The sequence below is a fragment of the Sporosarcina sp. P29 genome, assembly GCF_002743265.1.
Classification (GTDB): Bacteria; Bacillota; Bacilli; order Bacillales_A; family Planococcaceae; genus Sporosarcina.
In genome coordinates this window covers 1-45,766 of sequence record NZ_PDYX01000021.1, presented here as the reverse complement: position 1 = coordinate 45,766, position 45,766 = coordinate 1, and the positions used below count along the sequence as shown (strand labels likewise).

Here is a 45,766-nt window from a genome sequence, read left to right as displayed (position 1 = left end):
AAAATTCATATGCACGTATCACCTTTCTCTTTGACTTGTTTCTCGACAATTCAAGTATAAAAGAAATTGGTGATCACGTGCATTTTTTTGTTCAATTGTTTGAGAACCCCAACATTTATTATAGAACCAAAAAAAGGTCTGCCGACGGAAGTTGTAACTTCCAGGGCAGACCTTTTTCATATATTACTTGCCTTCTTCAACTTCTACTTCAGCATCATCAGCCGGAGCGTCTTCTGCAGGTGCTTCTTCTTCAACCGGAGCATCTCCTTCAGCTGGCTGCTCTTCCATCTTGAACAAATCAAGTGAAGCTTTCAAATCTTCATCTTTGATTTTTACATCTGCTGCTTTAACTAACTTCGAAACTTTAGCCAGTAACTCATTTTCGTCAGCTTTTTCCATCAATAGCTCTTGACGGATTTCAGCTTTCTTTTCATCAGAGATTTTCTTATCATCAGCTTTACGCTTTTCTTTTACTTCGATGATGTGGAAGCCGTTATCTGATTGAACCGGCTCACTGATTTTGCCTGGCTCTAAGTCGTATGCAGCGTTCCAGAATTCAGGAACCATTACACCGTATGCGAACCAGTCAAGATCTCCGCCTTCATCTTTAGAACCTGGATCAGTAGAGTATTCTTTTGCTACTTTCGCAAAGTCTTCTCCTTTATCCAACTTCTCTTTTACTTCTGTTGCTGTCTTTTCATCTTCAACTAAGATGTGACGCGCGTTGATTTCTGATTGAGATTCTTCAAGACGTTTGTCTAACTCTTCGTCAGAAACTTCAATACCATCAGTCAATGCAGCTTCCTGCAATTTATTCAAACGAATCATTTTCTTGAAGCTTTCAGGTGTTTGACCTTGTTGAGCCAAGAATGCTTCGAAGTTTTCACCGAGTTGTTCTTTGTTTTTATCAAATTCTTCATCTACCTGCTTATCGTCTACGTCATACTTATCATCCAGAACCTTTTCCAAGATGATCATTTGTAGGGCTTGTTCACCGACAGATGTTTTCATTTCTTGATAAAACTCATCTTTCGTTACATCTCCTGCTTTAGACGTCATAACCTTTTCATCGCCGCCACCAGAACAAGCGGATAAAGCTGCAACCGAAGCTGCAAGTGTAAATGCTAACATCTTCTTTTTCATGTAATTAACTCCCCTAATCTAAGTATCGATTCTGTCTATTCTTCAAGTAAACACTATATCATATAACGTATGAAAAACAAAAAGGTTCCATACATCAAAAACTGCCCAACCGCTTTTTTCTACTTTCGCATAGGATACAATGTGAAAGGGGGTGCCTTCATGAGCGGTTATTCACACGGCGGATCAGGTTCATCAGGCTTTGCTTTAATTGTTGTGTTGTTCATTTTGTTAATTATCGTCGGTGCAGCATACTTGTGCTAAAAAAAAGCCCGCCCCCAGCAATGGGGGTGGGCAATACATAGTGTTAAGCACTAAAGAACACTTCTACATATAAGGATAAAATGAGGATTGTGATCAGAATGTTTACAGTTCGATAAATCTTTGGCTGCTTTTCTTCTGGAATCTCTCTAGATTGGCAAAGAGCAAATGTCATTTTATTTATTTGATATAAGTAGAACAATGAAAATAGAATGGTAATCGCTATAACCATTTTAGACCTCCTCTTTCTGCTTCTGTACTATCATAGCAGAATATGTGATCAAAAGGAAAAAACTAAACCATGTAAAGAGCAGGTGGTTATGACTCTACTTCAGATTTTGTTAGGTAATCATTTGAATCAACATACGTCTTCTCGATGTTCTGAAAACCGCGTTCGAATATGTCCATAAAATCATCTCCATAGATGTTACGCAATACGGACATGACCTCTAAGAATTCAGGAAATTTACCGTAAATATCACGAATGGGAAGAGAACCCTGAAGAACGCTGTAATCTTCATTATGGTAATTTTCATTCATCCGGATGAGTAACGCTTTGCCTTCTTCTGAAACCGTCACGTATGTATTGCGTCGGTCATCATCTTTTTTCGAGAAGTACAAAAGCTGACGTTGTTCCAACTTTTTTGAGAAGTTAAAGGCGGTTGAGACATGCATTACACCAAATTTCGCGATGTCTGAAATTGTGGCACCTTCCAAATGGTAGGCGATCCACAAAATATGATGTTCATTAATATTGAGTTCATACGGTTTAATCCATTGTTGCCAATCTTTCTCTACAGCTTTCCATAACGCCTTGGACATTTGGGCTACGCGCTGATTGAAGATCATGGCATCTTTACGTGAAATATTTTGATCGGCCATCGAGACACCTGCTTTCTTTCAGTCATTTTATTTATTATACCAAAAAAACAACAAATAAAAAAGACGGAATAGTAAAATAAATCAGTTTGAGTGTATATGCCCATAGAAACAGCTATATTACGGCTGTTTTTACTATGGGTACGTACTCAAAGATTAGCAAGTGAAGAACGGATGCCTAAATGGAAATACCTTAGCGAGTACCAATTGATTTCTCGAGATCATCCAATGCCGTTTGAATTGCAGAGATTTCTTTCTCTAAACGTTTCTTATTGTGTTCAGTCGAGCGCTTCCAGTCTGCTACAGAAACTTTCATTTCTTCGACAGTCTCTGGGACTAGCTCTTTTGCTTCTTTCGATAAATCGGTAACAGAATCTTTTAGATCTGCGACTTGCCCTTTGACATCTTTCAACTTATCCTTCAATTCGAGTGATGCATTTTTGACGCTGTCACGCAGTTCACTGCCAGCTTTTGGTGTAGAATATAGAACGGTTACCGCAGAAGTGACAGCACCTGCTGCCAGGCCAATAAAGAATGTGGACGCTTTCATGTAGAGAACACTCCTTTTGTATAGTTATTATTTTATTAAAGCATGTTCGTACGTAGTTGAGCAAGAAAATGAATGAAATATTATACCAACAAAAGCTTTTTTTCTCCATCGTATGGAGAAATGGACAGAAGAGTGGAATTCAATTTGAGGAATGATGAAAAATGCCGCACTCTTCTGCTCTGTATCCGCCACGTGTTATCGTTGCAGACGCCTTGAAATATTCGTAGCTAATTCAGATACTACATCCATCGGGAACTGCTCTACTTTTGTATCAAATTCGACTTTCAGACCATCTGTTTTATCATAGCGTGGAATTAAATGCATATGGAAATGATAGACGGACTGGCCAGCGAAAGATCCGTTGTTTTGTAATAGGTTCATTCCGGCCGGTTGAAATTCTTCTTTTAATGCATTAGCGATTTTGGGTGCTACTTTAAATAAATTCGCAGCTTCTTCTTCAGTTAATTCATACACATTTTCACGATGTGTTTTTGGGATTAGGAGTACGTGCCCTTTCGTAACAGGCATAATGTCCATAAAAGCAATTACGTGATCATCTTCGTATACTTTTTCTCCTGGAATCGTTCCTTCTACAATCTTGCAGAAAATACATGAGGTCATTTCTACACATCCTTTCATGTTTGGATGTATTGTAGCATATTTTCAGATAGTTAACGAAGGCGGATAAAGCAATTTTACAATTTCTTTGCTAAAATAATAAAAGAAGATAGGGGGAAATATAATGGCAATCCTAGAACTAGAACACGTTACAGGTGGTTATACGCGCAAGCCCGTTTTACATGACCTTTCATTTCAGATAGAAGAGGGGGAGTTGGTCGGGTTAATCGGTCTAAATGGCGCTGGGAAGAGTACGACAATCAAACATATTATCGGTGTCATGAATCCGCTTGAAGGAATTATCAAAATTGACGGTGCGACGTTTAGTGATAAGGAACATTACCGCCAATCATTCAGTTATATTCCAGAGACGCCCGTGTTATACGAAGAACTTACATTACAAGAACATTTGGAACTGACTGCGATGGCATACGGTTTGGACAAGCAACAATTTGAAATACGTACCGAACAATTGCTGAAAGAATTCCGTATGGAAAAACGCTTAAAGTGGTTTCCAGCTCACTTTTCTAAAGGTATGCGACAGAAAGTCATGATCATGTGTGCTTTCCTAGTCGAACCTAAATTATATATTATCGATGAGCCATTCGTCGGATTGGATCCTCTAGCGATTCGCGCATTGCTAGACCAAATTATTGAACGAAAAAATGCGGGGGCTTCTATTTTGATGTCCACCCACGTATTGGCGACGGCTGAGAAGTATTGTGATCGCATTATCTTGTTGCACGAAGGCCGGGTGCGTGCGAATGGTACAATGGACGACTTGCGTAAGACGTTCGGGCGACCGGATGCCACACTCGATGACTTATATATCGCAATGACTGAGGAAACTGACCATGAACAACATGCATGAGATATGGGGACAACGGTTCTTCCATTACGTTAATGAACTACAGAAATATATGCGCTATGTATTCACTGGACATTTGGCTATCGTCTTCATGTTTGCCATTGGAGCGGGGGGCTATGCGTATAGTGAATGGCTAAAAGAAGTGCCCGTTACATTCCCTTCAGTTTTCATCGTATCTATCGTCATTGCACTCTTATTAATGAAAGCGGCACCGACTACGTTACTAAAGCCGGCAGATATCGTTTTTTTCCTGCCATTAGAAAATCAATTGCCGAGCTATATGAAACGTTCGATCACTTGGTCGACATTTTCACAACTTCCCTTACCACTAATTGCTATGGTCGTTGCTTTGCCGTTATTAAAAGCAACAGAAGTGGGAACAGGAACGGATTATCTTCTCATTATGTTACTAATCATCGTGTTTAAAGGGCTATTTGTAGGGACTGAATACAGTGTTCGTATTGCGAAGCATAACTTCGTTTGGCTGGATCGTGTGTTACGACTCGTTTTAACATTTCTAACGATTCACTTCGCTCTTACGTGGAGTACGGTTGCAATCTTTATCGGAATTCTGATTGCTATGCTCTATGCGAAGTTTTGGGATAAGAAAGCGGAGCATTTTCCATTTCCGTATGAGCAGTTTATTGAACTGGAACAAAATCGTATGATGCGTTTCTATCGATTTGCGAATTACTTCACGGAAGTACCGCATTTGGTTGGTTCAGTGAGTAAGCGGAGCTGGTTGAAGATTGCTATGAAACGGTCTACATTCAAGCGCAAGGATGTACAAAACTACTTAATCGTACGTACATTTATTCGTACAGATGATACATTTTGGTTGTGGGTTAGATTAACGGCACTGTCTGCGTTGGGTGCGTTCTTAATACCGTTACCAATTGTATCGTTCATTTTTGTAGGAGCTCTAGCGTTTGCGACAGCTGTTCAGTTGATATTGGCGCTTGAAGGTGGCGTCGAGTTCACGATGGATCTGCTATTCCCTGAAGAACAGGAAAAATCGCAAATCAAAGCGGTTCGTTTGTTAGTAAGAAAACTGATTTGGCTACAAGCAATTATTCTATTACTGGCGGCATTACCTTTGTATGGACTAAGTATTACACCTCTCTTGATTGCGGCGATCGCACTCATTGTCGGTGAGGCAACGATCCGATTAACTAAAGAGCAAGTAAAAGAAATATGATGTTCGTCCAGAGTGAAGTAGAACTACTGCTAGTATTGTAATTCCTATCACAGAATTGTCTGAATATATGTACCTAGTAAAAATTCCTCTAATTATATTAAAGTAATTCAAAAGTTCGAATAGTTAGACTAGTGGTTGCAATTTGTATTCTATTGCATATATAATTACTAAAAGGTATCAGGGGTGAGAGAGATGAACAATAACAACTCATATGCTGAATTTTTGAAAGCGGTAGGTAACAATGGCACTTCTCTCCAAGCGGAAAAGTTGCTGAACGAAATCTATTGGGATCTGTTTCTACAACACATTCACTGGGAACAAACACAATCGCGAATCATGCTGTTGATTGACGATGCGCTGGATCAAAATGACAAAGAAGCATTCGACCTGTATACACAACAATTAATCGACATTTCACAAGAACATGGTTATGAACTAAAAACAAAATAATGTATTCATAGGCACTGCTAGGGCAAAATCCTGGCAGTGTTTTTTTATTGCATAGAATAACCTCGCTGTGAGTTTCTTTCACAAAGTACAAGGGTACAATAAAGTACATAGAGAGTTAGCTTAAAACGTACGTTCGTTATTTCTTTAGAAAAAACACTGGTTGTGGTAAAATAGAAGGACAGGTGTTTAAGAAGAGGAGTGGAACCATTTGAACGAAACATTTCAATTGCAGGCACCATATACGCCACAAGGAGATCAGCCAAAAGCGATCGACAGCCTTGTTAACGGTATTAAAGAAGGCAAGAAGCATCAAACGTTACTGGGTGCAACGGGGACAGGTAAAACATTCACGGTTTCCAATGTGCTGACAGAAATTAATAAACCTACACTGGTCATTGCCCACAATAAAACGTTGGCTGGCCAATTATATAGCGAGTTCAAAGAGTTTTTTCCAGATAATGCGGTAGAATACTTCGTCAGCTTCTACGATTTTTATCAACCAGAAGCATATGTTCCACAGACGGATACATTCATTGAAAAGGATTCATCGATCAATGATGAAATCGATAAACTTCGCCACTCCGCAACGAGTGCATTATTCGAACGGAACGACGTCTTGATTGTAGCATCCGTGTCATGTATTTACGGTCTAGGTTCGCCAGAAGAATATAATGACATGGTTTTTTCATTACGCAAAGGAATGGAAATACCGCGTAATCAACTATTACGCACGCTAGTGGACATTCAGTATGAGCGCAATGATATCAATTTCACGCGTGGTACATTCCGTGTCAGAGGCGATGTAGTCGAAGTCTTTCCGGTAGCTCGTGACGAGCGTTGTATACGTCTTGAGTTTTTTGGAGATGAAATCGAACGGATTCGGGAAGTGGATGCCTTAACAGGAGAAGTCATCGGCGATCGTGATCACGTGGCTATTTTCCCAGGATCCCACTTCGTTACCCGCGAAGAGAAGTTACTTAAAGCGATTGAAAATATTGAAATCGAGTTAGAAGAACAGCTTAAATACTTACGTGATAATGATAAATTATTAGAAGCGCAGCGGCTAGAACAACGGACGCGTTATGATCTAGAAATGATGCGGGAGATGGGCTTTTGTTCTGGAATCGAGAACTATTCTAGACATTTGACGTTGCGTGAAGCCGGGGCAACTCCATATACGTTGCTGGATTATTTCCCTGACGACTTTTTGATTGTAGTAGATGAAAGTCACGTCTCCTTGCCACAGATTCGTGGAATGTACAACGGGGACCAGGCACGTAAAAAAGTATTGGTGGAACATGGTTTCCGCTTACCATCGGCATTGGACAACCGTCCATTGATGTTTGAAGAATTTGAAAAGCATGTTCGGCAGGCAATGTATATTTCAGCCACGCCAGGTCCTTATGAAATTGAGCATACAGACGAAATGGTAGAACAGATTATACGTCCTACAGGATTACTTGATCCAATCATTGAAGTGCGTCCTATTGAAGGACAAATTGACGATTTATTGGATGAAATACATCTTCGAATCGAGCGAAATGAACGTGTATTAATAACAACTCTAACGAAAAAAATGTCAGAAGACTTGACGGATTATTTAAAAGATATCGGAATTAAAGTTCAGTACCTCCATTCTGACGTGAAGACTCTAGAACGGACAGAAATTATCCGTGAGTTGCGTGTCGGAACGTACGATGTATTAATCGGAATCAACTTACTGCGTGAAGGAATTGATATTCCCGAAGTTTCATTGGTCACGATTTTGGATGCGGATAAAGAAGGATTCTTGCGTTCGGAACGTGCGTTAATCCAGACAATTGGACGTGCGGCACGTAACTCAGAAGGACGCGTTATTATGTACGCGGATAAAATGACAGATTCCATGAAGAAAGCTATTGATGAAACGGAACGTCGTCGTGAAATTCAAAAAGCATATAATGAAAAACATGGTGTAACACCAACGACCATCGTTAAGCCGATACGCGAATTGATCCGTGCCACTCAAGTGGCTGAAGAAACGGAATCGTATTTGCAAAAGGTGACGAATGGCAAGAAGCTTTCCAAAGACGAGAAAAGCATATTGCTAACCAAATTGGAAAAAGAAATGAAAGACGCAGCAAAAGCTTTAGACTTCGAAAGAGCTGCAGAGTTACGAGATACCGTATTAGAACTGAAAGCAGAAAGGTAGAGTCCGCATGAAAAATAAAGAACTTGTAATACAGGGAGCGAGAGCGAATAACCTAAAAGACATTACGGTGAAGATTCCACGCGACAAGCTAGTGGTGCTTACGGGTTTATCGGGCTCAGGAAAATCTTCACTAGCTTTTGATACGATCTACGCGGAAGGGCAGCGCCGCTATGTGGAATCATTATCTGCATATGCGCGTCAGTTCCTTGGACAAATGGATAAACCAGATGTGGATTCTATAGAAGGATTGTCGCCGGCTATTTCTATTGACCAGAAGACAACGAGTAAAAATCCACGGTCTACTGTAGGAACGGTGACGGAAATCTACGACTACTTGCGTTTACTTTATGCAAGAGTCGGGAAACCGCATTGTCCGTTTCATGGCATTGAAATCTCTACGCAGACGATTCAGCAGATGGTGGATCGTGTAATCCAGTTACCAGAGCGTACTCGAATTCAAATTTTGGCACCTATTATTTCAGAACGTAAAGGGACACATGCCAAATTATTTGAAGATATTAAAAGACAAGGCTATGTACGGGTACGAGTAAATGGTGAGACAATTGATTTAGACGATAACATCGATTTGGATAAAAATAAAAAGCATACAATTGAAATCGTCATTGACCGAATCGTCATGAAAGAAGGCGTAGAAACACGTCTAAGTGACTCATTGGAATCTGCGTTACGATTAGCAGACGGTAATGTTCTTGTCGATGTGATTGGTAAAGAAGAACTGTTTTTCAGTGAACATCACGCATGTCCTATTTGTGGGTTTTCTATTGGCGAACTAGAACCGCGTATGTTTTCATTTAACAGTCCGTTCGGTGCATGTCCTGAATGTGATGGACTTGGCATGAAACTCGAAGTGGATCCAGATTTAGTCATTCCAAATAGTGACCTAACCTTAAAAGAACACGCTATTGCCCCTTGGGAGCCAACGAGTTCGCAATATTATCCAGAACTTCTGAAGACGATTGCCAAGCATTATAAAATTCCAATGGATGTACCGGTTAGAGAACTAGCTGACTCAGATATTGAAAAACTGATGCTAGGATCGAAAAAAGAGAAGATTCGTTTCCGCTATACAAACGAATTCGGAAACACACGCGATAGCGATATTTATTTCGAAGGTGTCTTGCGCAACGTCGAACGTCGTTATCATGAGACATCATCAGACTATATACGTGAGCAGATGGGTAAATATATGACGGAGAAGTCATGTCCCACTTGTACAGGCTACCGCCTAAAACCCGAATCGCTTTCGGTTTTAGTGAACGGAGAGCATATCGGGAAGATCACGGAACGTTCGATTGTTGAAACGACGAAATTCTTTGACCAATTAATTCTATCTGAGAAGGACACACAAATTGCAGACATGGTCTTGAAGGAAATCCAAGAACGTTTAGGTTTCTTAGTGAACGTCGGTCTCGATTACTTAAATTTATCTCGTTCAGCAGGAACATTATCAGGTGGAGAGGCACAGCGTATACGACTGGCTACACAAATCGGATCTCGTTTGACAGGTGTTCTGTATATTCTCGATGAACCTTCAATTGGACTTCATCAGCGAGATAATGATCGATTAATTGGCACGCTTCAAAGCATGCGAGATATCGGAAATACGTTAATTGTTGTAGAACATGACGAGGACACGATGATGGCCGCAGACTATTTAATTGATATCGGTCCTGGTGCTGGCGTGGCAGGTGGAGAAGTGGTAGCTGCAGGTACTCCTGCGAAAGTGATGAAAAACAAGAAGTCGCTGACCGGTCAATATTTGAGCGGGAAGAAATTCATTCCACTACCGATTGAACGCAGGTCACGTGATGAGCGCAGCATTATCGTTAAAGGCGCTTCAGAGAATAACTTGAAGCATATTGATGCAGAATTCCCACTCGGTCAATTTATCGCAGTTACAGGAGTTTCCGGTTCAGGTAAAAGTACGTTGGTCAATGATATTTTGCATAAAACATTGGCCCAGAAATTGAATCGATCCAAACAAAGACCTGGAAAATTCGATAGTATTAGTGGTGTGGAACATTTGGAGAAGATTATCGATATCGATCAATCACCAATCGGCCGTACACCGCGTTCCAACCCAGCTACGTATACAGGCGTCTTTGATGATATACGCGATGTTTTTGCGATGACGAATGAAGCGAAAGTTCGCGGCTATAAAAAAGGTCGCTTTAGTTTTAACGTCAAGGGAGGACGGTGTGAAGCATGCCGTGGAGATGGAATCATCAAAATCGAAATGCATTTCCTTCCGGATGTATATGTACCGTGCGAAGTATGTCACGGTAAACGTTATAACCGTGAAACACTTGAAGTGAAGTATAAAGGAAAGAATATTGCAGACGTACTGGAAATGACAGTAGAATATGCGGTCGTATTTTTCGAAAACATCCCGAAAATCCATCGTAAATTGCAGACGATCGTCGATGTAGGCTTAGGCTATGTACAATTAGGTCAACCAGCAACGACACTGTCAGGTGGAGAAGCCCAACGTGTGAAATTGGCTTCTGAATTGCATAAACGGTCCATGGGTAAATCGTTTTATATTTTGGACGAGCCGACAACAGGTTTGCACGTACATGATATAGCTAAGTTACTTGAAGTTCTTCAACGTCTAGTTGATGGAGGGAACACAGTTCTCGTTATTGAGCATAATTTGGATGTCATTAAGACTGTCGATTATATTATCGATATCGGTCCGGAAGGCGGAGACAAAGGCGGAGAAATTGTTGCGACGGGTACACCCGAAGCGATAGCAGAAGTCAAAGAATCCTATACGGGTAAATATTTGAAGACCATCCTAGAAAGAGATCGAAATCGGATGAAAGAACAAATAAAAAAAGTAGTAAAGAAATAGAAAATGAAACTTTTGTTCCGCAGAACCGTATAAATAGATAGCTACTGAAAAGATTGTTCAAAACAAGGAGGAATCTGGAAATGCAAAATGAACGCATACGAATACTAACGATGCTTGAAGAAGGTAAAATCACAGCTGATGAAGCATTGAAATTACTGGAAGCCATGGGTAAAGAATCTGAGCAAGGAACAGCGGAAGAGAGCTCTTCAGCTGATGCTTTCTTCGAAGATATCCGCAAAGAATTCGTCTCAGCAGGTGACCGCTTCATGCAATTTATGGATACGGCAGTACACCGTGTGAAAGAATTCGATTTCGAAGCACCATTCAGCAAATCTGTTTCCTTTACACATACAGAAAGTAAGTCCGTAGAAGATATTGAAGAAATCATCATCCATATCGATCACGGTACTGTGGAAATTCATCCTTCAGATACTGAGGAAATCACGGCGAAGTTCTCTGTAAAGCATTTCAATCATGATTCTGAAGCAGGTGCACTCAGCCAGTTCCTAGAAAAGTTATTGTTCGTAAAAGACGGCAATAAGTTGCGCATCGGAAGCGACTTGAAGATGCTGCAAGTCAACCTACATCTGTACGTACCGACTACAGCGCCGTATAGTAAACTTTCTGTCCGTCTATTGAACGGCGGATGTTCTGTTGAAGGCGTGGACTTTAAAGATCTGCGTATTAGAACGGCAAATGGTAAAATTGAATGTGCCGATATTAAATTTGATGAAGCGGAGCTAGAGACTGCAAACGGTATGGTCCGTTTGTTGAAAGTTACTGGCGAAAAGCTAGAAGCCGAAACATTAAATGGTCGTGTCTATGTAGATGGCGCGGTGAATGATGTAGACGCAAAATCCTTAAATGGAAACGTGACGTTGACAACTTCTTCTGCTGATGCAAAAAAATTAGAAGCGAAGTCAATCAGCGGTACGGTTGAAATTTACTTCCCATCTACTATAGGTGTTAAGGGAGAGATTACTTCCAACATGGGTAAGCTTGACTTGCAATTGAAAGACGTATCACGTGTGGAAGAACAAGAACAGTTCTTGCACCGTACGATCCGCTTTAGCAAGAACGTTGAAGACTCAATGAAAGAGCCGTTGCACATCACGGGAGAGTCCAAGACAGGCACTGTCATGGTTCGCTATAACTCTGTCGATATGGGTTAATCACATAATCAAACACCTGCACTGCCATTTGTGGCGGTGCAGGTGTTTTTTGGTTTTTTTGATTGTTTGAATGAAGCGGGAGGATTTGCTTGTGCCGCTCAATAAATCATGTAAGTGCTCATTGTTGCTGCGTTTTCGCTCTATTGAGAGAGTTGTCCGCTCTATCGTGGTCCGTATCCGCTCAAACTTACGGGGGAAGCGATCAATCCTGCCGCTTACCCGCTCATTACACTCTGCTCCTAGAGGTCAATCGCCTGTGCCGCTCAATAAATCGTGTAGGTGCTCATTGTTGCTGCGTGACCGCTCTATGAGGATGGATGTCCGCTCTATCGTGGTCCGTATCCGCTCAAACTTACGGGTTAAGCGATCAATCTCGCCGCTTACCCGCTCATTACACACTGCTCCTAGAGGTCAATCGCCTGTGCCGCTCAATAATTCGTGTAAGTGCTCATTGTTGCTGCGTTTTCGCTCTATGAGGGTGGATGTCCGCTCTATCGTGGTCCGTGAGCGCTCATACTTACGGGTAATGCGATCAATCCTGCCGCTTACCCGCTCATTACACACTGCTCCTAGAGGTCAATCGCCTGTGCCGCTCAATAATTCGTGTAAGTGCTCATTGTTGCTGCGTGATCGCTCTATGAGGGTGGATGTCCGCTCTATCGTGGTCCGTATCCGCTCATACTTACGGGATAAGCGATCAATCCTGCCACGCAACCGCTCAATGCCCCCACATCTCAGTCAAAACAAAACAACCCCTCCCAATTCATCTCCCATACTCCCAACACAAAATCCCAAAAGCGATAGCTCGTGCGCATTGGCGTTGATAGGCTTTGCTTTGCAATAACGCGGCCTCTGTCTGATTCGACATGAAGCCGCACTCTACTAGAATTGCAGGCATATTCGTGTCACGTAAGACAGCGAAATCGGCCTTTTTCACGCCGCGATCGGGACGCAGGCAAGCAGAGATCAAGGATTTCTGCACGGCAGAAGCGAGCACTGCGGAACTTTGGCTTGCTTGTGGATAAATATAGGTCTCAATTCCTTGTGCGGTGTGCCAGCCGTTGCCGAATGCATTTGCGTGGATTGAGACAAATGCATCTGCTTTCATTCGATTAGCTGAAGTCGTTCGTTCGCTTAATGGCACGTCACGAGAAGACGCGTGTGTATACTTTACTGTCAGGCCTTCTTTCGTTAAAAACTCTCCGACGAGTGCGGCTACTGCCGCATTAAAATAATACTCGCGAAGCTTTCCATCAGGTGTTCGTTTACCGGGTGTATCTGGGCCGTGACCCGCATCAAGAATGATTAGTGTCAATTCTGTCCACTCTCCTTTATCCTCTATATAGAGAAGACTTTTGAAAAGGATACAAAAAGGGAATATAGATCAAGAAGTAATCCATTTCTTTTCGTTACCTTCATGTTAAAATAGGTTGGAATGATTTGTACATAAGCACAGGAAATGATGATACGGCAAGAAACTGTCAGAATACGTACATCGTAGCAGAGAGTGAGGGATTTCATGGGTGAATTAACAGTAGAAGATATTATGAATCGTTTCGGATTGGAATTGATTGCTGGACACGAGGGCATTCATAAGCAAGTCCTAATGAGTGATATTTCACGGCCTGGCCTTGAGATGGCTGGTTATTTTGATTATTATCCTGCGGAGCGTGTGCAGTTGATTGGGCGTAAGGAGATGTCCTTCCTTGAAACATTGCCTGCCATTACGCGAAGAAAGCGTTTGGAGCGACTTTGCTCGGTCGATACGCCGGCATTCATTATTGCTCATGGCGAAGAAGGTCCGAAAGAGTTGAGCCAGTTAGCAGAGGAGAAAAACATTCCGGTGCTGCGGACAGATTATAAGACTACGCAGTTCTCAGGCATGCTGACGAATTACTTGGTTGGACAACTCGCTCCGATGACGACTGTTCATGGTGTGCTAGTGGATGTGTATGGTGTCGGAGTATTAATCACGGGTGGTAGCGGAGTAGGGAAAAGTGAAACGGCGTTAGAACTCATTAAAAAAGGGCATAGACTTGTAGCGGATGATTCGGTCGAGATTCGACAAGTATCCGATAACATCTTAATCGGAACGTCACCGAAACTATTGAAACATATGTTGGAAATTCGCGGTGTCGGTATTATCGATTTGATGACGTTGTTTGGTGCAAGTTCCGTGAAAGATGATAAGCGTGTATTGTTAGCGGTCGATTTAGAAATTTGGGATGATAAGAAGCACTATGATCGTCTCGGAATCGATGAAGAGAAAGTAGAAATTCTCGATTCGCAAATTACGAAATTGTCCGTTCCTGTACGACCTGGGCGGAATATCGCAGTCATCATTGAAGTAGCGGCGATGGATTATCGAATGAAGCGTCTTGGAATTAATGCTGCAGAGGAATTTACCAAGCGTTTGGATCAAGCGATCGCAGACAATGCGGAACTATTAGAAGAAGAGGGGCGCGACTAAGTGAATGTTTCCATGCTAGCGATTAACCCCGTCGCGATCAGTATTGGCAGCTTAGAAGTTCGCTGGTACGGTATTTTGATTGCGCTCGGAATTATTTTAGGATTTATGATTGTGCAAAGAGAAATGCTGAAGCGGGGAATGCACCCCGACTTACTCACGGATATGCTCATTTGGGCAATTCCTATTTCTATCATCAGTGCACGAATTTACTATGTTATTTTCACGTGGGACTATTATCGTGATCATCCAGACCAAATCATTCAAATTTGGAATGGTGGAATAGCGATCCATGGTGCCTTGATCGGTGCGGTCATTACAGCTGTGATTTTCTGTAAGAAGCGCGGCGTGTCATTTTGGAAAGTGGCAGATATTACAGCACCGGGCTTATTAATTGGACAAATTATCGGACGCTGGGGAAATTTCATGAACCAGGAAGCGCATGGCGGACCGGTTTCAGAAGCGTTTAAAGAAAGTACGATCATTCCTGACTGGATTATGAATCAAATGACGATTGATGGGATCACGTATCATCCGACATTCTTGTATGAGTCGTTATGGAATGTGGTCGGACTCATTTTGATTTTAGTAATCCGAAGAATGCTGAAGATGAAACGTGGAGAAGTTTTCTTGTTTTATGTCATCTGGTATTCAATCGGCCGATTCTTCATTGAAGGGATGCGGACGGATAGTCTGTACGTCATCGGCAGTTTACGTGCTGCGCAGTTAGTATCTGTAGCAGGAGTTGTCATAGGGATCGCCATCTTGTTGTATCGCAGATATATAATGAAAGTGAAAGAGAACTATGATGACAAACAAAAATAATATCGCATTATCTAGTACGTTGAAAAATGGTTTACAAGTGGGATTAAAAACAACGTGGTCGCTCGGTAAAATTATTTTCCCTATTACGTTGCTTGTAACCATTTTGCAGTTTACACCTATCTTACCTTGGCTTGTGCAATTGGTTGAACCTATTATGCATCTTTTTGGCTTGCGCGGTGAAGCAGCTGTGCCCATCGTGCTTGGCAATGCATTAAATTTATATGCTGGAATTGCCGGCATCATTTCATTAGAATTAACGGTTAAAGAAGTATTTATCATTGCTATGATGATCAGTTTTGCGCATAATTTGTTCATTGAGACAGCTGTCGCCATAAAAGTAGGCGTCAAACTTTGGACAGTGCTTGTCGTTCGACTCGGATTGGCTGTGCTTGCTGGAGTTTTGATCAATGTATTTTGGACAGGCGGCAATGAAATCGCGCAATACGGTTTAACGCCACAAGCGGAAGTTGTGCCAGAAGGCTTTGTGCAGATTTTCTTGCTCGGACTTGAAAAGGCGGCATTTGGCGTCTTGCAGCTGGCATTGATTGTCATTCCATTAATGTTGTTTGTGCAGTACGTGAAAGATCGCAATTATTTAGAGCGTTTTTCTAGTGGTTTGGCACCGTTTACAAAACTGATTGGTGTGAAACCCAATGCCTCGATGACACTCGTTGCGGGATTATTGATTGGCCTGGCATACGGTGCAGGCGTCATGATTCAAGCAGTGCAGGAAGATGGCGTCTCGAAACGGGATATTACATTGGCTTTCATATTCTTGATGGCATGCCATGCAGTGATTGAGGATACACTATTATTCTTGCCACTCGGTATACCGATTTGGCCATTATTGATCATTCGGCTTGTAACTGCCATTGTACTGACGATTACAGTGAGTATTCTATGGAAGCAGCCGAGAGAGAAGGGGGAAGCTGTTATTGACTAATCAACCGATTACTACATTATTATTTGATTTTGATGGAACGCTTGCAGATACAAATGAGTTAATACTTTCTTCTTTTGAACATGTCCTTGAGAAGCATTTCCCTGGACGTTTTGGGCGGGAAGAGATGTTGCCGTTTATCGGACCTACATTACATGATACGTTTTCCTCGATTGCACCAGATAAGACAGAACAATTGATTGACGAATACCGTGAATGGAACTTGGCTCATCACGATGACTATGTAACTGAATTCGAAGGTGTCACAGATACGCTCCGTAAATTATATGATCTAGGCTTTAAGATGGCGGTCGTTTCTACAAAGAAGCGCGATATGGTAGAAAGAGGGATCGACCTTCTCGATATCGCCCCTTATTTTGAGACAGTCATTGGACTCGATGATATTACGAATCCTAAACCGGATCCTGAGCCGATTGCATTGGCATTAAAACGTCTTGGCCGAGCACCTGAAGAGTCACTGATGATCGGGGATAACTTCCACGATATACTGGGCGGACAAAATGCAGGAACACGAACTGCAGCTGTTGCATGGGCGTTAAAAGGTGAAGAATATTTGCAGACATTCAAACCTGACTTCATGTTGCAACATATGTCCGACTTACTTAAAATCACTGCGGGAATCAAACTATGAGACGCACAGAGCGGCATCCTTCCAAAGGAGATGCAAATTCACTTTGGCATATTTACCGTACGGTCTCCATTTTTAAAGTAGCTAAGAATTTCATCGTGATTCAAATTGCGCGGTATACGCCATTTGTTTCATGGAAAAACGTCTTGTATCGAGTGTTCTTGCGGATGAAAGTCGGGAAGCATACGGCTTTTGCGCTGATGGTTGTACCGGATGTCATGTTTCCAGAACGAATTTCTGTTGGTGAAAACTCCATAATCGGGTTTAATTCGACGATTTTAGCACATGAATACTTGATAGATGAATACCGTATTGGCGATGTGGAAATAGGCAATAATGTACTGATTGGAGCCAATACAACGATTTTGCCGGGCGTTAAAATAGGCGATGGTGCCATTGTTTCCGCTGCCTCGCTCGTCAATAAAGACATTCCTGCCGGTACATTTGCTGGCGGGAATCCAGTACGCATTATATATACAGCCGAACAAATGGCGGAACGTGCAGCACGTGAAAGCAAATGAATGACGGGCTATGTAGTTGTGCTATACTAGAGGATACATTGCAGGGGGACGTCAAGTGCGTTCCTCTTACTTTTTCGGAGGAGTTCGATTGAAAAACAACCAACGATTTATAAAAGATAAAATTATTTCATTCCTGCCAGACGGTGATTTTTATCGTAAACGCGCGATGCAAGCTATGCAGCGTGAACAATTTTCTGATGCGGAAAAATATTATAAACGTGCACTGGATTTGAATCCAGATGATGCACTGACCCATATGGAATACGGCGTGTTCATCATGGAAGTCGGGCGCTTTGAAGATGCCTATGAGCTTTTGCAAACAGCTGATGATCTAGATCCAAACAATGATGAGACGACATTCTATTTAGCTGAAGTTCATGCACACCTCGGTCTACTGCGTGAAGCGAAGCAGTATGCATTGAAATATGTGGCTATAGCACCCGATGGCGTATTTGTAGAAGAAGCCCATGAAATCTCTGAATTCGCTGATCAGGAAGAAATGTTCGTTGAAGAAGGCGAACAGCTGGATAGTGAAGTAATATTCAGGCAAGAAAAAGCACGTCGCATGATGGAACAAGGAGATTTTGAAGATGCCATTGAAGTGCTAGAGGATTTATTAGTGGATTATCCGAAAACGTGGGCTGTCCATAATAATTTGGCGCTTGCGTATTTTTATATCGGCAAAGAGAAGCATGCGGAAGACATTCTATATGAAGTCTTGCGTGAAGAAAAAGGCAACATCCATGCGCTGTGTAACTTGGCGGTATTCTTTTATTACAACCGGGATGAAGAGCGTTTGAAAAGTATGATGGAGCTGTTGTCGAAGATTAAACCGTATCAATTCGAACAGCGCTATAAATTAGGTGCGACATTTGCGCTGACAGGTCGTTACGAAGAAGCGTATCACTGGCTTCGCAGTCTGCAAAAACGCGGATTCGAAGGAGATGTCGGGTATTACTTCTGGCTAGCGAACGCTGCATATTTTACGGGTCATCGTAAAGTAGCGGAGCAAGCGAATGAAGCGTTACTGAAATTGGATCCTACGAAAGAAGGCTTCGAACCTTGGAAATCACTGGATGAAGAGTTGGATATGGATTCTTACGAAGAGGATGTTCCGTTCTTGATTGAAAAGATTTCAAACCCGTATCGCAGTGAGCGAATGTTCGGCTTGTACTTAGTAGGAAAGTCGTCACATTTACAGGAAATCCTTTCACATCCCGGATATATAGATGTAGAAAAATTGACAGCTGCGGAACAACTGTTTCTAGCGCACAGTTTGAATTATTCATTCAAGGTGACTAATCCATTTGAGAAGGCTTTGAAAAAAGCACTGGCCATTTGTGATTTATTGTATGAAGACTATAAACCGCTTGATGAGCAAGGTGTACAGTTCTTTCAAATGTGGTTCACGCTATGTGAACATGCACTCGAACAGAAGTATACGTTCAGTAATGTGCATGCAATTGCTGCGGCAGCGGATTATATGTTCCAATCTTCACATGACGAAAAAGTGACGAAAAAGTCTGTTGCAGAAAATTACAGCGTATCTGTTGCGACGTTATCCAAGTATATTCAGGAACTTCTTCAATTTCTGCCTTATACAGAAGAATAACTACTTGCAGATGTTGCATTTAAGTTGAAATTCAAGTGTATTTCTCGTACGATTTTATATAGCGATAGTTTTATCTGCCAGTCGGATGAAATCTTTGGTGAAGTCAATGAAAGCCAAAGGATGCGTATTTTGAAGGAGGAAAACTACTATGACAACGGAAGAAAAAGTATATGACGTAATTGTCGTTGGGGCAGGACCAGCAGGGATGACAGCAGCTGTCTATACATCACGTGGAAACATGTCCACATTGATGTTAGAAAGAGGCTTGCCAGGCGGTCAAATGGCCAATACAGAAGAAATTGAGAACTATCCAGGATTTGAAAGTATTTTAGGTCCAGATATCTCGACAAAAATGTTCGATCATGCGAAACGTTTCGGTGCTGAATATGCTTATGGAGACGTAACGAAAATCGAAGACGGTCGCGAATTTAAGACGGTTCACGCAGGTGGAAAAAGTTATAAAGCACGTGCAATTATTTTGACTACGGGCGCAGAATACCGCAAGATCGGTGTACCGGGTGAAGAAGAATTGACTGGCCGTGGCGTAAGTTATTGTGCGGTATGTGATGGAGCATTCTTCCGCAATAAAGATATCGTCGTTATTGGTGGCGGTGACTCTGCGGTAGAAGAAGGTTCATATTTAACGCGTTTTGCTAATAAGGTAACTATTATCCACCGTCGTGATACATTGCGTGCACAAAAAATCGTTCAAGAGCGAGCGTTTGCCAATGAAAAGATTGATTTCATTTGGAATTCAACGGTTAAGCAAGTGAATGAAAAAGACGGTAAGATTGGTTCCATAACGCTAGTTTCTACTGAAGACGGTTCTGAACGTGAAATGGAAACTGAAGGTATGTTCGTTTATATCGGATTGGACCCAATCACAGAGCCTTTCAAAGATCTCGGCATTTTGGATGAAAACGGCTATATTGAAACAAATGACATTATGGAAACAAAAATTCCAGGTATCTTTGCTGCAGGCGATGTGCGTGAGAAGTTATTACGTCAAGTCGTAACAGCAACAGGAGACGGAAGTATTGCAGCTCAAGCAGCTCAGAAGTATATCGAAGAGTTGATGGAAGAAGTAGAAGCGAAGGCGTAAAATAGGTTATCAATTTGTAACGTCTATGTAATCGTTTTGCAATAAAAAAGGGGGATAATAGAAAAAGAAAGACACCCCTTTCATAATATAGCAACTTTGTGGCTATTTACGGTACAAACTTCCGTGAATAGTCACCTTTTTTTTTCGTTTTCAATGAAAGCGTTGTATACTATAAATACATACTTGAAAAGTGGGGAACTACATATGCAAAAAATTGCTAATTTGCTCGTGGTAAAAGACGGTCAAGTCCTTTTGCTGAAGAAGCCGAGGCGTGGTTGGTATGTGGCGCCGGGTGGGAAAATCGATGAAGGTGAGTCTATTTATGAAGCCGCTAATCGTGAATTTCTCGAAGAAACCGGTGCGCAAGCGATCTCGCCACATTTAAAAGGCGTATATACGATGATGATCATGGATGATGAAGGAAAAGAATTATTGAATGAATGGTTACTCTTCACATTTGTCGCACACGACTATTCCGGAGAGTTAATGAAAACCACCATCGAAGGTGAACTGGAATGGCATCCGCTAGAAAGTTTGCATACACTACCAATGGCGGAAGGGGATCGCAAGAACTTACTTTTTGCGGTTAGTCAGAAAGGTATGCAGTATGGAACGTTCTATTATACAGAGCAATTCCGCTTCTTGCGGGAATCACTTCAACAATCAATGGAAGGTGACTAACATTTATGGATCAACCACAAGTGGTAAATGAATACGAAGTTGTCATAATTACGGGTATGTCAGGAGCAGGTAAAACAGTCGCCATGCAATGCTTTGAAGACATGGGGTTCTATTGCATAGACAACTTACCACCCGAATTATTTGTAACATTCCTGGATTTGATGATGAAGTCAGATAATCAAATGAGACGTATTGCAGCCGTGATGGATACGCGCGGAGGAAGTTTATTCGACTCCATGATTACTGCACTCGAAGGATTATTCAAAATGGAAGATGTTAAAACGAGTTTGCTATTCCTCGATTCAGATGACGAAGCTCTTGTGAAACGTTATAAAGAAACACGTAGGTCACATCCATTATCTGAAGGTGGCACGTTACTCGAAGGTATTCGCAAAGAGCGTCTTTTATTAACAGAAATAAAAGGACTATCCCGTTCGATTATCGACACATCCAAATTAAAGCCTAAGCAATTACGAGAAAAAATCACAGGCGAATTTTCTGAAGCTGGCGAGCCGAACTTCACCTTAAATTTTGTCTCATTCGGATTTAAACATGGGATGCCGATTGATGCAGACGTAGTGTTCGACGTACGGTTTTTACCGAACCCGTTTTATTTGGAAGAATTACGTCCATTGACAGGTTTGAATCGTGAAGTGTCAGATTACGTATTGAAATGGTCGGACACGAAAGAATTAATCGAAAAACTAACCGATTTATTCAAGTTCTTGATTCCGCAGTATAAACAAGAAGGAAAAGGTCAAGCAGTCATTGCGTTCGGTTGTACAGGTGGTCAACACCGCTCTGTTACACTTGCTGAATACTTTACAAGTGTGTTTAAAGGCGACTACCCGACCTATGTATCACATCGGGATGTTGAAAAAAGAAAGGGTTGACATGAATATGCAATCCACTACGATGAAAAGAGTTGTTGTGTTCGGTGGCGGCACAGGATTATCCAATATCCTTCGCGGTTTAAAACGCTACCCAATTGAACTGACAGCGATTGTTACGGTGGCGGATGACGGGGGAAGTTCAGGCCGTTTACTCGACCAGTATAACGTCCCGCCACCTGGAGATATAAGACAGGTTATGGCAGCGCTTTCAGATGTGGAGCCGATGATTGAGAAAATGTTCCAGCATCGATTTGAGGGAACGGATGGTTTGAAGGGACATTCTCTTGGTAATTTAATGCTTACAGCCCTAACGACTATCACGGGTGATTTCGCACGTGCAGTTGAGCAGATGGGCGTTGTTCTGAATATTAAAGGAACAGTATTACCTGCAGCAAATCAGCGAATTACCTTGCATGCCGAGCTCGAAGATGGTTCAATCATTACAGGTGAATCGAAAATTCCTCTCTATGGAAGGAAGATCCGTAACGTTTTTATCACGCCTCAAGATGTAAAACCTTTGCCGGAAACAGCCGATACGATAAAAAATGCAGATTTAATCGTATTTGGGCCGGGAAGCTTGTATACTAGTACTTTGCCAACACTTTTAGTGCAGGATATCCGCGAAGCAATTCTCGAAAGTACTGCAAAAAAGGTCTATGTTGGTAATTTAACGACGCAACGTGGCGAAACTTATCGTTATACTGCTTCTGAGCATGTTCAGGCGCTCTATGATCACGCGGGAGAACCTTTTCTTGATGCAGTACTAGTGAATAATGCAGAAGCGTTCAGACGTACGTATAACCTGAATGAAAATGAAGAGCCTTGGCTTGTAGAGAACGACTTAGAAATACTGCAATCACTAGTGTCTGAAGTATTTGTGCAGGAGATCGCGACAATATTAGATGGAACGATTATGCATAAAACGATGGAAGTATCAGATATGTTGATGCGTTATATAGAGAGAACGTAGAAGGCGGATAGATATGAAGATCGCCGAAGAGGGGGAATATCATGTCTTTTGCATCCAAAACGAAAAAAGAATTGACGCAGATTGAGGCGGATGACTGCTGTACGAAATCAGAAATTGCGGCATTCATCCGTATGAATGGTGTCATGTCTTTTTCTAATAAACAACTAAGTCTTGACGTTCAAACAGAAAATGCATCTATTGCGCGTCGTCTGTATTCGAACATGAAGGCGTTGTATCCATATAAAGTGGAATTGCTTGTACGAAAAAAAATGCGCTTAAAGAAAAATAATGTCTATATTTGCCGAATCCGTGATGGGGCTAAGCACTTATTGGAAGAATTATCGATCATGACGCATGATTTCCAAATGATCAATACGATCGATCCACAGTTAATTGAAAAAGATTGCTGTGCACGCGCATACTTACGGGGAGCTTTCCTGGCAGGAGGTTCCGTGAATAATCCGGAGACGTCTTCTTATCATTTGGAAGTCTTCTCGAGCTATCAAGAACATAGTCAATCACTTGTTGAGTTGATGAACCATTTCCATTTGAACGCGAAATCAATTGAACGGAAAAAAGGATTTATTGCGTATCTTAAAGAAGCAGAAAAAATATCCGATTTTCTTGGCATCATTGGTGCGCATGTATCTCTTATGAAATTTGAGGATGTGCGGATCATGCGTGATATGCGCAACAGTGTAAATCGGCTAGTCAATTGTGAAACGGCCAATCTGAATAAGACGATCGGTGCAGCACAAAGACAAGTTGAAAATATTAAGTTGATTGAACGCACGATTGGTTTAGATCAATTACCAGAACGTCTGCAAGAGATTGCTCAATTACGTGTCACGCACCAAGATGTGACGCTAAAGGAGTTAGGCGAGCTGGTGACGGGTGCACCGGTCAGTAAATCAGGTGTCAATCATCGTTTGCGTAAGATTGAAGAAATCGCAGATCGATTACGTTAAATTACTAGTAGATCCTTCATGAGAAGAGGAAGAAAAGGAGCACACAATATGGTAGAAAAAACAATTACAGTAGGGATTAAACCCGGTTTACAAGCGAGGCAGGCAGCGTTATTTGTACAGGAGGCCAATAAGTATTCGGCTGATATTTATTTGAAGAAGGATAGTCGTCAGGTGAATGCGAAGAGCATCATGGGGATTATGAGTTTGGCGATTGCGAAGGGTACGGAGATCACGTTGATTACGGACGGGATCGATGAGGAGTTAGCTCTTCAGAATTTGGCTGATTTAGTGGAAGATGAGCAATGAGTTGGATATGGGTGGCGATGACCTTTTGAGGTTTCGTCATCTTTTTTTGTTTTTTGGTATAAGGGAGGGGAGACGTGGAGAAGTTGTTGGTCTGCGTTCCAGGCGGACGCTTTCCGGAGGGCGTGGCCCGAGCCGCTTCCTTCACTTCGTTCAGTCCAGGGTCTCGAACTCACGCTGATCCTCCCGGAGTCGCCGCCTTAAGTGCAAAGATGTGCTTCTAACGCTTCGCTTTTACTCGCAAAAGCCGTACTTCGCCACGGCTCTCACTCCGACCAAAAAGTGTCTCTTTCTGGAGTTAGAGAGCTAGTCCATTTGATTGGTAAAGATAAAACCAAAACCAAAACCTAAATAAAAATACAAAATAAAAAGGTTGTCGCGGAAGGCCTTTTGGCTTTCTGCGACAACCTGTGGTATTTATTTCTTTTCGATGTCGCTGCGTTCTAGAACGTGGTCGATTAGACCGTATTCTTTAGCGCGTTCGGCAGTCATGAAGTTATCGCGGTCTGTGTCTTTTGCGATGACGTCGATTGGCTGACCCGTGCGATCGGATAGGATTTGGTTTAGTTTTTCACGTAGGTGCAAGATGCGTTTTGCAGCGATTTCGATTTCAGTTGCCTGACCTTGTGCGCCACCTAGTGGTTGGTGAATCATTACTTCTGCGTTTGGCAGAGCGTAACGTTTACCTTCTGTACCAGCTGTTAGCAAGAATGCACCCATAGATGCTGCCATTCCTACACAGATTGTGCGGATGTCTGGTTTGATGTATTGCATTGTATCATAGATTGCCATACCTGCTGTGATGCTTCCACCTGGGCTGTTGATATAAATGGAGATATCTTTCTCTGGATCTTCAGCTTCCAAGAATAGCAGTTGTGCCACGATGGAGTTTGCTACGTTGTCGTCAATACCGCTCCCCAACATGATAATACGGTCTTTCAATAGACGAGAGTAGATATCGTACGCTCGCTCACCACGGTTTGTTTGTTCAATAACTGTAGGAATTAGATTCAATTAGACTTCCTCCTTTAATTACTTCATAATATTCGTTCGGTTGAAATCATTTCGTATTTCAACTATAACTGTATTTTACCTATTAAGGTCAACAAAGGTCAAATCATTTGCCTTAAAAATACACATTGCTTTTCATTATATTCTACGATATAATGGAAGATGTCTCTTACAGAAGAAAAGCTTTTTTCTGTAGTGGAGTAATTATAGTTAAAGTTTGATACTACACGTTTAGTCCTCGTGGTGCAATGGATAGCACGTGAGCCTCCGAAGCTCAAAATGTGGGTTCGACTCCCGCCGAGGGCATCAAGGTTCTATCTAAACAACGGTTGTTTGCCATGGTCCAATTGGATCGTGCAGACAATCGTTGTTTTTTTATGCTGTTGGAAACATTTAAATAGAACACACTTAATGAGAGAACATGTAAGTAATCTCATTGAGTGTGTTCTTTTTTAATTCGTTATATTCATTTTGTTTACTTTTTCCTATGGATAAATCATCGATAGAAATTGAGAACCAAAGTAATGCTCCGGAGATCAGCATAAACGTTTGTGAGAGTTCGCTAGTATCTAAATAGGGGAAGTGCCAATCCTTGGCCTTCCTTACTTTCAAGAAACCGAAAGCCACCACCATAACCCCGTCAACGTAATTAGAAGCGTAGGCACAGTCAATACGATACCTACCTTGAAATAATAGCCCCATGAAATACGCACGCCTTTTAACGATAGCACATGTAACCAAAGCAACGTCGCTAGTGAGCCGATGGGTGTCATCTTCGGTCCTAGATCTGAGCCGATGACGTTCGCATAGATTAGCGCTTCTCGCACATCAGGCGGAACCGCGGCATCTTGGATTGCGAGCGCGTCGATCATGACAGTCGGCATATTATTCATAATCGACGATAGGATCGCTGCAATGAACCCCATGCTAATCGTTGCAGCATACAAGCCATGGCTCGATGTCCACTCGATCAAACCTGTCAGTACAGACGTCAATCCTGCATTGCGCAATCCATAGACAACTACGTACATCCCGATAGAAAAGAACACAATAGCCCAGGGTGCGCCTTTGATTACCGTTTTAGTCTGCACCGCTTCGCTTGTCCTTGCGATCAGCAAGAATATGATCGCAATGGAACCTGCGATGAAGGAGACCGGTAAACCTAGTGATTCGCTAATGAAGTAGCCGAACAATAATACGCCGAGTACTATCCAGGAAATACGGAATAGTTTATCATCACGTATCGCACTGGCAGGTGTACGTAGCAATTTCTCATCAAAACGTTTCGGTATCGATTTGCGGAAGTACAAATACAACACGACAATACTTGCGCCAAGACTGAAGAAATTCGGAATGATCATACGGCTCGCGTATTCAGCGAAGCCGATGCCGAAGAAGTCAGCAGAGACGATATTCACGAGATTGCTGACGACAAATGGCAGGGAAGTAGTGTCCGCAATGAATCCCGACGCCATGACGAAGGGTAAGATCATTTTCTCTTTGAAATTAAGCGCACGCACCATCGCGAGAACTATGGGCGTGAGTATTAATGCGGCTCCATCATTTGCGAATAAAGCCGATACACCGGCACCAAGCAGGATGACTAGTAAAAACATCCGCACGCCGCTTCCTTTGGCAAAACGCGCCATATGTAATGCAGACCATTCGAAAAATCCGATTTCATCGAGGATTAAGGAAATGATGATCAGTGCAACAAACGTTAATGTAGCATTCCATACGATAGACGTTACATCGATGACATCAGTAAAGCTGACGACACCAAAAAGTAAGGCGAGAACCGCACCAGCGATAGCGGACCAGCCGATGGATAGGTTACGCGGTTGCCAAATAACCAGGACCAACGTGAGTAGAAATATAGTAGCAGCTAGTATTATTTGCATCGATTCTCCTCCTGACTACATGTAATAGTAGGAACCGGTAATAACTTCAATAATTCTTGTAGTAACAAGTAGTGGGGATGGGAATCATTTAATGACCAAAACACCCAACGTCCACGTCGTTCATTCAGCACAATTTCATCACTCTTTAGTCTGTGCATATGCTGGCTAATTGCAGGTTGTGATACGTCTAGTAAAGTATTCAAATCACAAATGCATAAAGGCTTTTGCTCCAATGCCTTCAATAATTGCAATCGGGATTGATCACCAATCGTTTTCAAGAAACGTTCCATTTGTTTAGGATTCATAAAATACTCCTTTGTTTTTAGTATCTATAGCATATAAGCTAAGACTTATATATTCAATACTTTTATACAAACAAAAAAGGAAGCCACAAGGGGAGTGTGGCTTCCTTTTTATCTCGAGTTGGTTGACCGAGTTACTTATCGTTCTTTGCTCAACTCATCATGAATGAGATCCATATTGTAGCTCAAATATTTTACATACGTATCAATCTCGTCACCTGGGTTACCGATTTCGTCAGAGTAGATCGGCTTTTCAGCAATTGGAACGCCAGTCTCTGCAGAAACAGTTTCCATTGGGCGAGTGTCTACGTTGGATTCTACAAATAACACAGGAACTTTGTGCTCTTTGATATAGTTAATGAGTTCTTTAATTTGTTTAGGAGAACCATTCTCTTCTGTATCGATTTCCCAGATAAACGCTTCTTTTAAGCCGTAGTGATCATTCAAGTACTGGAAAGCACGTTCACTTGTTACGAGTACACGGTTTTCTTCAGGTATTGTAGAAATACGCTCTGCGAATTCATCATCCAATTCTTGAAGACGTTTTACGTATTTGTCACCTTGCGCTTGAATTTTTTCGCTCTCTGTCGGGTGCTTTTCAATCAATACGTCGCGCATAGCTTCTGCCATCTTGACACCAACCGCTGGATCGATAAACGCGTGTGGATTGATTTCCTCATCAGTGCCGTCTTCTCCACCGATATACTTCGGTCCTACATCTTCAGTCAAGCTGAAAATATTTTCGTCCTTCTGACCGACGGAATCCATCATTTTGAAGAACCAGCCTTTTTCTCCGCCTTCCAGGTTCAAACCGTTGTAGAATAATACGTCAGCATCTGTTGCCGCTTTAATATCATTCGGCAATGGCTCATATTCGTGAGGGTCCGTTCCAGTTGGTACTAAGTTATATACGTCAACGTAGTCCCCACCGATTTCACGTGCCATATCCGCAATGATAGTAAATGACGTAACGACTTTCAGCTTGTCGCCTGTTTCCGCTACTTTGTCTCCGTCGTCCGTACCTTCTGTCTTTTTGCCTTCATCATCATTACCGCATGCCGCTAACATAAATACAGCGAGCAATGACAACGTTAGCCACTTTGCTAAGTTCTTCATGTAATACACTCTACTCCTTTATGGATATTAAATTTATTTTACCGCCGTGGCAGTTGGTCCCTTACTCGGTTGCGCCTGTCATTGATTTACGTTTGAATTTCTTCCGGAACATACCGACCACAACACCTTGTTTAGGTGAGAATAAAAATGCCAGGACGAAAATGGCTGTCGCGGCTAAAGCGATCACGGGTCCGGATGGCATGTTGTACAAAAAACTGAAATACAATCCAGTGATGGAAGACACGGCACCGAAAAATGCTGCCAGTACGACCATGATGGATAGGCGATTCGTTAACAAATACGCCGTAGAAGCGGGTGTAATCAATAAAGAGACAACAAGAATTACTCCAACAGTTTGTAATGAAGCAACTGTAACCAACGTTAATAAAAACATAATCGCGTAATGAATTAAACGCGTTTTCAAACCGTATGCTGCGGCCATCGTCTCGTCAAAACTAGAAACGAGAAGTTCTTTAAAGAACAACACGACTACTAAAATGACAATGGCACCAATGATCAATGTCAGCCACATATCAGAACTACGGACAGATAACACGTTACCGAATAAAATCTGCGTTAAGTCCGTCGCGCTTTTGGCTTGTGTGATTAAAATAATCCCGAGAGCAAAAAATGCTGAAAAGACAATCCCGATAGAGGAGTCATTCTTGATTCGACTATTTTGAGATATGGCACCGATGCTGAATGCGGTAAGAACACCCGTAAACACGGCACCATAGAAATAACTAATTCCAAGCATATAAGAAATGGCAACACCCGGTAGAACCGCATGGGAAATCGCATCACCCATCAAAGCCATACCTCGAAGAACGATGAAACTACCAATGACTCCACAAATGATGCCGACCATGATCGACGTAATCAATGCTTTCTGTAAGAAACCGTACGTCATTAAGTCTTGAATAAACTCCATTACATAGAAACCTCCAAGCCGTCGATCATAAATTCACGGTTATATGCTTTCGCCATATTGTCTGACTGGAACACTTTACTAGTAGGACCTGCATCAATTAACTCTTTATTAATGAGGACCAACCCATCAAAATACTTTTTCACTTTAGACAAATCATGGTGAACAACGAAAATCACTTTGCCGGCCTCTCGCATTTCGCGCAAAATTCCAATAATGATTTCTTCACTGGATACGTCAATTCCGACAAATGGTTCGTCAAGAAAGAAGTAGTCCGCCTTTTGGGCTAGTGCGCGTGCAAGGAATACCCGTTGTTGCTGGCCGCCCGACAATTCACCAATTTGGCGATTTGCGAAACCTTCCATTCCTACTTGCTTTAAACACTCCATTGCCCATTCTTTATCTGCTTTACGCGGACGTCTTAGCAAACCAATTTTTGGATACGTTCCTAGTAAAACCGTATCTTTCACAATGATCGGGAAGTTCCAGTCGATATTGGAACGCTGAGGAACATAAGCGATTTGCTTACGCATGGAATCCACCGTCTTGCTACCGATTTTTACATCTCCCTGATCTTTATGGATAAGACCAAGCATAGCTTTCATCAATGTAGATTTACCCGCACCATTTGGCCCGAGAACACCAATCAAACTACCAGATCCAAATGAAAACGAAACGTCTTTTACGACTTCATTGCCGTCATACGAAACACTTATATTGCTGACCGTTATCGGATCTATCATCCAGTTTCCTCCTCTTTTCTTTCCCTAGTGCAACTTTCAGATAAAAGGAATACAACTTTTATTTTACTCAAGAAGCAGTATAGTTTTTTTATAAGTAATAATATAAAACAATAGTTTCCCTTATGCAACTCTAATGCATGATTGGTACTATATTGTTTCCTTCGTGCAACATTTATTAGTATAACTTACTCAAAAATATCTGTAAAGCGGTAATTGAAAATATATTCTTGCAGATTTCCTCAAGAAGCACATGTATTTGAATAGATGCGTCATATTGTATGTAGTTTATGCTTATATATAGGAAGTAAACTGGACATAAACCCAATGACTCACTTTAAAAATATTGCAACTGGAAGTTTGGTGAGTGAAAGAAGTAGGGTAAGTACATACTAATGAGATGATGAGAGGAGTAGTGATGTATGAAGAAAGTAGCTGGCCCGCTTATAGCCATCATAGTGTTAGTAGTAATCGCAGCGATTATGATCGTTCCTTCTTACAACAAATTAGTCAATCTAGAAGAAGACGTCGACCAGTCGTATGCGCAGATTGAAACGCAATTACAACGTAGAGTAGATTTAATCCCGAACCTAGTCAATACAGTGAAAGGGTATGCCTCACATGAAAAAGAGGTGCTTGAAAACATTGCCAACGCACGTAGTAAAATGGCCGGGGCACAAGGTCCTGAAGAACAAGCAGCCGCAGATTCAGAACTATCGAGCGCATTAAGTCGTTTACTAGTCGTTGTAGAAAACTATCCTGACTTAAAAGCGAATCAAAACTTCCAACAATTAATGGATGAATTAGCAGGTACGGAAAATCGTATCGCGGTTGCACGCAAAGATTATAACGACGTCGTGTCGGTCTTTAATAGAACCGTTAAACGATTCCCAGGTAAAATCGTTGCTTCGATCTTCGGATTCGATGAAAAAGAATACTTCAAAGCGGTCGAAGGGGCGCAACAACCGCCATCAGTCGATTTTGGGGATGACGCGAAGTGATCAACCGCATCTGCATGTTCTTCGTAGCACTACTAGTGGCCCTTACTGGTACTACGACCGTTCATGCGATTACAGAAGTAGTAGTGGACGATGCGGACATTTTATCACCCGAGCAAGAAGCAGAGATAGAAGAGTATGGCATTCGCTTGCAAGCAGCAACGAAAGCCGAACTCGCTGTTCGTACAGTATATTCCCTAGAAGGCGAGTCGGTTGAGGAATACGCATTACGCTTGCTCCGTGAATTGCAATTAGGCGATAAAGAAATGGACAACGGCGCATTGCTCGTCGTTTCCACAGAAAAAAATGAAGCTGCAGGTATTGAGCGGAAGTTTTATTTAACGACCGGCTACGGTTTGGAAGGAGCACTTCCTGACGGTAAAGTGGGACGTTATATTGATGAACTAGCGATGCCGTATTTAAGGCAAGAACAACCAGACCTCGCGATTATGGAAGCATACAAAGCTTTCTATAATGAAATAGCCGCGGAATACGGACTCGAAGGCGATGAGTTGCCAGTCGTATACCCTGAGCAAGGTGAAGAAGACGTAGGCATGCCATCGATTATTTTCGTGATCATCGTTCTCTATATTCTCTTCCGCATCTTTTTCGGCGGTGGAGGAAGAGGCGGTGGCGGCGGTCCAGGTGGTCGATCGAGCGTTGGTCCGATATTCTTCCCTGGCTCCGGTGGCGGTGGCTTCGGAGGTGGAAGTGGCGGCGGGGGCTTTGGTGGCTTCGGCGGCGGTGGTTCCGGTGGTGGTGGCGGAGCAGGCCGAAGTTGGTAATAGCTTACTTCGCGGGAAGTGACGATAACTCGAATTTTGAGTTATCGTCACTTTTTTGTTTGGATTGGTTGGTTAAGTGCTCTATGTGGCCACGGGGCGCTTAAGGAGATAGGCTAAGCGCTCAATGATTCACGCTATCTGCTCTATGAAGTTTCGCGAGTGCTCTATACGTAGTGCTATCCGCTCTATCGCGGTCCATAGCCGCTCATAGTTTCATGTTATTCGCTCTATGTAGCTGCGTATCCGCTCAATGCCCGCGGCACGACAGCTCGTCCTCCCACATTCTATCCGCCGCGCCATCTATCTTTGGCATTTGCTGTTTGCCGCTCAATGAATCACAAAATCCGCTCAATCCCATCCTGCCAACGCTCTATCCATAGCGTTATCCGCTCTATCGCGATCCGCAGCCGCTCATAGTTTCATGTTATTCGCTCTAAGTAGCTGCGTATCCGCTCAATGCCCGCGGCACGACAGCTCGTCCACCCGTATCCAATCCGCCGCGCCATCTATCTTTGGCATTTGCTGTTTGCCGCTCAATGAATCACAAAACCCGCTCAATCCCATCCTGCCAGCGCTCTATCCGCAATGCCATCCGCTCAATCCCAATCCGCAACCGCTCATAGTTTCATGTTATCCGCTCTATGTAGCTGCGTATCCGCTCAATGCCCGCGGCACGACAGCTCGTCCTCCCACATTCTATCCACCGCGCCATCTATCTTTGGCATTTGCGATTTCCGATCAATGAATCACAAAATCCGCTCAATCCCATCCTGCCAACGCTCTATCCGCAATGCCATCCGCTCTATCCCAATCCACAACCGCTCATAAATCCACGTTACCCGCTCTATCAAACCCCACAACCGCTCATACCCCATCCCAACCTCAACCTCAACCTCAACACCCACTCCAAAAAATGCAAATCCCTAGAAAAACAACCCAATCCATGCCATCATAAGTACAAACGAGGTGATCCACATATGAAAATTCAATTCTACACAAAACCCAATTGTGAGCTATGCGAAGAAGCGGAACGAATGCTTCACTTGGTCGCGGAAGATTACCCACTCGAGTGGCAGACGATCAATATAGAAGAAGATGACGAAATCCACGAGAAATATATGCTGATGATCCCGGTCATCGAGCACGAAGGACAGGTGTTGGCATATGGAAATATCGGCTATGTCGATGTTTTGGAATTAATTGAACAATGAAAACGCTTTCTTGTTGTGTTTCGTTTTCAAACATGCTATACTTCACGTATAGTATTTTTTTACACTAGGTGGGACAAGAATAAACAACGGGGATCAAATATAACCCACTTGAAAAGAGTGATGTGAGTGAACTTGTCATTTTATGAAGCGCAACTCGCACTTATACCTGAACTTCCGCTGTTGATCGAGCAACGCTACCATATGTTGAAGCTAATCAAAGCGTCGGGACCTGTTGGCAGACGAACACTTAGTTCTGTGTCTGGTTATTCCGAGCGGGAAACGCGCACGATGCTTGATTTATTGAAAGAGCAGGAATTGGTGCATATTGCGAAAGATGGCGTATCGACTACAGAAAAAGGTATAGAAGTGCTCTTTGCATTGCATGATACGATGGAGGAAAGATCGGGCAGACGTCAACTTGCGAATGAGTTGGCGGAGCGTCTTGGCATTCTAAAAGTACATGTAGTAGAAGGGGATTCCGATGATTCACCTTTAACGAAAAAGTTGCTCGGTATGCAAGCAGCGAAACAATTTCGCTCGCGCATTAAAGGCAATGAAATTGTCGCAGTAACTGGCGGCAGTTCAGTAGCCGCGATTCCATCGTTTATGCAGCAAGACGAATTGCCGGATGTGCAATTCATAGCAGCAAGAGGTGGCGTAGGGGAAGAAATTGGGTTACAGGCGAATATGATTGCTGCTTCGTTTGCAGAAACGTGTCAAGCAACATACAAAGCGTTTTATTATCCAGATACTTTGAGTGAAGAAGCACATGCGGTATTCCAGCATGAGCCTGCTGCGAAAGAGATGCTGGAGTTATATAGTCGCACCGATTGCGTGATCCACGGTGTCGGGAATGCGACGAAAATGGCTGTATTGCGAAACTCTCCTGAAGAGGAACAGCAGATTCTACAGGATCGGCAAGCAAAGGGAGAAGCGTTCGGCTTTTATTTCAATCAGCAAGGTGAAATTGTCCATCGGATTCGTACAGTTGGAATTCAGATGGAGCAATTGCAAGACGTTCCGCTCGTGCTCACAGTAGCCGGCGGGGCAAGTAAAGCGGAAGCACTGCTGTCGTATTTAGCCAGTGCACCGTCTCAGACGATTTTAGTAACAGACGAAGGGGCAGCGGAAAATATGCTGTCGCTCATGTAAAACGCGAACACAATGCCTAGAAGGCAAAAACATAACAACCACTTTAACGGAGGCGATTTAGTATGACAGTAAAAATAGCGATTAATGGATTTGGACGAATTGGACGATTGGTACTTCGCGAAGCATTTGCAACAAAAGATGTGGAAGTAGTGGCAATTAATGATTTGACAGACGCAGCGATGTTGGCTCATTTATTGAAATATGATTCAGTGCACGGCATTTTTGATACAGATGTGCAATCAGATGAATCTTCAATCATGGTAAATGACAAAAAGATCAGCGTGTTTGCAGAAAAAGATCCTGCGAACTTACCTTGGAAAGACCTTGGCGTAGATATCGTGATCGATTGTACAGGTGTCTTCCGTTCAAAAGAAGCATTGCAAAAGCACATCGACGCAGGTGCGAAGAAAGTCATCTTATCAGCTCCGCCACAAGGTGACATGACGACACTTGTGATGGGTGTCAATGAAGGAACGTACGATGCAGCGAACGACCACATCGTATCGAACGCGTCTTGTACGACAAACTGTTTAGCACCTGTCGTGAAAGTATTGAATGATTCATTCGGCGTTAAGCGCGGTATGATGACGACGATTCACTCGTATACGAACGACCAGAAAATTCTTGATCTACCACACTCCGACTACCGACGTGCGCGTGCGGCTGGCGTGTCGATGATTCCAACGACAACGGGTGCAGCTTCTGCTGTAACGAAAGTAATTCCTGAACTGAAAGGGAAACTAGATGGAATGGCCGTACGTGTGCCAACTCCAAACGTTTCACTTGTGGACTTTGTAACGGAACTAGAAAAAGACGTAACGGTAGAAGAAGTCAACGCTGCATTGAAGAAAGCTTCTGAAGGCGAATTAAAAGGACTTCTATTCTTCAGTGACTTGCCATTAGTATCTGTTGATTACAATGGAAACACTGCTTCTTCCACAGTAGATGGATTGTCTACTATGGTGATGGAAGACAATATGGTAAAAGTAATTTCTTGGTACGATAATGAGTCAGGTTACTCTGCTCGTTGTATCGATCTTGCACGATATATGAGCAAACAAGGCCTATAAGCCGAGAAAACCATGAATTCTGTTATAAATCGTAGCCATTCCACAAGTAACCGATTATAATGAATAAATATGGGTGAGAGGAACGGAGAACCCCGTTCCTCTTTTTGTATTTAAGCCGAGGAGGACTTATTGTATGAACATGAAAAAGACGATCAGAGATATTAAATTGAACGGCCAGCGCGTATTTTGTCGCGTGGATTTCAACGTACCGATGGAAGACGGAGCGGTAACGGATGATACACGCATTAGAGCGGCACTACCAACAATTGAATATATGACAAACGCAGGGGCAAAAGTGATTTTAGCTAGCCACCTCGGACGTCCTAGAGGTGAAGTACAAGAAGAAATGCGTTTGACACCTGCTGGCGATAAATTGTCTGAGCTTCTTGGGAAAACAGTGAAGAAACTCGATTCATCAATAGGTGAAGAAGTAGAAAAAGCGATTGCCGAAATGAAAGACGGCGACGTGATCTTGCTGGAAAACGTTCGCTTTAATCCAGGCGAAGAAAAGAATGATGCAGAACTGTCCAAGCAATATGCAGAGCTTGCTGACGTCTTTGTGAATGACGCATTTGGAACAGCGCACCGCGCACATGCTTCCACTGCTGGCATTGCAGAGTACATACCAGGCGTTCTTGGCTTCTTACTGGAGAAAGAATTAGATGTTCTCGGTAAAGCCTTGTCTCATCCTGATCGTCCGTTCACAGCGATCATTGGCGGTGCGAAAGTGAAAGATAAAATCGGCGTTATTGATAATTTGTTGGATAATGTCGACAACTTGTTAATTGGTGGCGGATTGTCATATACATTCACACGCGCACAAGGTCACGAAACTGGAGATTCACTAGTAGAAGAAGATAAAGTTGAGTTGGCGAAGTCTTTCATTGAAAAGGCGAAGCAACGGGCAGTGACTTTATACTTGCCGACAGATGCAGTCGTAGCGAATAAGTTTGCAGCGGATGCAGAAACGAAAACGGTTTCAGTCGACGCGATTACAGAAGGCTGGATGGGTCTCGATATCGGACCGGAAACAGCAGCGCGTTATGAGCAAGTGATTAAAAACTCGAAGTTTGTCATCTGGAACGGGCCGATGGGTGTGTTCGAAATGGAACCATTCGCAAACGGTACGAAAACAGTGGCTGACGCGATGGCAGAAACAGCAGCTTACACGGTAATTGGTGGAGGAGACTCTGCAGCGGCTGTGGAAAAGTTTGAAGTAGCAGAACAAATGGATCACGTATCTACAGGTGGCGGCGCTTCACTCGAGTTCATGGAAGGCAAAGAATTGCCAGGAGTCGCTGTACTACAAGATCGAGAATAAGGAGGAATTCTTTTGCGAAAACGAATAATTGCGGGCAACTGGAAAATGTTTAAATTATCTGGTGAAGCTGCAGATTTTGCGGAACACATTAAAGAACAACTCACGGCATCAGATCAAGTCGAAGCAGTCATTTGCCCTCCGGCATTGTATCTGAACGATTTACAACAACGTTTTGAAACGACTGCGATTAAAGTAGGCGCTCAAACGATGCATGATACAGACGAAGGGGCATTCACAGGCGAAATCAGCCCAGCTATGCTGGAAGACTTAGGCGTACAGTATGTCATTCTTGGACACTCTGAACGTCGTCAGTATTTCAATGAAACAGACGATACGGTAAATAAAAAAGTACTCGCAGCGTTCAACCATCACCTCGTACCGATCGTTTGTGTAGGGGAATCGTTAGAACAACGTGAAGCACTTGAAACGGTTTCAATTGTTTCCGCACAAGTAGAAAAAGCGTTTCACGGCGTAACAGCGGAACAAGCGAAACAAGCTGTCATTGCGTACGAACCTATCTGGGCAATCGGCACAGGCAAAACCGCAACAGCTGACGATGCCAATGAAGTATGTGCAGCGATCCGTCATAAGGTCGAAACACTTTATACAAAAGATGTAGCAGATGCAGTGCGTATTCAATACGGCGGCAGTGTAAAACCAGAAAACATCGCTGAATTACTTAGCAAGGACAATATTGACGGTGCGTTAGTCGGAGGAGCAAGTCTTGATCCGGCAGCATTCGTAAAATTAGTGGAGGCTGGAACTCATGGCGAATAAACCGGTCGCGTTAATTATCTTGGACGGTTTTGGCTTACGAGATGAATCGTACGGCAACGCGGTAGCGCAATCTAACATTCCAAACTTTGATTTGCTGTGGGAGAACTACCCTCACGCAACATTGACGGCATGTGGCGAAGCGGTAGGGTTACCAGAAGGACAAATGGGGAACTCTGAAGTAGGACACTTGAACATTGGGGCTGGGCGTATCGTCTATCAAAGCTTGACGCGCATCAACAAGTCGATTCGTGAAGGCGAGTTCTTTGATAACGCGACATTGCTTGAAACGATGGAGCACGTCAAAACGAAAGACTCTGCACTTCACGTGATGGGGTTACTATCTGACGGCGGCGTTCACAGTCATTATGAGCATTTATTCGCTTTATTGAAAATGGCGAAAGAACATGGCGTGGAGCGTGTCTACTTGCATGCATTCCTCGACGGACGTGACGTAGGACCGACGACAGCACTTCCTTATATCAAACGTACAGAAGATGTCATGGAAGAAGTCGGTGTTGGCCAAATCGCGACAGTGTCCGGCAGATATTTTGCGATGGACCGCGACAAGCGCTGGGAACGCGTGCAGAAAACGTATGACGCGATGGTCTACGGTATCGGACCTCATTGTGATTCAGCAGAAGAAGGAATCCGCGCTTCATATGCCGAAGAAATACATGATGAGTTTGTCGAACCATTTGTCGTTCAACAAGACGGCAAACCAGTAGCGACGATTCATAACGGAGACGCGGTTATATTCTTCAATTTCCGCCCAGACCGTGCGATTCAATTGTCACGCGCTTTAACGCAACCTGACTTTGATGGCTTCGATCGCGGCGTGAAAAAATTTACGGACTTACATTTTGTCGGCTTTACGCATTATAATGATGATGTAGTAGCAGACATTGTATTTCATAATGTCAATCTAACCAAAACAATCGGTGAAGTGCTAGAAGACCAAGGCAAGCGTCAGTTGCGTATTGCGGAAACGGAAAAATATCCGCATGTGACGTTCTTTATGAGTGGCGGACGCGAAGAGACGTTTGAAGGGGAAACCCGCATTCTGATCAATTCGCCGAAAGTCGCGACGTACGATTTGCAACCGGAAATGAGCGCATACGAAGTAACAGATGCGTTAGTGGCGGAAATCGAAGCGGAACGACAAGATGCCATCATCCTGAACTTCGCGAATCCGGATATGGTCGGTCATAGCGGAATGCTAGAGCCGACGATTAAAGCCATTGAAACGGTCGATACTTGTTTAGGCCGAATCATTGATGCCTTATCTGCAAAAGGCGGATCGGCTATCATTACAGCGGATCACGGCAATGCGGATGAAGTCACTACTATCGGTGGACAACCTATGACGGCGCACACGACAAATCCTGTACCTGTCATTGTGACGAATCCAGATGTAGTGCTGCGCACAGACGGTATTCTTGCAGACTTGGCACCGACGATGTTGAAAATGTTAGGAATTCCACAACCGGTTGAAATGACCGGAAAATCATTATTCTAAGGAGAGATTTTCATGCCAATCATTACCCACATTCAAGCTAGAGAAGTATTGGATTCACGAGGCAATCCAACTGTAGAAGTAGAAGTATTCACAGAAAGCGGTGCCTTTGGACGTGCCATCGTACCATCTGGTGCATCTACTGGGGAGTATGAAGCGGTAGAATTGCGTGACGGCGACGAAAATCGTTATAACGGTAAAGGCGTATTGAAAGCAGTCGATCATGTCAATGAAGTGATCTCTTCTGAACTAGAAGAAAACTATTCGGTATTGGATCAAGTCGTCATCGACAGAGCATTGATCGAATTAGACGGTACAGACAATAAAGGCAAGCTCGGTGCGAACGCAATCCTAGGAGTATCTATGGCAGTTGCACACGCAGCAGCAGATTACCTAGACGTTCCATTGTACCAGTACCTTGGCGGATTCAACGCGAAGCAATTGCCGGTACCGATGATGAATATCCTAAACGGTGGAGAGCACGCAGATAACAACGTTGACATCCAGGAATTCATGATCATGCCAGTTGGCGCAGAATCTTTCCGACATGCACTTCGCATGGGTACGGAAATTTTCCACAGCCTAAAATCTGTACTTCACAGTAAAGGCTTGAACACAGCAGTTGGAGACGAAGGCGGATTTGCTCCGAACTTAGCTTCTAACGAAGAAGCACTATCAACGATTATCGAAGCAATCGAAAAAGCAGGGTACAAAGCAGGCGAAGATATCTTGCTGGCAATGGACGTAGCTTCTTCTGAGTTCTACGATAAAGACCAAAATAACTACTACCTTGCAGGTGAAGATATTCGTAAAACATCTGAAGAAATGGTTGCTTGGTATGAAGAGCTTTGCGAAAAGTACCCAATCGTATCAATCGAAGACGGTTTGGACGAGAACGACTGGGCTGGTCACAAGCTATTGACGGAACGTCTTGGCAATACAGTTCAATTAGTCGGTGACGATCTATTCGTGACAAACACGGAAAAATTATCACGTGGAATTAAAGAAGGCATCAGTAACTCGATCCTTATCAAAGTGAACCAAATCGGTACATTGACTGAAACATTCGATGCGATTGAAATGGCGAAACGCGCAGGCTATACGGCAGTCATCTCTCACCGTTCAGGTGAATCAGAAGACGTCACGATTGCAGATATCGCAGTCGCAACAAACGCTGGCCAAATCAAAACGGGTGCACCTTCTCGTTCGGATCGTGTCGCGAAATACAATCAATTGCTTCGTATCGAAGACCAATTGTTTGAAACGGCACAGTACCTAGGCAAAGACACATTCTATAATTTGAATAAATAATAAACGCTACTACTGGTCAATCGGCATAATTTGTAACAAAAGGTTGTGCCGAGAGACTTGCTTTGGTAGAATAGAAATGTTGTAACTTGCTATTTTTGGAGGTGGAAAAACATGCATGCAGTTTTCACAGCATCGCTGATAGTCGTAGCTATAGCATTAATAGTAGTCGTTTTATTGCAATCCGGTAAAAGTGCGGGACTGTCAGGGGCCATCTCCGGAGGCGCAGAGCAACTTTTCGGAAAACAAAAAGCACGTGGATTAGATCTCGTTCTACAAAGAGCGACAATCGTCTTATCCGTCTTATTTTTTGTCCTAACCATTGCGATTATGAAAATATAAAATGCAAGCGCCTGACCATGTTTGAACGGTCAGGCGCTTTTCGTAGAAGGGAACGAAAGACATGCGAATTGCCCAACCGAAACCATTCTTCTTTCAACATGGAAAACGTGCGGTATTACTGTTGCATGGTTTCACAGGAACATCCGCGGACGTGCGGATGCTCGGCCGCTTCCTAGAAAAACATAATTATACTTCATTAGCACCACATTACCGAGGTCATGGTGTGCCGCCTGAGGAACTAATCCTGACGAATCCTGACCAGTGGTGGCAAGATGTATTGGATGCATATAATGAGCTAAAAGAGGCAGGATATGATGAGATTGCGGTGGCGGGATTATCGCTCGGCGGTGTATTCTCATTGAAACTCGCAGCGCAATTTCCGCTCAAAGGCATCGTCACGATGTGTGCACCGATGACGATGAAAACGACTGACTTGATGTGGTCAGGCGTGCTGAAATATGCACGAGACTACAAAAAGTTCGCAGGCCTGTCAGACGAGCAAATCAAAGAAGAAATGGACGACTTAAAAACGAAGTCGATGCCAGGTCTAGACGGTTTGCGATCGATGGTACAAGGCGTACGCAACCAAGTCGACTGCATCTACACACCATTACTCGTAGTTCAATCACGTCATGACGACGTAATCGATCCAAATTCCGCGCAAATCATCTATGACGAAGCAGAATCCACGGACAAAGAACTACAATGGTACGAAGAATCCGGCCACGTCATTACACTAGGTCCCGAAAAAGCACAACTTCACGAAAACGTACTACATTTTTTACAATCCCTTGATTGGCAAGAGTGAAAACAGGGGAAGATATAACTAAAGAAACAAAAGGAGGAGATGATTGTTTGGAACCAAATATAAAAGAGTTACAAGAACGGGTTATGTCTTTATTAAAAGACAAATCCTATATGCCGTCCACTGTCCACGAAATACAAGAAGCACTCAACTTAGAACAGGCGGACGAATTTAAAGACTTAGTAAAAATGCTCGTACAATTAGAACAGAGCGGGAAAATCGTTCGTTCACGCAATAACCGTTACGGCTTGCCTGAACAAATGAATCTACTTCGCGGTAAATTTATCGGTCACGCAAAAGGCTTCGGCTTTGTCGTACCAGAGGAAGTAGAGGGCGATGATGTCTTCATCCCACCACATGAAGTAAACGGCGCTATGAACGGCGACATCGTCTTCGTACGCGTATCCGGCAGCTCATTCGGAGATCGTCGCGAAGGCGTCATCACGAAAGTAGTCGAGCGTAAAACGACACAAGTCGTCGGAACGTATCAAGCCCATGAAGGCTATGGTTTCGTTCTACCAGATGATAAGAAATTGCCGATGGATTTATATATCGAAAAAGGTCATTCACTAGAAGCGGTAGACGGTCAGAAAGTGATCGCAGAAATTACGAACTGGCCAACCGATGAAAACAATGCAACGGGCATGATCACACAGATTCTCGGGCATAAAAACGACCCAGGCGTAGACATCCTATCGATCATTCACAAACATGGTATTGCAATCGAATTCCCTGAAGATGTTATGGAACACGCGAACAGTGTACCGACGACAGTTCAGCCAGAAGACTTCGAAGGCCGTAGAGATTTACGTAAAGAATTGACGATGACCATTGACGGTGCCGATGCAAAAGACTTGGATGATGCGATTTCCGTCTTCAAAGAAGACAACGGATCCTATCGTCTATTTGTGCATATTTCGGACGTCAGCTATTATGTCACAGAGAACTCTCCAATGGACGTAGAAGCTGCAGACCGTGGTACGAGTGTCTATTTAACAGACCGCGTCATTCCGATGTTACCGCATCGCTTGTCTAACGGTATCTGTTCTATCAATCCGGGAGAAGATCGCCTGACATTGACATGCGAAATGAAAGTCGATGCGAATGGTAAAGTCATGGATCATGATATTTATCCGAGTGTTATCAATTCCAGTTACCGTATGACATACGATGAAGTGTATCAAATCATCGATCATCAAGACGAAGAACTTTCAAAGAAATACGAAGAAATCGTCCCGATGTTAAACGACATGGCTAAACTGGCAAGCATTTTCCGTAAGAAGCGTCAAGATCGTGGTGCAATCGACTTCGACTTCAAAGAATCCAAAATTCTAGTAGATGAAGAAGGATGGCCAACAGACGTCATCATTGTCGAGCGTACAGTATCTGAACGTCTGATCGAGGAATTCATGCTAGCTGCCAACGAAACCGTTGCCGAGCACTTCGACCGCATGAAAGTACCGTTCTTATACCGAATCCACGAAGATCCTAAAGAAGAGAAATTACAACGCTTCTTCGAGTTCCTTACGACATTTGGTATCGTCGTCAAAGGAACAGGGAAAGAAGTCGATTCAGGTGCATTGCAAGAAATCGTTAAATCGATCGAAGGAATGCCAGAACAATCACTGATCTCAACGATGTTATTACGTTCGATGCAACAAGCGAAGTACTTTGAAGACAGTATCGGTCACTTCGGTTTGTCTACGGAATACTACACGCACTTCACTGCACCGATCAGAAGATACCCAGACTTAATCGTTCACCGTCTGATCCGTACGTATTTATTCAATAAAGACACGTCGGCACAAACGGTTGCACATTGGTCCGCTACACTGCCTGAGATTGCTCGACACACGTCTGAACGCGAACGCCGTGCAGTAGACGCAGAGCGTGATACGAACGCACTGAAGAAAGCACAGTTCATGTTAGATAAAATCGGAGAAGAGTTTGAAGGCGTTATTTCTTCTGTGACGAACTTCGGAATCTTTGTCGAACTGGAGAACACGGTAGAAGGACTCGTGCATGTCAAAAATATGAACGACGACTATTATCGTTTCGACGATCGCCAAATGATGATGATCGGCGAACGGACAGCGAAACAATACCGTATCGGAGACGAAGTAAAAGTGCGTGTGACATCTGTTAAACCAGAAGAACAAGCAGTAGACTTCGAAATCGTCGGCATGAAAGAGAACTTCAGAGGTTCTCGTAAAGAGTCACCAACAGTGATTCAAGCTAGTAGAGGCAAGAGCAGAGGACAAGGTGCAGGCAGAGGAAGAAGCCAAGCGTCTAGTAGTAAACCAAGTGCAGGTGGCGGAGCGAAAAGTTCTAGCGACAAGCGCAATAAAAAGTACGAAAAGCCAAAGAAGAAGTTTTACGAAGGTATGCCAAAGAAATCTAAGAAACGACCGAAGAAAAAATAAGACTGGAGCACGTCTCCGGTCTTCTAGCAAGGAGGAAGTTGCATGGCCAAAGGATCTGGAAAAGTACTCGCCGTCAATAAAAAGGCGAACTTTGATTACGCAATTGAAGAAACGATTGAAGCAGGCATCGTGCTAAAAGGAACGGAAATCAAATCGATCCGCAAAGGGAAAGTCCAGTTGCGCGACGCATTTATTCTAATCCGTAATAACGAAGCATGGTTGTCGAATATGCACATCAGTCCGTATGAACAAGGGAATATTCATAACCACGATCCCGTCCGCGTACGGAAATTACTGTTGCACAAAAAACAAATAGCTTCACTCGCAGGTACGATGAAAGAACAAGGGTATTCCATCATCCCGTTGAAAATGTATATAAAGAACGGCTTCGCTAAAGTATTGATCGGTGTAGGTAAAGGGAAGAAACTCTATGATAAGCGCCAAGACTTGAAAGAAAAAGAGCATAAGCGTGATATGCAGCGAGTATTCAAATCCAATCAACAAGATTGATAATCGAACCGATTTATTATATACTAGATGAAGTATCAAGTACGACCCGCCGTTTTAAGTGAAACGGGCCTGGGTTCCGGACTTTCCTTCGGGGACGTTACGGATTCGACAGGGGTGGTCTGGGCTTGAGCCGCGCGTCGGAGGGATCGTCTCCGTCAGAAACGACAGTTAATAATAACTGGCAAAACAAACAACAACCTAGCATTCGCAGCGTAAGCTGTTGAATCTACCTTCCGTTTCCATCGCTCATGTGGAGGCGTAAGGTTCACTTATTAGTGAGCTACGATGACATCTGCATTCTGAGGGTGTCATAAGAGATTCCCGGAATAGCGCACAGGACGCCCTGATTGATGGCAGAATGCTTGCGCGAAACCTAAGTAGTCAATCTACACGCGTAGACGCTGAAGTAGCAGAGCCTTTGGACGTGGGTTCGACTCCCACCGTCTCCATTATGAGATTAAGGTGTAATAAGATGTAAGGGATATTGTACAAGAGAACTTCTTGTGTGATATCCCTTATTTTTAAAATAAAGTAAAACGATGTTTAAATCATCATGCTCATTACATACTTACACATATATATAATCTGAAAGGATGTGGTATGTGTGGATGAGAAGGAGGAAAATGAAATGGCCATTTTAAAAGACAATCAGGCAGATAGTAAAAAAATACTGACAGAATCTATAAAAGAAGTAGACCAAATGAGAAAGGGAAAGCTACCCAAACATTCATATAAGGATATGATGAACCGAGTGAGGAAGAGCTTAGAAGAAAAATAATGGAGTATAAAGTGCTTGGCGTTAAAGCGTTCGAAAAAGAGCTTTTAAAAATCGCTAGAAAATATCCAGTAGTGGTTGATTTAGTCGATTCCCTTTTTGCGGATTTTGAAGAAGGTAAATTATATGGGGACCGAATTCCCAGAACCAAAGGAAATGTCGTATATAAAACCAGATTGAGTAATCCAAATGCAAACAAAGGAAAGAGTGGCGGATTTCGTGTAATATGGTATTTAGTCACAGCCGACTTAGAAATATATCCGTTAACCATTTACTCTAAAAACGAACAAGAAGATATATCTGTAAAGGAAATCATACGAATAATAGATCGAATTTTAGAAAATGAATTGTAGTGAAGCAGCTATACGAAGACGTTGAATACATCTGGAAATATATCCAGTGATGAATCGGTTTTCTATACTTTTTCGATGAAGGGATATTGTACAAGAGTGAGCTCTTGCACAATATCCCTTATTTTAATAAAGGGGATGTAAGCTGTGATAGAAAAAACGGTTCTATAATAAATGTTGGGGTTCTCAAACAATTGAACAAAAAATGCACGTGATCACCAATTTCTTTTATACTTGAATTGTCGAGAAACAAGTCAAAGAGAAAGGTGATACGTGCATATGAATTTTATCATGA

At 42.9% G+C, this 45,766-nt stretch carries 46 protein-coding genes, 1 tRNA gene and 1 other RNA gene; 36 read left to right on the top strand and 12 right to left on the bottom strand.

The window, feature by feature from the left end:
• Positions 1–183: 183 nt before the first annotated feature.
• Complete coding sequence (locus CSV68_RS14145; RefSeq protein ID WP_099662456.1) at positions 184–1,143, bottom strand: peptidylprolyl isomerase; 960 nt, start codon at positions 1,141–1,143, stop codon at positions 184–186.
• A 159-nt stretch (positions 1,144–1,302) separates the two neighbouring features.
• Between CSV68_RS14145 and CSV68_RS14140 the strand changes: the two genes are divergently transcribed.
• Entirely contained in the window at positions 1,303–1,404 is a 102-nt protein-coding gene (locus tag CSV68_RS14140) for a YjcZ family sporulation protein (protein ID WP_099635583.1), read from the top strand.
• Positions 1,405–1,447: 43 nt separating this feature from the next.
• On the opposite strand, the gene CSV68_RS14135 is transcribed toward CSV68_RS14140, so the two are convergent.
• The 4 genes from CSV68_RS14135 to CSV68_RS14120 form a co-directional block, all read right to left on the bottom strand.
• The gene (locus CSV68_RS14135; RefSeq protein ID WP_029054118.1) at positions 1,448–1,633 is read right to left on the bottom strand and encodes a hypothetical protein; all 186 of its coding nucleotides are present in this window, start codon (positions 1,631–1,633) and stop codon (positions 1,448–1,450) included.
• 86 nt (positions 1,634–1,719) lie between these two features.
• Positions 1,720–2,283, bottom strand: a complete 564-nt coding sequence (locus tag CSV68_RS14130; RefSeq protein ID WP_099635584.1) for an HTH-type transcriptional regulator Hpr — start codon at positions 2,281–2,283, stop codon at positions 1,720–1,722.
• 190 nt (positions 2,284–2,473) lie between these two features.
• Positions 2,474–2,830: a YtxH domain-containing protein gene (locus CSV68_RS14125; protein ID WP_099635585.1), complete on the bottom strand. Its 357-nt coding sequence runs from the start codon at positions 2,828–2,830 to the stop codon at positions 2,474–2,476.
• 195 nt (positions 2,831–3,025) lie between these two features.
• Positions 3,026–3,451: an HIT family protein gene (locus tag CSV68_RS14120; protein ID WP_099635586.1), complete on the bottom strand. Its 426-nt coding sequence runs from the start codon at positions 3,449–3,451 to the stop codon at positions 3,026–3,028.
• A gap of 121 nt (positions 3,452–3,572) precedes the next feature.
• On the opposite strand from CSV68_RS14120, the gene CSV68_RS14115 reads away from it, so the two are divergent.
• The 6 genes from CSV68_RS14115 to CSV68_RS14090 all read left to right on the top strand — a co-directional run bounded on the left by CSV68_RS14115 (position 3,573) and on the right by CSV68_RS14090 (position 12,202).
• On the top strand, positions 3,573–4,319 hold the full coding sequence (locus CSV68_RS14115) for an ABC transporter ATP-binding protein (protein WP_099635587.1): 747 nt from the start codon (positions 3,573–3,575) through the stop codon (positions 4,317–4,319).
• On the top strand, positions 4,303–5,514 hold the full coding sequence (locus CSV68_RS14110) for an ABC transporter permease (RefSeq protein WP_099662455.1): 1,212 nt from the start codon (positions 4,303–4,305) through the stop codon (positions 5,512–5,514). Before CSV68_RS14115 ends, CSV68_RS14110 begins: the two co-directional genes overlap by 17 nt.
• Before the next feature lie 192 nt (positions 5,515–5,706).
• The gene (locus CSV68_RS14105) at positions 5,707–5,964 is read left to right on the top strand and encodes an IDEAL domain-containing protein (RefSeq protein WP_099635589.1); all 258 of its coding nucleotides are present in this window, start codon (positions 5,707–5,709) and stop codon (positions 5,962–5,964) included.
• A 208-nt stretch (positions 5,965–6,172) separates the two neighbouring features.
• Positions 6,173–8,155: an excinuclease ABC subunit UvrB gene (uvrB, locus tag CSV68_RS14100; RefSeq protein WP_099635590.1), complete on the top strand. Its 1,983-nt coding sequence runs from the start codon at positions 6,173–6,175 to the stop codon at positions 8,153–8,155.
• A gap of 7 nt (positions 8,156–8,162) precedes the next feature.
• A complete protein-coding gene (uvrA, locus tag CSV68_RS14095) occupies positions 8,163–11,030 on the top strand; it encodes an excinuclease ABC subunit UvrA (protein ID WP_099662454.1) in 2,868 nt (955 codons plus the stop codon).
• 80 nt (positions 11,031–11,110) lie between these two features.
• Positions 11,111–12,202: a DUF4097 family beta strand repeat-containing protein gene (locus tag CSV68_RS14090; protein WP_099662453.1), complete on the top strand. Its 1,092-nt coding sequence runs from the start codon at positions 11,111–11,113 to the stop codon at positions 12,200–12,202.
• 763 nt (positions 12,203–12,965) lie between these two features.
• On the opposite strand, the gene CSV68_RS14085 is transcribed toward CSV68_RS14090, so the two are convergent.
• Positions 12,966–13,517, bottom strand: coding sequence for an N-acetylmuramoyl-L-alanine amidase (locus CSV68_RS14085; RefSeq protein WP_099662452.1), 552 nt, complete (start codon positions 13,515–13,517; stop codon positions 12,966–12,968).
• A gap of 204 nt (positions 13,518–13,721) precedes the next feature.
• On the opposite strand from CSV68_RS14085, the gene hprK reads away from it, so the two are divergent.
• The 12 genes from hprK (at position 13,722) to CSV68_RS14025 (ending at position 24,136) form a co-directional block, all read left to right on the top strand.
• A complete protein-coding gene (hprK, locus tag CSV68_RS14080) occupies positions 13,722–14,672 on the top strand; it encodes an HPr(Ser) kinase/phosphatase (RefSeq protein ID WP_099635199.1) in 951 nt (316 codons plus the stop codon).
• Positions 14,673–15,494 (top strand): prolipoprotein diacylglyceryl transferase, encoded by an 822-nt coding sequence (gene lgt / locus CSV68_RS14075; RefSeq protein WP_233192929.1) that lies wholly within the window; start codon positions 14,673–14,675, stop codon positions 15,492–15,494.
• Positions 15,478–16,437 (top strand): nucleoside recognition domain-containing protein, encoded by a 960-nt coding sequence (locus CSV68_RS14070; RefSeq protein ID WP_099635198.1) that lies wholly within the window; start codon positions 15,478–15,480, stop codon positions 16,435–16,437. The genes lgt and CSV68_RS14070 overlap by 17 nt, the downstream gene beginning before the upstream one ends.
• Entirely contained in the window at positions 16,430–17,086 is a 657-nt protein-coding gene (ppaX, locus tag CSV68_RS14065) for a pyrophosphatase PpaX (RefSeq protein ID WP_099662451.1), read from the top strand. The genes CSV68_RS14070 and ppaX overlap by 8 nt, the downstream gene beginning before the upstream one ends.
• Complete coding sequence (locus tag CSV68_RS14060; RefSeq protein ID WP_099635196.1) at positions 17,083–17,604, top strand: acyltransferase; 522 nt, start codon at positions 17,083–17,085, stop codon at positions 17,602–17,604. Before ppaX ends, CSV68_RS14060 begins: the two co-directional genes overlap by 4 nt.
• An 88-nt stretch (positions 17,605–17,692) precedes the next feature.
• Positions 17,693–19,216 carry a tetratricopeptide repeat protein gene (locus CSV68_RS14055; protein WP_099662457.1) on the top strand — a complete coding sequence of 508 codons (1,524 nt, stop codon included), beginning with the start codon at positions 17,693–17,695 and terminating at the stop codon, positions 19,214–19,216.
• Positions 19,217–19,364: 148 nt separating this feature from the next.
• Positions 19,365–20,318, top strand: a complete 954-nt coding sequence (trxB, locus tag CSV68_RS14050) for a thioredoxin-disulfide reductase (RefSeq protein ID WP_099635195.1) — start codon at positions 19,365–19,367, stop codon at positions 20,316–20,318.
• Positions 20,319–20,522: 204 nt separating this feature from the next.
• The gene (locus CSV68_RS14045) at positions 20,523–20,999 is read left to right on the top strand and encodes an 8-oxo-dGTP diphosphatase (RefSeq protein ID WP_099662450.1); all 477 of its coding nucleotides are present in this window, start codon (positions 20,523–20,525) and stop codon (positions 20,997–20,999) included.
• A 5-nt stretch (positions 21,000–21,004) separates the two neighbouring features.
• Entirely contained in the window at positions 21,005–21,892 is an 888-nt protein-coding gene (rapZ, locus tag CSV68_RS14040) for an RNase adapter RapZ (RefSeq protein ID WP_099662449.1), read from the top strand.
• 7 nt (positions 21,893–21,899) lie between these two features.
• Positions 21,900–22,862, top strand: coding sequence for a gluconeogenesis factor YvcK family protein (locus CSV68_RS14035; protein WP_369823541.1), 963 nt, complete (start codon positions 21,900–21,902; stop codon positions 22,860–22,862).
• Between the two features lie 41 nt (positions 22,863–22,903).
• Positions 22,904–23,830, top strand: coding sequence for a DNA-binding protein WhiA (gene whiA, locus CSV68_RS14030; RefSeq protein WP_099635192.1), 927 nt, complete (start codon positions 22,904–22,906; stop codon positions 23,828–23,830).
• A 48-nt stretch (positions 23,831–23,878) separates the two neighbouring features.
• Positions 23,879–24,136, top strand: a complete 258-nt coding sequence (locus CSV68_RS14025; protein ID WP_099635191.1) for an HPr family phosphocarrier protein — start codon at positions 23,879–23,881, stop codon at positions 24,134–24,136.
• 414 nt (positions 24,137–24,550) lie between these two features.
• On the opposite strand, the gene clpP is transcribed toward CSV68_RS14025, so the two are convergent.
• Entirely contained in the window at positions 24,551–25,147 is a 597-nt protein-coding gene (gene clpP, locus CSV68_RS14020) for an ATP-dependent Clp endopeptidase proteolytic subunit ClpP (protein ID WP_099635190.1), read from the bottom strand.
• Positions 25,148–25,378: 231 nt separating this feature from the next.
• Between clpP and CSV68_RS14015 the strand changes: the two genes are divergently transcribed.
• Positions 25,379–25,450 (top strand) — tRNA-Arg (locus CSV68_RS14015).
• A gap of 302 nt (positions 25,451–25,752) precedes the next feature.
• Here the strand turns inward: CSV68_RS14015 and CSV68_RS14005 are convergent.
• The 5 genes from CSV68_RS14005 to CSV68_RS13985 form a co-directional block, all read right to left on the bottom strand.
• Positions 25,753–27,045: an arsenic transporter gene (locus CSV68_RS14005; protein WP_099662447.1), complete on the bottom strand. Its 1,293-nt coding sequence runs from the start codon at positions 27,043–27,045 to the stop codon at positions 25,753–25,755.
• On the bottom strand, positions 27,036–27,350 hold the full coding sequence (locus tag CSV68_RS14000) for an ArsR/SmtB family transcription factor (RefSeq protein WP_099662446.1): 315 nt from the start codon (positions 27,348–27,350) through the stop codon (positions 27,036–27,038). The genes CSV68_RS14005 and CSV68_RS14000 overlap by 10 nt, the downstream gene beginning before the upstream one ends.
• Positions 27,351–27,485: 135 nt before the next feature.
• On the bottom strand, positions 27,486–28,463 hold the full coding sequence (locus CSV68_RS13995; protein WP_199175035.1) for a metal ABC transporter solute-binding protein, Zn/Mn family: 978 nt from the start codon (positions 28,461–28,463) through the stop codon (positions 27,486–27,488).
• Positions 28,464–28,524: 61 nt separating this feature from the next.
• Positions 28,525–29,394 carry a metal ABC transporter permease gene (locus CSV68_RS13990; protein WP_099662444.1) on the bottom strand — a complete coding sequence of 290 codons (870 nt, stop codon included), beginning with the start codon at positions 29,392–29,394 and terminating at the stop codon, positions 28,525–28,527.
• Entirely contained in the window at positions 29,394–30,134 is a 741-nt protein-coding gene (locus CSV68_RS13985; protein WP_099635184.1) for a metal ABC transporter ATP-binding protein, read from the bottom strand. Before CSV68_RS13985 ends, CSV68_RS13990 begins: the two co-directional genes overlap by 1 nt.
• A gap of 419 nt (positions 30,135–30,553) precedes the next feature.
• On the opposite strand from CSV68_RS13985, the gene CSV68_RS13980 reads away from it, so the two are divergent.
• From CSV68_RS13980 to CSV68_RS13910, 16 genes are all read left to right on the top strand, one after another.
• Positions 30,554–31,132, top strand: a complete 579-nt coding sequence (locus CSV68_RS13980) for a LemA family protein (protein ID WP_099635183.1) — start codon at positions 30,554–30,556, stop codon at positions 31,130–31,132.
• Positions 31,129–31,914 (top strand): TPM domain-containing protein, encoded by a 786-nt coding sequence (locus CSV68_RS13975; RefSeq protein WP_099635182.1) that lies wholly within the window; start codon positions 31,129–31,131, stop codon positions 31,912–31,914. The genes CSV68_RS13980 and CSV68_RS13975 overlap by 4 nt, the downstream gene beginning before the upstream one ends.
• A gap of 977 nt (positions 31,915–32,891) precedes the next feature.
• Entirely contained in the window at positions 32,892–33,125 is a 234-nt protein-coding gene (locus CSV68_RS13970) for a glutaredoxin family protein (RefSeq protein WP_099662443.1), read from the top strand.
• A 126-nt stretch (positions 33,126–33,251) separates the two neighbouring features.
• On the top strand, positions 33,252–34,277 hold the full coding sequence (locus CSV68_RS13965) for a sugar-binding transcriptional regulator (protein WP_099635180.1): 1,026 nt from the start codon (positions 33,252–33,254) through the stop codon (positions 34,275–34,277).
• Between the two features lie 62 nt (positions 34,278–34,339).
• On the top strand, positions 34,340–35,347 hold the full coding sequence (gene gap / locus CSV68_RS13960) for a type I glyceraldehyde-3-phosphate dehydrogenase (protein WP_099635179.1): 1,008 nt from the start codon (positions 34,340–34,342) through the stop codon (positions 35,345–35,347).
• Positions 35,348–35,480: 133 nt separating this feature from the next.
• Positions 35,481–36,668 (top strand): phosphoglycerate kinase, encoded by a 1,188-nt coding sequence (locus CSV68_RS13955; protein WP_099662442.1) that lies wholly within the window; start codon positions 35,481–35,483, stop codon positions 36,666–36,668.
• 12 nt (positions 36,669–36,680) lie between these two features.
• Positions 36,681–37,445, top strand: coding sequence for a triose-phosphate isomerase (gene tpiA, locus CSV68_RS13950; protein WP_099662441.1), 765 nt, complete (start codon positions 36,681–36,683; stop codon positions 37,443–37,445).
• Entirely contained in the window at positions 37,435–38,961 is a 1,527-nt protein-coding gene (gpmI, locus tag CSV68_RS13945; RefSeq protein WP_099662440.1) for a 2,3-bisphosphoglycerate-independent phosphoglycerate mutase, read from the top strand. The genes tpiA and gpmI overlap by 11 nt, the downstream gene beginning before the upstream one ends.
• 12 nt (positions 38,962–38,973) lie before the next feature.
• Complete coding sequence (gene eno / locus CSV68_RS13940) at positions 38,974–40,269, top strand: phosphopyruvate hydratase (protein WP_099635175.1); 1,296 nt, start codon at positions 38,974–38,976, stop codon at positions 40,267–40,269.
• Positions 40,270–40,380: 111 nt separating this feature from the next.
• On the top strand, positions 40,381–40,608 hold the full coding sequence (gene secG / locus CSV68_RS13935; RefSeq protein WP_029054061.1) for a preprotein translocase subunit SecG: 228 nt from the start codon (positions 40,381–40,383) through the stop codon (positions 40,606–40,608).
• Between the two features lie 61 nt (positions 40,609–40,669).
• Positions 40,670–41,416, top strand: coding sequence for an alpha/beta hydrolase (locus tag CSV68_RS13930; protein WP_099662439.1), 747 nt, complete (start codon positions 40,670–40,672; stop codon positions 41,414–41,416).
• Between the two features lie 83 nt (positions 41,417–41,499).
• Positions 41,500–43,836: a ribonuclease R gene (gene rnr, locus CSV68_RS13925; protein ID WP_233192931.1), complete on the top strand. Its 2,337-nt coding sequence runs from the start codon at positions 41,500–41,502 to the stop codon at positions 43,834–43,836.
• Positions 43,837–43,878: 42 nt separating this feature from the next.
• The gene (smpB, locus tag CSV68_RS13920) at positions 43,879–44,346 is read left to right on the top strand and encodes an SsrA-binding protein SmpB (protein ID WP_099635172.1); all 468 of its coding nucleotides are present in this window, start codon (positions 43,879–43,881) and stop codon (positions 44,344–44,346) included.
• A gap of 90 nt (positions 44,347–44,436) precedes the next feature.
• Positions 44,437–44,798, top strand: a transfer-messenger RNA (tmRNA) gene (gene ssrA / locus CSV68_RS13915).
• A gap of 176 nt (positions 44,799–44,974) precedes the next feature.
• Positions 44,975–45,124: a hypothetical protein gene (locus tag CSV68_RS17215; RefSeq protein WP_156890526.1), complete on the top strand. Its 150-nt coding sequence runs from the start codon at positions 44,975–44,977 to the stop codon at positions 45,122–45,124.
• Positions 45,124–45,474, top strand: coding sequence for a type II toxin-antitoxin system RelE/ParE family toxin (locus CSV68_RS13910; RefSeq protein WP_099662437.1), 351 nt, complete (start codon positions 45,124–45,126; stop codon positions 45,472–45,474). The genes CSV68_RS17215 and CSV68_RS13910 overlap by 1 nt, the downstream gene beginning before the upstream one ends.
• Positions 45,475–45,766: the final 292 nt, after the last annotated feature.

What these genes read in the sequence shown, in the direction of transcription:
- CSV68_RS14145 (WP_099662456.1), bottom strand. Translation starts at nt 1,143, where the DNA reads ATGAAAAAGAAGATGTTAGCATTTACACTTGCAGCTTCGGTTGCAGCT.
- CSV68_RS14140 (WP_099635583.1), top strand. Translation starts at nt 1,303, where the DNA reads ATGAGCGGTTATTCACACGGCGGATCAGGTTCATCAGGCTTTGCTTTA.
- CSV68_RS14135 (WP_029054118.1), bottom strand. Translation starts at nt 1,633, where the DNA reads ATGGTTATAGCGATTACCATTCTATTTTCATTGTTCTACTTATATCAA.
- CSV68_RS14130 (WP_099635584.1), bottom strand. Translation starts at nt 2,283, where the DNA reads ATGGCCGATCAAAATATTTCACGTAAAGATGCCATGATCTTCAATCAG.
- CSV68_RS14125 (WP_099635585.1), bottom strand. Translation starts at nt 2,830, where the DNA reads ATGAAAGCGTCCACATTCTTTATTGGCCTGGCAGCAGGTGCTGTCACT.
- CSV68_RS14120 (WP_099635586.1), bottom strand. Translation starts at nt 3,451, where the DNA reads ATGACCTCATGTATTTTCTGCAAGATTGTAGAAGGAACGATTCCAGGA.
- CSV68_RS14115 (WP_099635587.1), top strand. Translation starts at nt 3,573, where the DNA reads ATGGCAATCCTAGAACTAGAACACGTTACAGGTGGTTATACGCGCAAG.
- CSV68_RS14110 (WP_099662455.1), top strand. Translation starts at nt 4,303, where the DNA reads ATGAACAACATGCATGAGATATGGGGACAACGGTTCTTCCATTACGTT.
- CSV68_RS14105 (WP_099635589.1), top strand. Translation starts at nt 5,707, where the DNA reads ATGAACAATAACAACTCATATGCTGAATTTTTGAAAGCGGTAGGTAAC.
- uvrA (WP_099662454.1), top strand. Translation starts at nt 8,163, where the DNA reads ATGAAAAATAAAGAACTTGTAATACAGGGAGCGAGAGCGAATAACCTA.
- CSV68_RS14090 (WP_099662453.1), top strand. Translation starts at nt 11,111, where the DNA reads ATGCAAAATGAACGCATACGAATACTAACGATGCTTGAAGAAGGTAAA.
- hprK (WP_099635199.1), top strand. Translation starts at nt 13,722, where the DNA reads ATGGGTGAATTAACAGTAGAAGATATTATGAATCGTTTCGGATTGGAA.
- CSV68_RS14070 (WP_099635198.1), top strand. Translation starts at nt 15,478, where the DNA reads ATGACAAACAAAAATAATATCGCATTATCTAGTACGTTGAAAAATGGT.
- CSV68_RS14060 (WP_099635196.1), top strand. Translation starts at nt 17,083, where the DNA reads ATGAGACGCACAGAGCGGCATCCTTCCAAAGGAGATGCAAATTCACTT.
- trxB (WP_099635195.1), top strand. Translation starts at nt 19,365, where the DNA reads ATGACAACGGAAGAAAAAGTATATGACGTAATTGTCGTTGGGGCAGGA.
- CSV68_RS14045 (WP_099662450.1), top strand. Translation starts at nt 20,523, where the DNA reads ATGCAAAAAATTGCTAATTTGCTCGTGGTAAAAGACGGTCAAGTCCTT.
- rapZ (WP_099662449.1), top strand. Translation starts at nt 21,005, where the DNA reads ATGGATCAACCACAAGTGGTAAATGAATACGAAGTTGTCATAATTACG.
- CSV68_RS14035 (WP_369823541.1), top strand. Translation starts at nt 21,900, where the DNA reads ATGCAATCCACTACGATGAAAAGAGTTGTTGTGTTCGGTGGCGGCACA.
- whiA (WP_099635192.1), top strand. Translation starts at nt 22,904, where the DNA reads ATGTCTTTTGCATCCAAAACGAAAAAAGAATTGACGCAGATTGAGGCG.
- CSV68_RS14025 (WP_099635191.1), top strand. Translation starts at nt 23,879, where the DNA reads ATGGTAGAAAAAACAATTACAGTAGGGATTAAACCCGGTTTACAAGCG.
- CSV68_RS14005 (WP_099662447.1), bottom strand. Translation starts at nt 27,045, where the DNA reads ATGCAAATAATACTAGCTGCTACTATATTTCTACTCACGTTGGTCCTG.
- CSV68_RS14000 (WP_099662446.1), bottom strand. Translation starts at nt 27,350, where the DNA reads ATGAATCCTAAACAAATGGAACGTTTCTTGAAAACGATTGGTGATCAA.
- CSV68_RS13995 (WP_199175035.1), bottom strand. Translation starts at nt 28,463, where the DNA reads ATGAAGAACTTAGCAAAGTGGCTAACGTTGTCATTGCTCGCTGTATTT.
- CSV68_RS13990 (WP_099662444.1), bottom strand. Translation starts at nt 29,394, where the DNA reads ATGGAGTTTATTCAAGACTTAATGACGTACGGTTTCTTACAGAAAGCA.
- CSV68_RS13985 (WP_099635184.1), bottom strand. Translation starts at nt 30,134, where the DNA reads ATGATAGATCCGATAACGGTCAGCAATATAAGTGTTTCGTATGACGGC.
- CSV68_RS13980 (WP_099635183.1), top strand. Translation starts at nt 30,554, where the DNA reads ATGAAGAAAGTAGCTGGCCCGCTTATAGCCATCATAGTGTTAGTAGTA.
- CSV68_RS13970 (WP_099662443.1), top strand. Translation starts at nt 32,892, where the DNA reads ATGAAAATTCAATTCTACACAAAACCCAATTGTGAGCTATGCGAAGAA.
- gap (WP_099635179.1), top strand. Translation starts at nt 34,340, where the DNA reads ATGACAGTAAAAATAGCGATTAATGGATTTGGACGAATTGGACGATTG.
- CSV68_RS13955 (WP_099662442.1), top strand. Translation starts at nt 35,481, where the DNA reads ATGAACATGAAAAAGACGATCAGAGATATTAAATTGAACGGCCAGCGC.
- gpmI (WP_099662440.1), top strand. Translation starts at nt 37,435, where the DNA reads ATGGCGAATAAACCGGTCGCGTTAATTATCTTGGACGGTTTTGGCTTA.
- eno (WP_099635175.1), top strand. Translation starts at nt 38,974, where the DNA reads ATGCCAATCATTACCCACATTCAAGCTAGAGAAGTATTGGATTCACGA.
- secG (WP_029054061.1), top strand. Translation starts at nt 40,381, where the DNA reads ATGCATGCAGTTTTCACAGCATCGCTGATAGTCGTAGCTATAGCATTA.
- CSV68_RS13930 (WP_099662439.1), top strand. Translation starts at nt 40,670, where the DNA reads ATGCGAATTGCCCAACCGAAACCATTCTTCTTTCAACATGGAAAACGT.
- rnr (WP_233192931.1), top strand. Translation starts at nt 41,500, where the DNA reads ATGTCTTTATTAAAAGACAAATCCTATATGCCGTCCACTGTCCACGAA.
- smpB (WP_099635172.1), top strand. Translation starts at nt 43,879, where the DNA reads ATGGCCAAAGGATCTGGAAAAGTACTCGCCGTCAATAAAAAGGCGAAC.
- CSV68_RS17215 (WP_156890526.1), top strand. Translation starts at nt 44,975, where the DNA reads ATGGCCATTTTAAAAGACAATCAGGCAGATAGTAAAAAAATACTGACA.
- CSV68_RS13910 (WP_099662437.1), top strand. Translation starts at nt 45,124, where the DNA reads ATGGAGTATAAAGTGCTTGGCGTTAAAGCGTTCGAAAAAGAGCTTTTA.